Here is a 55,673-nt window from a genome sequence, read left to right as displayed (position 1 = left end):
TACCAAGGTCCGCTTCGTCATCACCTCCGACGACGTGATCCACGCGTGGTGGGTGCCGGCACTGGGCTGGAAGCAGGACGCCATTCCCGGCTTCATCAACGAAGCCTGGACCAACATCGAAACCCCCGGCGTCTATCGCGGCCAGTGCGCCGAGCTGTGCGGCAAGGACCACGGCTTCATGCCGATCGTGGTCGAAGCGGTGTCCAAGGAGGACTTCCAGAAATGGCTGGCCTCGCGCAGGCCAGCACCGGCCCCGGCAGCGGAAACGCCGGCTGCGGCACCGGCTGACGCCGCACCGGCCCCGGCCGCCGAACCCACGGCACCGGCAGCACCGGCCGCAGCAGACAGCAACGCCTGAAATCGAGCCGCGTCCGCCAGCCGGCGGGCGGGGGTACCACCGGATCCAGTGAGGTGTAGTTGCGATGGCGCATTCCGCAGTTGACCACGACGGGCACCACGGGCATCAGCAGAGCTTCTTCGAGCGTTGGTTCTTCTCGACCAACCACAAGGACATCGGCACGCTCTACCTGCTCTTCAGCTTCATCATGTTCATCATCGGCGCGGCGATGAGCGTGATCATCCGTGCCGAGCTGATGCAGCCCGGCCTGCAGTTCGTCAGACCGGAGACCTTCAACCAGCTCACCACGGTGCATGCGCTGGTGATGATCTTCGGCGGCGTGATGCCGGCGTTCGTCGGCCTGGCCAACTGGATGATCCCATTGCAGATCGGCGCGCCGGACATGGCGCTGCCGCGCATGAACAACTGGTCATTCTGGCTGCTGCCGGTGGCCTTCAGCCTGCTGCTGCTGACCTTCCTGCTGCCGGGCGGTGCCCCGGCCGGTGGCTGGACCCTGTACCCGCCGCTGTCGCTGCAGGGCGGCTACAACGTCGCCTTCACCGTGTTCGCCATCCACGTGGCCGGCATCAGTTCGATCATGGGCGCGATCAACATCATCGCCACCGTGCTGAACATGCGTGCCCCGGGCATCGACCTGCTGAAGATGCCGATCTTCTGCTGGTCCTGGCTGATCACCGCCTTCCTGCTGATCGCGGTGATGCCGGTGCTGGCCGGCGCGGTGACCATGCTGCTGACCGACAAGTTCTTCGGCACCAGCTTCTTCAACGCGGCCGGCGGCGGCGACCCGGTGATGTTCCAGCACATCTTCTGGTTCTTCGGGCACCCGGAGGTGTACATCATGATCCTGCCGGCCTTCGGCGTGGTCAGCGAGATCATTCCCACCTTCAGTCGCAAGCCGCTGTTCGGCTACCAGGCGATGGTGTACGCGGTGGCCGCCATCGCCTTCCTGTCGTTCATCGTCTGGGCCCACCACATGTTCACCGTGGGCATGCCACTGGGCGGCGAGATCTACTTCATGTTCGCCACCATGCTGATCTCGATCCCCACCGGGGTGAAGGTGTTCAACTGGGTCAGCACCATGTGGCGCGGCTCGCTCACCTTCGAAGCGCCGATGCTGTGGGCGGTGGCCTTCGTGATCCTGTTCACCATCGGTGGCTTCTCCGGCCTGATGCTGGCGATCGTGGTGGCCGACTTCCAGTATCACGACACCTATTTCGTGGTGGCGCACTTCCACTACGTGCTGGTCACCGGCGCGGTGTTCGCGCTGATCGGCGCGGTGTACTACTGGTGGCCGAAGTGGACCGGGCGCATGTACAACGAAACGTGGGCCAAGATCCACTTCTGGTGGACGATCGTGTTCGTCAACCTGCTGTTCTTCCCGCAGCACTTCCTCGGGCTGGCCGGCATGCCACGCCGCATCCCGGATTACAGCGTGGCCTTCGCCGACTGGAACCTGATCAGCTCGATCGGTGCGTTCGGCATGTTCGCCACGCCGTTCATGATGGCCGCCATCCTGATCGTCTCGCTGCGTAACGGCGAGAAGGCGGCAGACCGCTCCTGGGAAGGCGCACGGGGGCTGGAGTGGACGATTCCCTCACCGGCACCGGCGCACACCTTCACCGTGCCGCCGGTCATCCGCCCGGGCGATCTGGCCCACGACGACATCACCCACTGAGGTTGCCATGCACACGCCTCCGCACGACATCGACAGCCTGGCCCTGCGCCGCCGCCGCGCGCAACGTACGGCGTGGGTAGTGGGCGGCGTGGCCGTGCTGGTCTATGTGGGCTTCATCCTCAGCGGGGTGATCGGGCGATGAGCGACGAACGCCCCACGCCGCCTGCGCGACACGCGGGTCTGCCCCGGCTGATCGGGGTGGCGGTGGCGGTGTTCGTACTGACGTTCTCGCTGGTGCCGCTGTACCGCATCGCCTGCGAGAAAGTGTTCGGCGTGCGCCTGGAGCGTGGCCCGGGCGCGACGGCGGCCACCACCGCCGGCGGCAAGCGCACGGTACGCGTGGAGTTCGACGGCGGCGTGAATTCCAAGCTGCCGTGGTCGTTCCATCCCGAACAGTTGACGATGGACGTCGTTCCCGGTGAGCTCAACGAGGCGCTGTACTACGCGCGCAACGACAGCGATCGTGCACTGGTCGGCAGCGCGGTGCCGTCGGTCGCGCCGGCCAAGGCATCGGGCTACTTCAGCAAGACCGAGTGCTTCTGCTTCACCGCCCAGACCCTGCAGGCCGGCGAGAAGCGTGACATGCCGGTGCGCTTCATCGTCGACCCGGACCTGCCCGCCAACGTCACCACGATCACGCTGTCCTACACCTTCTACAAGAACGACGCACTGTCCGCGCAGCTGGCCCCGGCGACACCGCCGGCCACCGCGCGCTCGGCTCCCTGATACGTACCCGGACACAGACTCATGGCCCAGCAAAGCCCCGATGCCAACGTGTACTTCGTGCCCACGCACAGCAAGTGGCCGTTCATCGGCTCCATCGCGATGATGGTGACGATGGTCGGCGTGGCCAGTTGGCTCAACGATTCCGGTTGGGGCAAGTGGACGTTCTACGCGGGCCTGGCGATGCTGGTGCTGACGCTGTTCTGGTGGTTCAGCGACGTGGTGCGCGAATCGCAGGCCGGCAACTACAACCGCCAGGTCGACGGCTCGTTCCGGATGGGCATGGTGTGGTTCATCTTCTCCGAAGTGATGTTCTTCGGCGCCTTCTTCGGCGCGCTGTTCTACACCCGCAACCTGGGACTGCCGTGGCTGGGCGGCGAGGGCGATGGCGTGATGACCAACGAACTGCTCTGGGACGGCTACTCGGCCGCCTGGCCGACCAACGGCCCGGGCAGCATCGGCGGTCACTTCCAGACGATCCCCGCGTGGGGCCTGCCGCTGATCAACACGCTGATCCTGCTCACCTCCGGCGTCACCCTCACCATCGCCCACCACGCACTGAAAGCCGGCCATCGCCGCCAGTTGCTGGTGTGGCTGGGCATCACCGTGCTGCTGGGCGCGTTCTTCCTCACCCTGCAGGCCGAGGAGTACATCCACGCCTACAAGGAACTCAACCTGACGCTTGGTTCGGGCATCTACGGCTCGACCTTCTTCATGCTCACCGGTTTCCACGGGGCGCATGTGTTGCTGGGCACCATCATGCTGGTGGTGATGTGGCTGCGCTCGGCCAAAGGCCACTTCACCCGCGACAACCACTTCGGCTTCGAAGCGGCCGCGTGGTACTGGCACTTCGTCGACGTGGTCTGGCTGATGCTGTTCCTGTTCGTCTACGTGCTGTAGCGTCGCAGCGACGGGATGCCGCGTCGGTGCGACGCGGCATCAGCCACCAATCCCGTGGGGCTTGATCCAGCCGCTGTAGATGCCGATGACCACCAGCAGGAACAACGCCACCGATACCGCGATGCGGCGCGTGAGGGCGTTGACGGTTCGCTTGGTCTGGCCGCGATCGACCAACAGGTAATACAGTCCCGCGCCCAGATTCCAGACGATGACGATCAGAAACGCGATTACCAGCAGGGTCTTCAACGAATCATTCATGCGCGGCTCGATGGCAGGGCGGGGTGGCCTATCTGACCGCGTTTTGCCGGCGTTGTCATGATGCGCCAGCACACACGCCTGATGGGCTGGATCGCAGCGCTGGCGACCATCGCCCTGTTCTGCTTCCTCGGCCACTGGCAACTGCAGCGGATGCACGAGAAACAGGCACTGCTGGACCAGCAGGCGCCCGCCCGCGCGCAGGCCCTGACCCTTGCCGAGGCGCTCGCAGCGCCGCCACAGCTGCGGTGGGTGGTGGATGCCGGACGCTTTCTTCCCGTGGCGCTGCTGCTCGACAACCAGATGCGCGATGGCCGCGCCGGCATCAAGGTCTACCAGCCGTTCCGCAGCGATGCCGGTGCGCTGGCGCTGGTGGACCTGGGCTGGTTGCCGATGCCACCCGATCGCACGGTGCCCACTGTCACCCTGCGCGATGACCACGTGCGGCTGGCTGGCCTGCTCGCGCCGCCGCCGGCCGCCGGGCTTGCGCTCGGCCCGGCGATGTCGCCCACGCAGCAGACCAACGTCTGGCTGGCCAGCCGGATGCCGCCGGACGAGGTGGCGGTTGCGCTGTCCCTGCCACCCGGCAGCCTGCCGGCCCGCGTGCTGCGGCTGGACCCGGCGCTGCCCGGGGGCTACGCGCGCGATCTGGAGCTGCTGCCCAACACCCTGCCGCCCAGCCGCCATCTCGGTTACGCCGTGCAGTGGTTCGGCCTGGCCCTGACCGTTCTGATGGTTGCCCTTCTGCTCGAATGGCGCCGCCACCGTCGTCCGGACGGATCGTCCAGCCCTGGCCGCGCCCCCTGACCGGCACACCTCCTCCTTCCATGAGAAAATCGCACGCATGAATGCCACCCCGCAGGAACAGCTCAACGCCCGCAACCGCGGTCGCTGGACCCTGATCGCCCTGTTCGGCCTGTTCTTCGGGGTGATGGCGCTGGCCGGCGTGCTGCGTTTCTCCGGCTGGCAGCCCACGGCCCATCGCAACACCGGGCAGATGCTCGCGCCGCCGGTGGATCTGGTGGCCAGGCCGCCCACGCTCGCCGATGGCCAGCCCTATCCGTGGAATCCGCAGGCACGCACCTGGCGCATTCTGGTGGCACCGGGCGACGGCTGTGCGGCCGAGTGCGTCACTTTGTCGCAGGGATTGGGCAAGGTGTGGCAGCTGTTCGGCCATAAAGCCGATAATGTCGAGATCCTGTGGCTGGGCACGCCGCCGGCCGAGGTCCAGGGCCTGCCCGCGCTACGCGTGCTGCGCGCCCAGCCGGACCTGCGTGCCGCCTTGCCCGCCGTGGATGACGCCGCCGGCACGCCTGTGTATGTGATCGATCCCAACGGGTTTGTGATCATGCGGTATGCGCCGGGATTCGCATTGGCCGGTCTGCACAAGGACATGGCCACGCTGTTGAAACTGAAGTGAGTTCCGTTTGATGAACCCCACCGCGCGCCCGGCGCTGCATCGCAATTTCCACCGTCTGGCGTGGTTCGCCCTGATCATGACGGCCAGCACGATCATGTTCGGATCGTTCGTGCGTCTGTCCGATGCCGGCCTGAGCTGCCCGGATTGGCCAACCTGCTATGGCCGTGTCACCTGGCCGCAGCATGCCGAAGAAGTCATCGGCCACGAGGCGGCGAAGATCCGGCCGCTGGAAACCCACAAGGCATGGCGCGAGCAGGTCCACCGTTTCCTCGCCGGCGCGTTGGGCATCGAGATCCTGACCCTGGCCCTGCTGGCCACGCGCCGCCGCCGCTGGGGAAGCACGGCGGTGGTGACCGCCTGCGTCCTGGTGGCCACCGGCATACCGCTATACATGATGGGCATGCATGTCCCAGCGAGCATCATCGCGCTGATCGGCGAGGTGATCCTGCTGGTCGCCGCGTGGCGCTGGACCAACAGCGATCTGGCCCGCGTCGCGCTGCTGACCCTGGCCGTGGTGATCTTCCAGGCACTGCTGGGCATGTGGACGGTGACCTGGCTGCTCAAGCCCATCGTGGTGATGGGTCACCTGCTGGGTGGGATGCTGATGTTCGGGCTGCTGGTGTGGATGGCGTGGCGCGCCACGCACATGCCGATCACCCTGGCCGAGGCACCGAAGCTGCGGTGGCTGATCCGCGCCGGTGTGGCCCTGCTGGTGCTGCAGATCGCCCTGGGTGGCTGGGTCAGCGCCAACTATGCCGCTCTCGCCTGCGGCGGCGGCAGCGCTTCGCTGGACAACTTCCCGCGCTGCGTGAGCCAGTGGTGGCCACCGCACAACTTCAGTGAAGGCTTCACCCTCTGGCGCGGCATCGGCGTGGATTACGAAGGGGGCGTGCTCGACGGTGCGTCGCGCATCGCCATCCAGATGGCGCACCGCCTGATGGCCATCGTGGTGGGCCTGTACCTGCTGTGGCTGTCGGTGCGCCTATTCCGCCTGCCGAGCATGCGCGGCTGGGCGACGGCGCTGGGTCTGCTGGTCGCCCTGCAGATCACGCTGGGCATTCTCAACGTGAAGCTGGCCGTGCCGCTGGAAGTGGCCGTCGCACACAGCGGCGGCGCGGTTGCGCTGCTGTTCGTGCTGGTGACGCTGCTGGCGCGCCTGCGGTCGCCGGATGCGGCCAGCCGGCCCTCGGCCGTGGCCTCCGGTACGGTGGGCTGACGACATGCTGAGCAACTACCGCCAATACTGGGACCTGACCAAGCCCAAGGTCGTCGCCCTGATCGTGTTCACCGCGCTGGTGGGCATGTTCCTGGCCATTCCCGGGCTGCCCACCGCGCAGCAGGCGCTCGACGGCGCGCTCGGGTTCCTCGGCATCTGGCTGGCCGCCTCGGCGGCCGCAGCGATCAACCAGCTGCTGGATGCGCACATCGATGCGCAGATGGCGCGCACCTCGTGGCGCCCGCTGGTGGTGGGCAAGGTCAAGCCGTGGCAGGTGCTGGTCTTCGCCGGCCTGCTGATCGCGCTGTCGATGACCATCCTGATCGTGTGGGTCAACGTCATCACTGCGGTGCTGACCTTCGCCTCGCTGATCGGCTACGCGGTGATCTATACCGTGTACCTCAAGCGTGCGACCTCGCAGAACATCGTGATCGGCGGTCTGGCCGGCGCCACCCCGCCGATGCTGGGCTGGGCCGCGATCACCGGCATGCAGGGGCCGTGGGACTGGGCCTATGCGTCGTTGCTGGTGCTGATCATCTTCATCTGGACGCCTCCGCACTTCTGGGCGCTGGCGATCTTCCGTCGCGAGGATTACGCCAAGGCAGAGATCCCGATGCTGCCGGTGACCCACGGGGTGGTGTACACCCGCAAGTCGATCATGGCGTATTCGATCGCACTGGCCGTTGTGAGCATCCTGCCGGTCGTGTTCGGCATGAGCGGCATGTTCTACCTCGGCGGGGCAGTGGTGCTCAACGCGGTCTTCCTCTGGTACGCCTGGCGCATGCTCAACCCGCCGGATGAACTGTTCTCGATGAAGATGTTCGGCTACTCCATCGTCTACCTGATGGCGCTGTTCGCCTTCCTGATGGTGGACCACTGGATGCTGCCCTGGTTGTAGGACGCGGGCGCGCTGCGACGCGCGCCTTGAATCTCCGGCAACTGTCGCCATTGCTTTCATGACCCAACAGGACGTGACGGCATGAAACGATGGATGCCAAGCGCAGTGCTGGCCATGACGCTGCTGTGCAGCGCGGCGATGGCCGCGCCTGCGCCCGATGACACGGCCACGCAGATCATGGCGCACGCCGGCGACCACCGCCTGGTCGTGCTCGGCGAGTACCACGGCACCGCCGAAACGCCGCTGCTGGTGGCCGACCTGACGGAGCGTTACAGCCGCGAGAATGCCGCGGTGCGGCTGGCGCTGGAACTGCCGATGAGCGAGAACGCGGCCCTGGCGCGCTATCTGCGCTCCGACGGCGGTGCCGACGCGCGCGACGCGCTGCGCACTTCGCCGTTCTGGGCGGTCAAGGACGATCAGCATGACGGGCGCCGCAGCCGCGACATGCTGGACCTCATCGACGCGGTGCGCGCGCTGCGCGCCCAGGGCCGCGATGTGGGCATTGCCGGCTATGACGTGGAAACCGGCACCTCAAAGGACAACCAGACGCGCGATACGGCGATGGCAACCCACCTGCGGCAGCAGTTCAGCGCGCTGCCTGCCGATGCGCGGATGCTGGTGCTCACCGGTAACGCGCATGCGCTGCGCGCGCGCCCGCAGGGCGCACCGGCGGAGATGCAGCAGCAGCCGATGTCAGCGCAACTGCGCGATCTGCCGCTGTACAGCGTACGCCTGGACGCGCTGCGCGGAGAGGCGTGGGCCTGCCTGGACCGCTGCGGCCCGCGATCGCTGGTCGAACAGCCGGCACGCGCGCCGCGCGTCGATACGCATCCACGGCGCAGCTACGATCTGGTGGTGTGGATGCCGCAGCTCAGTGTTGGCCGTCTGGTCGATTGAACGGGCTGGCGACAGGGCGTACACGTTGGAACGGGCTCACTGCCCTCCACCACCTTTCACCGGCTTCACCGGATCCCGCGCATACCGCTGCGCGATCATCGCGCAGACGATCAGCTGGATCTGATGGTAGATCATGATCGGCAGCACGATCGCGCCGAGGCTGCCGCCGGCGAACAACACCTTGGCGATCGGCACGCCGGTGGCCAGGCTCTTCTTGGAGCCGCAGAACAGGATGGTGATCTCGTCTTCGCGGTTGAAGCCCAGCCGCCGTGCGATGAAGCGGATCGTCGGCATGGCGATGCCGAGCAGTACCGCCGCCACAATGGCTACCGTGAGCAGGGACAGCAGCGGCGTCTTGCTCCACAGCCCCTCGCTGACCGCTTCACCGAAGGCCGAGTACACCACCAGCAGGATGGTGCCCTGGTCGGTGTAGCGCAGCAGCGCGCGCTGCCGCTCCACCCAGCGGGCGATCCACGGCCGCAGCAGGTGGCCGGCCACGAACGGCACCAGCAGCTGCAGCATGATGCTCACGATGGCATGCACGGGGTTCTGCATGCCGCCTTCGGTACCGGCCAGCACCGCCAGCAGCAGGGGGGTCAGGAACACGCCGAGGATGCTCGACAACGAGGCACTGCAGACGGCGGCCGGCACGTTGCCGCGTGCCATCGAGGTAAAGGCGATCGACGACTGCACGGTCGAGGGCAGCGCGCACAGGAACAGCACGCCGATGTACAGCTCCGGCGTCAGCAGCCAGCCGTCCAGCGGTTTGAACAGCAGCCCCAGCAGGGGGAACAGCACGAAGGTGCAGCCGAGGATGGTCAGGTGCAGCCGCCAATGCAGCATGCCGGCGACGATCGACTCGCGCGGCAGGCGCGCGCCGTGCAGGAAGAACAGGGCGGCGATGGCGACGTCGGTGACATCGTCGAGCACCATTGCCGCGGCGCCGTGCATGGGCAGCAGCGAGGCCAGCAGCACGGTGCAGAGCAGGGCGAGGGTGAAGTTGTCCGGCCGCAGGCGCGACCACCAGGGCGTCATGCGCGGCATGCTCCTGTCGTGGGGGGAAGGGGGGACGGACACGCGTACTGGATCAACGCGCGGTGTCCTGTTCGAGCAGAACGCGGGTCCTGGCGTCCAGCGAGGTCATGCCGGCATCGCGGCCGAACTGCAGTGCGTCTTCGACGGACGCGCCCTGCCGGGCCTTCATCAGCGCCAGCAGAGCGCCGACGCGGTTGCCGGAGGCGCAGTGCAGCAGGACCGGGCCCTGGCTCTGTGCCAGCGCGGTGCGCAGGGCCTGCACATTGGCGTCGGTGAGGCCGGCAGCGCCGGCAACCGGGATGCGGACATAGCGCAGGCCCAGGCGTTCGGCAGCGGCGGTTTCGTCGAACCCGCGCTCCTCGTCGGGCTGGCGCAGGTCGATCAGGGTGGTGATCCCCGCGGCGGCGGCCTGCTGCAGTTCGGCGGCGCTGGGTTGGCCGGCGGTGTAGAGCTGCGGCCGTGGCTGCGCGAACGGCAGCGTCGCGGCCCAGGCGGGCAGGGCCAGCGCGAGCAGCGCGGCGATCAGGCCGGCACGGCGCCAGTGGACGATCGATGCAGCGGGACGCGCGATGTGGGGTGCCACGGCAGCTCCGTCGGTCAGAAGCGGATGGTGCTGCGCGCTTTGAGCAGTTCGCGCAGCTCGTACTTGTCAGTATCGTCCAGACCCTGCTGGCTCTGCTTTGCCTGAAGCTCGTCCAGACGTTGCATCAACAGCTGCTTTTCCAGCTGGGCGACCGCATCGTGCAGTTCCTGGGTCCACATCGCCTCGTCGCCGGGCAATGTCTGCGCGGCGAGTCTGTGCAGCGCCTCCTGTTCCTCGCGGCCGTCGAAGTGCTGCAGCAGGGCACCGGTGCTGATATCGGGCCGCTGCTCGACCAGGGTCAGCAGTTCCAGCAGCAGGTCCACGCCGGGCAGGCGCAGGCCGTTGAAGTGATGCCCCTCCAGGGTCATCGCCAGCGACGGCTGCTGCAGCAGGATGGCGATGGCCGCGCGCACCAGGCTGCGGCGCTGCGCCGGAGCGACCGCGCGCGATGGCGGGCGCGCGACCGGCGTGGCCGCACCCGGCTTGGCGCCCAGCCCGGTCAGCGCGGTCAGCTGCTGCTTCATCAGGTCGCCGAAGGCGCCGTCGGGAATCTGCGCCAGCATCGGTTTGGCGCGCTCGGCCAGCCGCGCCTTGCCGTCCAGCGTGGCCATGTTGACCTCGCGGGTGAGCTCGTCGAAGAAGAACTGCGACAGCGGCGTGGCCTGCTGCAGGCGGGCATCGAAGCCTTCGCGGCCTTCCTTGCGCACGATGGTGTCCGGGTCCTCGCCATCGGGCAGGAACAGGAAGAAGGCCTGACGGCCATCCTTCATGCGCGGCAGCACCGATTCCAGCGCACGCCAGCCGGCGCGGCGACCGGCGGCATCGCCGTCGAAGCAGAAGAACACGTCCGGCGCGTTGCGGAACAGCAGCTCGGCATGGTCCGGCGTGGTCGCCGTGCCCAGCGTGGCCACCGCCTGGGTAACGCCGAACTGGAACAGCGAGACCACGTCCATGTAGCCCTCGACCACGATCAGCCGCTCGATCTTCTGGTTGGCCTGGCGCACCTGCCACAGGCCGTACAGCTCGCGGCCCTTGTGGAACAGGGCGGTCTCGGGCGAATTGAGGTACTTGGGCCCATCGTCCTTTTCCATGACCCGGCCGCCATAGGCGATCACGCGGCCACGGCGATCGAAAATCGGAAACATCACCCGGTCGCGGAACTTGTCGTAGACGTGCCCGCGGTCGTTCTTGGAGAACAGGCCGGCGCGGTCGAGCAGCTTCATGCGCCGCTCGTCCTTGCCCAGCGCATCCTTCAGCGCGCTGTAGCCATCGGGCGCATAGCCGATCGCAAAGCGCGCGCGGTTCTCTTCGTCCACGCCACGCTGGTCCAGGTAGGCACGGGCCTTGTCGCTGCCCTCCAGCGACTTCTGGAAGAAGCGCGTGGCCGCATCCAGCGCGGAGTACAGATCGCGGCTGTCATCCTGCTGCTGCGCCGTGCGCGGCTGCGTATCGCGCGGTACTTCCATGCCGACGCGCTTGGCCAGTTCGTCGACTGCGTCGAGGAATTCCAGGCGGTCGTAGTTCATCAGGAAGCTGATCGCGGTGCCATGCGCGCCGCAGCCGAAGCAGTGATAGAACTGCTTGGTCGGGGAAACGGTGAACGAGGCCGAGCGCTCGTCGTGGAACGGGCAACGCGCCGCATACTCCTTGCCCTGGCGTTTCAACGGCACGCGGCTGCCCACCACCTCGACAATGTCGGAGCGGGCCAGCAGGTCATCGATGAATGCGTCGGGGATACGGGCCATAGGCAGCAGGCAGGTGGCGCGGCCGGAGAACGGCCACGCAGGGCAGCGGGGGACCGGACTAGTCTACTAGCTGCCGGCCACTTCGCCCGGTCTGGGCGCGGCGATCCCGGCCCGCGCCAGGTGGAACCGGGCGCGCAGCCGCTCATCGACCACCGCGGTCATCAGCGCGCCCACGAAGAACACCACAGTGGCGTAGTAGATCCACACCAGCGAGATCACCAGCGCGCCCATCGAGCCGTAGGCGCTGCCAGGGGCGACCGTAGCGATGTACAGGCCGATGGCATAGCGGCCCAGCGCGAACAGCGCCGAGGTGATCGCGCCGCCGATGAAGGCCTGGCGCCACGCCACGCGGCGGTCCGGCAGGTAGTGGTAGAGAAAGGCGAAGCCCACCGTGTACAGGGCCAGGCTGGTCAGGTAGCCCACGGCCGGCAGCACCGAGGGCAACTGCGCGAAGGCCACCTGCAGCATGGTGGTGGCGGTCATCGACAGGATCAGCAGGAAGCCCAGGGCGAGCACCACGCCGAACGAGAACACCCGCTTGCGCAGCCACGCCACGATGCCGTCCAGGCGCTCGCCGCTGGTGTTGAAGATCAGGTTGAGGGCGTTCTGCAGCTGCGCGAACACGGCCGTGGCGCCGATGAACAACAGCAGCGTGCTCCACACGCCGGCGAGCGAGCCGACATCGGGCTGGTTGTCGGCGTTCCTGAGCACGGTGTCGGCCACGGTGGCGGCACTGCTGCCGGCGACGTCGTGGATCTGTGCGATCAGCGCCTGTTGGGCCGGCGGATACAGCGAGGCGGTCAGCCACAGCAGCAGGACCAGCAGCGGCGCCATCGACAGCAGCGCATAGAAGGACAACGAAGCGGCCTGGGTCAGTACGTCCACCTCGACAAAGCGCTTGCCCACGGCAACTGGAAAGCTGCGTTCAAGCCGGTCCACATACTTGCGCAGGCGGTGCGGAACGCGGGAGGGGTCGTGCGCCGGGTCGGGCGCCGGAGAAGGGGGCAGCGAAGACATGCCGGGATTTCTAGCAGCCCCGGTTCGAAGACCGGGTGAAACGCGCGCAGTGCTGCACCACGCGCGTCGATGATCGGCGCCCGCCACGGGACGGGCGCTGCATGCGGGCGCTCAGCCGGCCAACTGCGCCTTGACCAGCTTGGACACCAGGCCCATGTCGGCCTGGCCCGCCAGCTTGGGCTTCAATGCGCCCATCAGCTTGCCCATGTCCGCTGCGCCGGTCGCGCCGGTTTCGGCGATGGCGGCCTGGATGGCGGCCACGATCTCGGCTTCGCCCATCTTGGCGGGCAGATACTGGTCGATGACCACCAGCTCATCGCGCTCGATCTGCGCCAGGTCGTCACGATTGGCCGCTTCGTACTGGGTGACCGAGTCCTTGCGCTGCTTGACCATCTTGTCCAGCACGGCAACAACGGCGGCGTCGTCCAGCTCGATGCGCTCGTCCACTTCCTTCTGCTTGATCGCCGCGTTGATCAGGCGGATCACGCCCAGGCGGTGCTTCTCGCCGCTCTTCATGGCGGCCTTCATGTCATCGGTGAGCTGCTGCTTCAGGCTCATGGAACACCTCGTATCGGTGGAAGAGGGGGCAATCGATAGCTGGGGACGGGAACGCAAAAAGCCGGTAACGCTTGCGCGTTCCGGCTTCGGCTCCGCCGCGACAGGACAGGCCTGCCGCATCGAAGTTGCGTCCGATCAGTACAGGCGCTGACGCTTGGTAACGTCGCGCGACGAGCGGCGCAGCTGACGCTTCACAGCAGCAGCAGCCTTACGCTTGCGCTCCTGGGTCGGCTTTTCGTAGAACTCGCGCTTGCGGGTTTCGGCCAGCACGCCGGCCTTTTCGCAGGTGCGCTTGAAGCGACGGAGCGCAAACTCGAAGGGCTCGTTCTCGCGGACTTTGACGCTGGGCATGGAATCTCCGGGACACAGTAGAACCGGGTCACGCCCGGTGAGAGCCGCACATTATAGCGGCGACAAAAGAAGTTGCAACCCACCCCGGCAAACTTCTTGGCCACAGGTGGTGTCAGATGGGCTGGCGGTGCATCTGCCGGGCCTCAAGAGGTCCATAATACGCGTTATGCGAGTCCTTGGTATCGAATCTTCCTGCGATGAGACCGGCGTGGCGGTGTACGACACCGCGCTGTCCGGTGTCGACGCCCTGCGCGCCCATGCGGTCTACAGCCAGATCGCCCTCCACGCTGAATACGGTGGGGTGGTGCCCGAACTGGCCAGCCGCGACCACGTGCGCAAGCTGCTGCCGCTGATCCGGCAGACCCTGGCCGAGGCCGGCATGCAGGTCTCGGACATCGACGGGGTGGCCTATACCGCCGGTCCGGGGCTGGTCGGTGCCCTGCTGGTCGGCGCCGGCGTAGCCCGTTCGCTGGCCTGGGCGCTGGAGGTGCCGGCGGTGGGTGTCCACCATATGGAGGGTCATCTGCTGGCCCCGCTGATGGAAGACGACCCGCCGGAGGCCCCGTTCGTGGCCCTGCTGGTGTCCGGAGGCCATACCCAGCTGGTGGCGGTGGACCGGATCGGCCAGTACCGCCTGCTGGGCGAGACCCTGGACGATGCGGCCGGCGAGGCCTTCGACAAGACCGCCAAGCTGATGGGCCTGCCGTATCCGGGGGGGCCGCAGCTGGCTGCGCTGGCCGAGCGTGGAACACCGGGCAAGTACCGTTTCACCCGGCCGATGACCGATCGCCCCGGGCTGGATTTCAGCTTCTCCGGCCTGAAGACCCAGGTGCTGCTGGCTTGGCGCGACAGCGACCAGAGCGAGCAGACCCGCGCCGATATCGCCCGTGGCTTTGAAGATGCCGTGGTGGAAACCCTGGCGGTCAAGTGCGACCGCGCGCTGGATGCCGCCGGCTGCGACGTGCTGGTGGTGGCCGGTGGCGTGGGGGCCAACCGGCGCCTGCGCGCCCGCCTGGACGAGATGGCCCGCCGCCGTGGCGGCCGCGTCTGCTTCCCGCGCCCGGCGCTGTGCACCGACAACGGCGCGATGATTGCCTTCGCCGGCGCGCTGCGGCTGGAAGCGGGGCAGCACACCCCGCCGCAGGTGCAGGTCACCCCGCGCTGGGACATGGCTACGCTGCCGGCGGTGTAGGACGCCTCAGCGGCCGCATCAGACCGGCCGTTGATGCAGGCGCTGGGTCACGGTCTTCTCGCGTTGCATCCAGTGGTCGAACTCTGCGCATTTGGGCACCACGGCCACTGCGGACCGTACTGCGGCGCGAGTGCATCGGCGATGGCGCTTCGTTCCGGGTTCCCGGCACGTTCCGGACCGGCCCGTTACCATGTTCGCCATCTTCCACGTGGCATTCCTATGGACAAGGTATTCATCGAAGGTCTCGAGATCGACGCCCTGATCGGGATCTACGACTGGGAACGGCGGATCCGCCAGACCCTGCGTTTCGACCTGGAAATGGGCTTCGACAACCGCCGCCCGGCCGCCAGCGACGACATCGCCGATACCCTCAATTACAAAGCCGTCAGCAAGCGCATCGAGCAGTTCGTGCGCGAGTCCGACTTCGGCCTGGTGGAGACACTGGCCGAACGCATCGCCGAGATCGTGCTGCGCGAGTTCAACGTGGAGTGGCTGCGGCTGAAGCTGAGCAAGCCGGGCGCGGTACGCGGCGCCCGCGCGGTCGGCGTGATCATCGAACGCACCGCCACCCAGCACCCGTAATGCCGGGCTCCGCCCGGCAACGCGCACCCGTAATGCCAGGCTCTGCCCGGCAACGCAAACCCGTAGTGCCGGGCTCTGCCCGGCAACGCACACCCGTAATGCCAGGCTCCGCCCGGCAACGCACACCCGTAATGCCAGGCTCTGCCCGGCAACGCGCACCCGTAATGCCAGGCTCTGCCCGGCAACGCAAACCCGTAGTGCCAGGCTCTGCCCGGCAACGCACACCCGTAATGCCAGGCTCTGCCCGGCAACGCACACCCGTAGTGCCGGGCTCTGCCCGGCAACGCGCACCCGTAATGCCAGGCTCTGCCCGGCAACGCAACCCCGTAGTGCCGGGCTCTGCCCGGCAACGCACGCATTTGGAGACCCCCCACCATGCTTGATGCGGTAGTGGCACCCCAATGGCTGCAGGACCTGCAGCGCACCCTCGAACCCTGGCCCTGGGCCTACACCCTGGTGGTGGTGGCAGCCGTGGCGCTGGCCGCCTGGCTGGCCAACTTTGTCACCAAGCGGATCCTGCTGCGCGGCCTGCGCAAGCTGGTCAACCGGCTGCCCGGCAATGGAGCGGGCAATGAAGGCCGCAACAACCTGCGGGTGATCTCGCGCCTGGCCAACGTGGTGCCCAGCATGGTCATCGCCGCCGGCGTCCAGGTGGTGCCGGGCCTGCCGCCCCAGCTGGTGGAGTTCGTGATGGGGGCCTGCCGGGCATGGGCGGTGCTGACCGTGGCGCTGGCCGTCTCGCACGCACTGGATGCGGCCAACGATCTGTACGAGCGCCGCCCGGACGCGCGCAGCAAGCCGATCAAGGGCTACCTGCAGGTCGTGAAGATCGTGGTGTTCGTGATCGCCGGCCTGTCGATCGTGGCGACCCTGCTCGGCGTGAAACTCGGCCCGCTGGTCACCGGTCTGGGCGCGGCCACCGCCGTGCTGATGCTGATCTTCCAGGACACCATCCTGTCGCTGGTGGCCAGCGTGCAGATCAGCGGCGATGGCCGGGTGCGGCTCGGCGACTGGATCGAGATGCCCAGCCAGAACGCCGATGGCGATGTGATCGACATCGCCCTGCACACCATCACCGTGCAGAACTTCGACAAGACCATCACCACCATCCCGACCAAGAAGCTGGTCACCGAGTCGTTCAAGAACTGGCGCGGCATGCAGGAGGCCGGCGGACGCCGGATCAAGCGCGCGCTGTACCTGGACCAGCACAGCGTGGATTTTCTGGATGCGACGGCGCTGGCCCGGCTGGAGCAGTTCGCGGTCCTGCGCGAGTACCTGCGCGACAAGCAGGCCGAGCTGGAGCAGTGGAACGCCGACCTGCGTGCCAAGGGCATGGACGCGATCAACGCGCGCCGGGTGACCAACCTGGGCACCTTCCGCGCGTATGTTGAACGCTATCTGCGCCAGCACCCGGGCATCCATACGGACATGACGTTGCTGGTACGGCAGCTGCAGCCCACCACGGAAGGCCTGCCGCTGGAGATCTACTGCTTCACCCGGAACACCGCCTGGGCCGACTACGAAGGCGTGCAGTCGGATGTGTTCGACCACCTTCTGGCGATCCTGCCGGCCTTTGGGCTGCGGGTATTCCAGGCGTCGAGCGATGCCATGTTGATGGCTGCGCAGCAGCAGCGCGCCTTCGCGGAGTAAGCTCCTCTGCCCCCGGCGGCGCCCCTGCGACGCCGGAATTTCCCCACGGGGAAGAAAAATGAACGCCAAAATCATTCACAACGGGCTCGGGAACGCTAGAATCCCGGCCTTGTAAACGTTTTCATAAGGACAGCCGGTGGCCGCCGATCGCATCGAAACCCTCATTGCCCAGATGACCGTCGAAGAAAAAGTCGGCCAGCTGGGTGTGTTCGCGGACATGGTCCGGCCGTTCGCGCCGGATGTGAATCCGGAAGCGAACGTCAGCAACGCCGACCAGGTGCTGCAACAGGTCCGCGAAGGCAAGGTGGGGTCGCTGTTCAACGGCGTGGGCGTGGAAGCCGGCCGCCGCATCCAGCAGGTGGCGCTGGAAGAGAGCCGCCTGGGCATCCCGGTGATCCTGGCAGCCGATGTCATCCACGGCATGCGCACCGTGTTCCCGATCCCGCTGGGCGAGGCCGCGAGCTTCGAGCCGGAGCTGGCCGAGCGCACCGCGCGCGCCACGGCGGTGGAAGCCACTGCCGCGGGCCTGCACTGGACGTATGCGCCGGCGGTGGACATTGCCCGCGACCAGCGCTGGGGCCGTGGCGCCGAGGGTGCCGGTGAAGACGTGGTGCTGGGCTGTGCGTTCGCCGCCGCCCGCGTGCGCGGCTTCCAGGGCCCGGACCTGCGTGCGGCCGATGCGCTGCTGGCCACGCCGAAGCACTTTGCCGCCTATGGCGCGGTGATGGCCGGCATGGAATACAACATGGTCGACATCTCCCCGCAGACTCTGCGCGATGTCCACCTGCCGCCGTTCAAGGCGGCCTTCGAGGCCGGCGCGCTCACCGTGATGTCGTCCTTCAACGACATCAACGGCGTGCCCGCCAGCGCCAATGCCGAACTGCTGACCGACATCCTGCGCGGCGAATGGCAGTTCCCGGGCGTGGTGATCTCCGATTACACCGCCGACATGGAACTGGTCGCCCACGGTTATGCCGCCGACGACCGTGATGCCACCGCCAAGGCGTTCACCGCCGGGTTGGACCTGAGCATGCAGAGCGGCTTCTACGCCGAACACCTGCCGGGCCTGGTCGCCAGTGGCGAGGTGCCGATGGCCACGCTGGATGAATCGGTGCGCCGCATCCTCAGGCTGAAGGAAGCGATTGGCCTGTTCGACGATCCCTACCGCTCGCTGGATCTGGCGCGTGAAGCCGATACCGCGCACATCGCCGCGCACGACGCGCTGTCGCGCGATGCCGCGCGCCGCTCGATCGTGCTCCTGAAGAACGACGGCGACGTGCTGCCGCTGAAGAAGGCCGGGCAGAAGATCGCGCTGATCGGTCCGTTCGTGCAGGACCGCGACAACATCGAAGGCTGCTGGACGCTGTTCGGCGACAAGTCGCGCTATGTCACGCTGGAAGCCGGCGTACGCGCGGCCATCAGCGATGAGGCCCTGCTGGACATCGTCCCGGGCTGCGCGCTGGAAGCGCCCCTGCAGGACGGCATCGAACAGGCCGTGGCCGCTGCGCTGCGCGCCGATGTGGTGGTGCTGGCGCTGGGCGAACCGCAGCGCTACAGCGGTGAGGCGCAGTCGCGGGTGGAGATCACCCTGCCGCCGGCGCAGCAGGCGCTCGCCGAAGCGGTGGCGATGACCGGCAAGCCGCTGGTGGTGCTGCTGCGCAATGGCCGTGCGCTGGCGCTGCAGGGGGCCGTCCGCAACGCGCAGGCGGTGGCGGTGACCTGGTACCTGGGCACCCAGACCGGGCCGGCCGTGGCCGATGTGCTGTTCGGCGACTACAACCCGTCCGGCCGTCTGCCGGTGAGCTTCCCGCAGGTGTCCGGCCAGCAGCCCTTCTTCTACAACCATCCGCGCACCGGTCGCCCGGAACTGCCGACCATGTCGGAGTTCAAGGCGCGCTGGCGCGAGATTCCCAACGCGGCGCTGTACCCGTTCGGCCACGGCCTGGGCTACACCACCTTCGACTACGGTGTGCCGCAGTTGAGCAGCAAGACGCTGGGCTGGGACGACACGCTGACCATCACCACCACGGTGACCAACACCGGCGCGGTGGCCGGCGAAGAAGTGGTGCAGTTGTACATCCACGACCGCGTCGCCAGCCGCGTACGTCCGGTGCGCGAGCTGAAAGACTTCCGCAAGGTGGCCCTGCAGCCGGGGCAGAGCACGCAGGTGCAGTTCACCCTGGATCGCCATGCGCTCGGGTTCACCGGTCGCGACGGCGTGTTCGGCGCCGAACCGGGGCAGTTCGACCTGTGGGTGTGCGCCTCTTCGGCCAGCGGCGAGCCGGTGATCTTCGAACTGCTCGCCGGTTGATCGGCGGTGCCGGCGGCTGGCCGGCACCGCGCTCGTCATCCTTGGCTGACGGCGCCGGCGATAGGCTGGCAATCCGGCTGAACCGATGGAGCGTCCGATGCGCCTGATCCCATTCCTGGTCCCCACGCTGTTGCTGGCTGCCTGTTCGCAGCCGGCATCGCCACCGGCAGAGACGGCCGCCACGTCGCCACCGGTGGCCAGCACCGCGCCACCCGACGAGGCGCCAGCGGCCGGCCTGTCGCCGGATGCGGTGGAACCGGCCGCCGATGCAGCGCCGCCGCCCGCCGCCCCCGCGCCTGCCGCCGCCGCCGCCGCCGACGACGTGCGCCAGCGGATCGACCGTGTTCTCGGTGATGCCGCGCAGTACGAAGCGGTCTTCATCGCCTTCCAGAAGGCGGTCAATGGCGGCGACCGTGCCGCGGTGGTCGAGGAAGTCCGCTTCCCGTTGAAGATCGCCAACGGCGCCACGATCGCCGGCCCGGGCGAGTTCCAGCGCAATTACGAGCGCATCCTGACCCCGGCCGTGCGCAAGGCCATTGCCGCGCAGACCTTCGACACGGTGATGGTCAACCAGCAGGGGGTGATGATCGGCGACGGCCAGGTCTGGCTCAACGGCGCCTGCCTGGACACGGCCTGCAGCCGTACCGAGGTCAAGGTCGTCACCATCCAGTAGGGCAGTGCGCGGCCGCGCCCCCGCCAGACGGCGAGGGCGCCAGGCCAGTGCCGGCGCGGTGCCGGCGCTGCAGGATCAAGCTTTCGGGGTCAGCTTCAGCAGCTTGCCGTTGCTGCCGTCTTCCAGCAGCCAGATCGCGCCGTCGGGCCCTTGCTCCACTTCCCGGATGCGCTCACCCATGAGGAAGCGTTCGGCTTCGCGTGCGTTGTCGCCGTCGAAGGCCACCCGCACCAGCGAGGTCGACGACAGCCCGCCGATGAAGCCGCTGCCCTTCCACTGCGGGAACAGCGTCCCGGAGTAGATGATGAAACCGGCCGGCGAAATCACCGGCGTCCAGGTCACCTTCGGCGCGGCGAACTCGGGCCGGGTGCTGTGGTCGGGAATCTCGCGGCCGTCGTAGTGGTTGCCGTTGGAGACCACCGGGTAACCGTAGTTCGCGCCGCGCTCGATCAGGTTCAGCTCGTCGCCGCCGGCCGGGCCCATCTCGTGCACCCACAGCTTGCCGCGCGCGTCAAAGGCGATGCCCAGCGCGTTGCGATGGCCGAGCGACCACACCTGCGCGGCCACGCCACCCTGCGAGGCGAAGGGATTGTCGGCCGGCACGCTGCCGTCGTCGTTCAGCCGTACGATCTTGCCGAGATTGCCGCCCATGTCCTGCGCCGGATCGAACTTCTGGCGCTCGCTGGAGGTGATCCACAGCTTGCCGTCCGGCCCGAACGCCAGGCGGTGGCCGTAGTGTCCCTTGCCCTCGACCTTGGGGGTCTGCCGCCAGATCACCTTCAGATCCTGCAGCGCGCCGCTGCCGTCGGGCTGCAGCACCAGTCGCGCACGCGCCACGGCCGCGCCACGGGTGTCGCCTTGACCGGCCTCGGCATAGCTGACGTACAGCAGTTGATTGCGGGCGAAATCCGGATGCGGCAGGACATCGCCGAAGCCGCCCTGGCCGCCGTAGGCCACCGCGGGCACGCCGCTGATGGTGGCGCTGGTGCCGGTGGTGGGGTTGACGTGCTTGAGCGCGCCGCGCTTCTCGCTGACCAGCAGGCTGCCGTCAGGCAGGAAGCTCATCGCCCACGGCTCGTTGAAGGTGCCGACGGCGGTAGCGGTGAACGGCCAGTTCGCCTTTTCGACCGCAGGCGCGGTGGCCGTATCGGCGGCCACGCAGGCGGTGGTGAACAGGGCGGGGGTAAGGCTGATGGCGAGCGAGAGCAGCAGCTTGCGGGTCATGGAGTATCTCCGGAGGGGATGCGATGGCCAGATAGGCGTTGTACACCATGCCTGTCCTCGCCGCGTGCACCATACGTCATTCCCCGTATGCGCCAGTGCGTGGATCGGCTACCGTTGGCGCCAGCCGCCCGTGGGGCGGCCCCGCATCACTGTCTTCCAAGGGAGTTGGAATCATGAAGCAACAGGTACACAAACCGTCCGCCGCGTTCATCGCCGCCTCGTGGAGCGCGCTGCTGCTGGGCGCTGCTGCTTATCTGGTGGGCCTGTTCAACGCCGAGATGGCGCTCAACGAAAAGGGCTACTACCTCACCCTGCTGCTGTTCGGTCTGTTTGCGGCGGTGTCGCTGCAGAAGAGCGTGCGCGACAAGGCCGAGGCCATTCCCGTCAGCGGCCTGTACTACGCGCTGTGCTGGTTCGCCCTGCTGGCTTCGCTGCTGTTGCTGCTGGTGGGCTTGTGGAACGCCACCCTGCTGCTGAGCGAGAAGGGCTTCTACGGCATGGCCTTCGCGCTGGCGCTGTTCGGCGCCGTGGCCGTGCAGAAGAACACCCGCGACCTGATGGCCGCCAACGGCGCAACGCTGCCGCCGCTGCCGGCCCGGCCGGTCACGCCGCCCTCGCTGGACTGAGGGCGACGCCGGCTGGCTGCGCGGGCCGGTCAGGTCCCGCGCGGCACGCCCTTGTCCAGGTGCGCCTGGCGCAGGGCAGTGGATTCGTCCCAGCCACGGCGCACCGCATTGCGCGCCTGCGCCCAGGTCAGCCTGCTCTTGCCACGCTCCTGCGCCCAGCGCGTTTCCAGCTCGGCTTCAACTTCTTCGTACGCACGGATGATGTCGTCGGCGCGGGAGTAGTGGCCGAGCTGGTAGGCCGGCTCGTAATCGTCGAAGAACTGGCTCTGGTCATAGTACGGCTCGCTGGAGAACCGCTCGCGCCAGTAGTCCGACACGGCCTGGCGCGGCACGCCGTCTTCCGGCACCCGGCCGGGAATCTGGTAGTCAGGGCTCATCTGGTAGCTCCGGTGGGGTGAGGCATCACCGTAGCGGAGCACCGGTTAACGTCATGGGCCAGCGGAGTGAATGCCGCATCAAGCGTCGCGCGGCACATCAGCCCGCATTCCCGCGTGTCAACGCGTCGTCACGTCGCCTTGCGCGGCAGTCTGTAAATCACCGCGCCCACCGCGAAGGCGACCAGTGCCGCCGCAATGTTCTGCCAGCTCGCACTGGCGAACAATGCCAGGCACAGCACCAGCGCCAGCACCGGAATCAGCGGGCCGCCCGGCAGTTTCAGCGCCCCGGGGCGGTCGGCGAAACGCCGTGCCAATACCAGTACCGCCGCCGCTGTACCGATGTAGGCGAACAGACGCGTGGTCATCGACAGCAGCGCCAGCTGCACGAACGACCCGGACAACGCCAGCGCCAGCGCGATCACGCCCTGGGTGACAATGGCCGCCGCCGGTGTGCGGAAGCGCGGATGCACGTTGGCCAGCACCTTCGGCCCGTAGCCGTCGCGGGCCAGCGCGAACAGGAACCGCGGGCCCATCATCATGGTGTTGCTGTTGGTGCCCAGAATGGAGATGGTGGCACCCACCGTCAGGATCAGCGCCAGCGCTTCTCCCCCGAAACTGGACGCGGCATCGGCCAGCGGCGTCGGCGAGGTGGCCAGGTTGGCCAGCGTGCCCTGCGCCACCAGCTGTACCGCGCCATAGATGATGGTGACGCTGACGATCATGGTGATCAGCGCGAACGGGATGTCACGGCGCGGGTTCCTGTACTCGCCTGCGGCGGCCGGAATATTCTCGAAGCCGGCGTAGGCGTACAGCAGCAGCAGCGCCGCCTCGCCCATCCGTTGCAGGTCGTGCGGGTCCGGGCGGACGCCGGAGAAGGCCAGGTCCATGTCAACGTAGAACGCGCCGATCGCCACGAACAGCAGCAGCGGCAGCAGCTTGCCGATCACCAGGATTACCCCGGTGCGTGCGGCCGACCGAACGCCGGCCACGTTCACCGCGGTAAGGAAGCCCAGCGACACCACGATGATCGCAATGCGGCCGATGTCATGCCCGGCCCACGGCCAGAAGCGCGCCACCGCATCGGCCAGCGCATTGCTCAATGCGGCCGCCGAGCTGATCCGGGTCAGCCAGATCATCCAGCCGATCTCGAATCCGGCGAAGCGCCCGAAGGCCTCGCGTGCATACAGATAGCTGCCGCCGGGCTCATCGAAATAACTGGCCGCCTGGGCGTAGCACAGCACCAGCAGCGCCACCACGATGCCCGCAGCCACCACGCCCCACAGGCTGAACGGCCCGAGCAGCGCCACCGTGGCGGCCGGCAGGAGGTAGATGCCGCTGCCGATCACATCGTTGATCGACAGCCCGACGATCTGCCAGCGGCTGACCGCGCGTTCCAGCTGCGGTTCGGACGGGGCGCTCAATGCATCGCTCCGGTCAGGACCGGCAACTGCCACGGCACCTGCAGGTTGTCGTACTCCGTCTTCGGCAGCAGGATGAATGCCGCGCGCGTATCCGGCTTCAGCCAGGCCAGCAGGGCCTTCATGTGACGCGGCTCCATTGCCGTACAGCCGGCCGTGGCCTCGCCCGGGGTGCGCCAGAGGTGGGCGAAGATGCAGCTGCCCCTGCCAGGCGTACGGCTGCTGTTGTGCTCGATCACAAAGCCTTCGCGATAGCGCACATCGCCCTTGTTGTGCAGGTCCAGCCGCATCGGTTCGGTGGATCCTTCCACTGCGGCGGCACCGACGTCCTTCGCATCGACGATGCGGTTGTAGTGGGGCGAGGTGGGCACATCCATGCAGTAGTGGCTGGCCGTCATCGGCTGGTACGGCATCGCACTGGCGATCTTCGACGCATACCCGAACGCAGGGCCGATCTCGAAGATGCCGGCGGGGCTGCGCCCGTCGCCTTCCTGCTTCTGCGGCCCCTGATTGTGCAGCGACGCACGGCCCACGCCCCAGGCACTGCCGTTCCGCCCCACGGCCACGGTGAAGGCGGGGCCGTGCCTGCGCCACGGGCCACTGCTGCTCCGGCGTTCATAGGCCTGCAGCCGGCCCTGGGTGGCGTCCCAGCTGTCGGTGACCACCACGATGGCCTGCCGGCTGTGCGACAGCGGCGGCAACGGGGTGAGTGCGCCAGCCGGCAGCGCGGTGGCGAGAGCGGTGACGGCGAGGGCGGTACGCAGCAGCGGCAGCATCGTGGACTCCGGTAAACCAGGGGTCGATCAGGTGTCGATCAGGTGTTCGATCCGTTCCAGGTTCACCCCGAGCTGGCGATGGCGGTCCGGGTTGGCGTGGCACAACAGGACGAAGACGAAGTCGAGCAGGGACTGCAGCGAAGCACGGTACAGCAGCTGGGCGACGTGCGGGGCAGGGTCGTGCGCGCAGACCACCAGTGACCGGTCGGCATGCGCGCGCAGCGGATTGGCGCTGTGGCGGGTGATCGACACCACCTTGCCGCCCATGTCCTGGAACTGCCGCGACAGCTGGAACAGCTGCGGCAGCTTGCCGAACTCGGAGAACACCAGCATCGCATCACCGGCCCGTGCCGCCGACAGGTTGGCCATCATCAGGATCGGGTCGGCATGGTGCACCGTCAGCATGCCCAGCAGCGACAGCCGCATGGCGAATTCGCGCGCGTACAGGCCGTCGTCGCCCAGCCCATAGACGAATACCTTGGGCGCGCCATCGAGCAGCCGCACGATGGCCTCGACATCGGCCTGTGGATTGGCCAGGCCGGTCTCTTCCTCGGCGGCTGCCTTGCTCAGGCGCAGGCGTGCGGCGATGCCGGCGTAGTCGTCGTCGGCGCTTGGCGACGGCGGGCGGGCCTGTGGATCGTGGCCGGCGCGCGCCACCGCTTCGCCGATGGAGTATTTCAGGTCCGGGTAGCCCTTGAAGCCCAGCTTCTGGCTGAATTTGACCACGCTGGACTGGCTGATCCCCAGCGCACTGGCCAGCTGCTGGGACGAGTAGTCGCGCAGCAGGTGGGCATTGTCGAGGATGAAGTCGGCGATGCGGCGCTCGATCGCCGACATGTGGTCACGCTCGGAGCGGATTTTCACCAGGGGCGGCATGGGGCTCAGCGTGGGTCCGGTTGCAGAAAGGGTAAGCGGGATCAACGGACGGTGGTAGCGCCCGGCTGCGGCCTACCAGCGCGGCGGCGTGATCATCTCCAGTCCGCGCACTTCGGTGATCCCCAGCCCGGGCGCATCGCTGATGGTGATCTCCGATTCGTTGAAGTTGACCCCGCCGGTGACCGGGTTGAACTGCCCCAGCGAGGGACCGTCCAGGTCCACCTTGGTGATCACCTCGCTCTTGGCCACCGCCAGGTGCACGGCGGCCGCCACGCTGATGCTCGACTCGATCATGCAGCCGATCATGCACGGCACGCCGTAGATGGCGGCGATGTCGGCGATGCGGATCGCGTTGGAGAGCCCGCCGGTCTTCATCAGCTTGATGTTGATGATGTCCGCCGCGCGCTGCTGGATCAGGTCCACCACCTGGCCGGGATTGAACACGCTTTCGTCGGCCATCACCGGCGTGTTGACGCGGTCAGTCACGTACTTCAGCCCGCTGATGTCGGCCGCCTTGACCGGCTGTTCCAGCAGTTCCAGCACTACCCCGGCCTCTTCCAGCGTGCGCATCGCATACACGGCCTGCTTGGCGGTCCAGCCCTGGTTGGCGTCCAGGCGCAGCAGGGCGCGGCCCTGCACGGCGGCGTGGATCGCCTTGACCCGTTCGATATCCAGGCCGATATCCTTGCCGACCTTGATCTTCAGCGACTCGAAACCGCGGTCGATGGCCGACAGCGAATCGGCCACCATCTTGTCGATGTAGTCCACGCTGATGGTGATGTCGGTGGTGATCACCGGATCGCCACCGCCGAGCATGCGGTACAGCGGGGCGTTGTGCAGCTGCGCCCACAGGTCGTAGAGCGCGATCTCCACCGCCGCCTTGGCGCTGGTGTTGCGCTCCAGCGAGGACTGGACCAGGCCACACAGATGGTTGAGGTTGGCCACGTCCTGGCCGATCAGGCGCGGCTTGATGAAGGTGGTGATGGCCTCGATGATCGAGCCGTGGGTGTCGCCGGTGATCACCGCGGTGGCCGGCGCCTCGCCGTAGCCGGTGTGGCCACTGTCGGTACGTACCAGCACCACCACATCTTCCACGGTATCCACGGTGCGCAGCGCGGTCTTGAACGGGGTTTTCAGCGGCACGCGCAGCATGCCGAGTTCGATGTCGGTGATCTTCATTCAGGGGTCTTGGCTCGAATGCGCTGGATGTTGGTGATGCGGTCGATGTAGCTGGCGGTGTCGCTGGCCATCATCGGCTCCAGCGGTGTCACCGACACCCCGTTGAGATGTGCCTGCACCCGCGTGCCGTCGGCGCCGGACCAGCTGCCGCCGGCGGTGTCGTGGATCACCCAGGTGCGGCCGTCGAGGTGGCCGATGGTGACCATCACGTGGCCGGGGATGTAGACCAGGTCGCCGACCTGCAACTGCTGTACCGCCGCCTCGCGACGACCCTTGCCATCCTTCGCGTCGAAGGCGAGGCGGTCGAGTGCCGGGCTGACGGCCTGCGCGCTGGTGTTGCGCGGCACGAGCACGCCGACGCTGCGGTAGATCTCCGAAACGAAGCCGCTGCAGTCGCGGGTGTCGTAGTCGTGGCCCCAGCCGTAGCGCTCGCCGAGGAACTTGAAGGCCTGCTGCAACAGCGTGCGCGGGGTCAGCGGCAGGTAATCGGCCGCGCTGTCCTGCGAACGCGGCAGCAGCGCCGGTACCAGCGCCAGGCGGCCATCGGGGTCGCGCACCGGCATCTGCACCACGTGCGCGGCATGTGCCTGCTGGCCGTTGACCGGCGTATTGGCCGGCCAGTCGGCCAACACCGGCAGGCGCACGCCCATGTCCAGCTGCAGACGCGACACGCGCGGTTCTTCGGGCGTGTAGGCGGTGAACGCGGTGGCACCGGTAATCACCCGGTACGGGCCGTGCTGGCCGTAGCCGAGCACCGTCTCGGCATCGCCGATGCCAACGTAGCGCCGCTCGATCCAGGCCGAGTAGCGCTCGCTGGTGATGAACAGCCACTGCCCGTCGGCGCTTTCATGCAGTACCGCCACCGCATCGCCGGGGAACAGGGCCGACTCCTGGAAGCGGTCGATATCGGTGTCGCCCTGCGTGGTGAACACCCGCAACGTGGTCGGGAAGGCGCGCAGCGCGGCGCGATGGGTCACCAGGCCGTACTGCAGCGGGCGCTGGGCCGGCACCGCCTCCAGACCGAGGTTGGCCAGTGCGGCGCGGCGTTGTGCCTCGCTGATGGGCTTCCCCTCCACGCCATACAGCGGCTTGGTCGGCCAGCGCGACAGCGCCTGGATGTCGGCCAGCACCCGCGCGCGCGACAGCTGCGCCGGCAGGGCGCGCAGGTCGTGAATGGACGGGTCGGTGGCGCGCATGCGCGCGTTCTGCGCGGCGATGCCGGCACGGTCGAGGATCACGCGGTCCGGGTCAGGCAGGCGAGCGGCCCAGAACGCCGGGTCCAGGTACGCCTCGCGCAGGCCGATCACACCCAGGGTGTCGGCGGCCGAGGCGGCAGGCGGCGGGGCATCGGCGGCACCGGCCGTGCCGCCGGCCAACAGCGTCAGCAGCAACGCGCGGGCCAGCCACGGGGTCCGCACGGGGCGGCAGGGGGAAGCCAGGATCATGGAGCGGTCACCCTCCTCGGAAGCGTCAGGAATATTTATTCCTTTTTTCATGGAAAGCAAGAATAAATTATTGACCGACTTCCCACCTCGTGTTACACAGCGATTACCACCCGCACCTTGGGAAGTGTCGCTGTGGATCCTGCTTCGCGCAAACCGTCTTCATGCCGTCGTGCCGTCTGGCGCACCGTTGCCTGCCTGCTGCTGGCGCTGCCCCCGCTGTGGGCCGCGGCGGCCGTGCCGTTGCCGCAGGTGATCGCGCAGATCGACCGTGGCGCGTTCGCCGAAGCCGATACCGCCATTGCCGCTGCGCTGCAGGACGCCACGCTGGGCACGGCCGCGCGTGAGGACTACGCCTTCCAGCGCGAACGCATGGCGCGCATCCGGCTCGACTTCACTCTGGATGCCGAGGCCGCCAAGACGCAGGTGCGCCGGCAGATTCCGGACCTGCGCGACGACGAGTTCGCGCGCTGGGACGCGGCCGGGCTGATCGAGCACCTCGATATTGATGGACAGCGGCGCTACTTCAAGCGCGCACCGTCCAATCTGTTCCGGGTCAGCGCGGAGGCACGCGCGCGTCGGGCGCCCTCGGTACCGGACCCGGTCGATGGCCCCTACGAACACCTCGGCCCGCACCACCACGAGATTGTCGCGGCCGCGCGCGCCAGCGGCGCCACCAGCCTGGTGCCGCGCCGGGTCGAGGTCACCCAGTCGCTGGTGGTCAAGGCCGATGCCGTACCTGCCGGCGAGACCGTGCGGGCGTGGATTCCGTATCCGCGTGCGATCCCCGGCCAGCAGCAGGACATCCAGTGGATCGCCAGCACGCCGGCCGGCGCGCGCATCGCCCCGGAGGCGACGCTGCAGCGCACCGCCTACCTGGAGCAAACCGCCGTGGCCGGCACGCCCACCGCCTTCCAGATCCGCTACGCGGTCACTGTGTACGCGCGGCATGTCCCGATCGACCCGGCCAAGGTGCTGCCCACCCCGGACGATCCGGCGTTGCAGCCCTACCTGGCCGAACGCGCGCCGCACATGGTGTTCACACCTGCGCTGCGCGCGTTCTCGCAGCGCGTGGTGGGCGCCGAAACCAACCCCTACCGCATCGTGCAGCGGCTGTTCGACGCGGTCGACCGGATCCCGTGGGCGGGCGCACGGGAATACTCCACGATTTCCAACATCAGCGACTACGCCCTGCATGCCGGCCACGCCGATTGCGGCCAGCAGACGCTGCTGCTGATGACCCTGCTGCGTCTCAACGGCATTCCGTCGCGCTGGCAGTCCGGCATGGTCTATTCCGATGACGCCGTGGGCTACAACAACCTGCATGACTGGGGTGCGGTGTACCTGGCGCCATACGGCTGGGTGCCGATGGACGTGACCACCGGCCGCCTGGACAGTCCCGAGCCCGCGCTGCGCGACTTCTACCTCGGTGGCCTGGATGCCTACCGCATCGCCTTCAACGACGACTATGCCCAACCGCTGGTGCCGGCCAAGCAGCACGCCCGATCGGAGACCGTGGATTCCCAGCGCGGCGAAGCGGAGTGGTCCGGCGGCAATCTGTATTTCGATCAATGGAACTACGACTTCCAGTCGCACGTGGTGCCGCTGGAGGCCGCGCGGTAATCGGCGGTATCCCTGATTCAACATCTGCAGGAGAGAGCAGGCAATGAAGGTGAATCGATTGAAGCGGGCGGCGCTGTGCGTCGCACTGGGGGCGTGTCTGGGCAGCGTGGCACCGATGGCGCTGGCGCAGGACGGTGCGGTGGTAGGCAAGCTCGTCACCGATGGCGGGCAGGCGCTGGACAACGCCACGGTGACCGTACGCAATCCGTCCACCGGCTTTGTGCGCTCGGTGAAGGCCGATGCCAATGGCGGCTATCGCATCCCGCTGTTGCCGGTGGGTACCTACGATCTTGAGGTGTCGGTTGGCGGTGGCGCTGCCACACGCGTCGGCCAGGTGGATGTCGGCCTGGGCAACACCACCACGGTCAACGTACCGGTCAGTGGCGTGAACACGCTGGGCACGGTGGAAGTGCGCGCACCGCAGGTGGTGTCGATGGTGGACGTGAAGTCCACCGAATCGGCCACCAATATCACCCGCGAAGTACTCTCGCGCCTGCCGGTGGACCGCGATATCACCGCCGTAGCGCTGCTGGCGCCCGGCGCGGTGAAGGGCAAGGGCTCGCTGGGCGGGCAGGGCATCTCCTTCGGTGGCTCCTCGGTGGCCGAGAACACCGTCTACATCAACGGCCTGAATGTCACCGACTTCTATAACCGTGTCGGCTTCTCCTCGGTGCCGTTTGCGTTTTACCAGGAATTCCAGGTCAAGACCGGCGGCTATTCGGTGGAGTTCGGGCGCAGCACCGGCGGTGTGATCAACGCCGTGACCCGTTCGGGCAGCAACGACTTCAAGGCCGGTGCCGAACTGGTGCTGGAACCGCGCGCCTGGCAGTCGCAGGCGCGCGACCGCTACGACGCCGACGGCAGCCGCTACATCACCGCCAGCCGCGATGACTATTCGCGCAGTGCGCTGAACGTATTCGCGTCCGGTGCGCTGGTGCAGGACAAGCTGTTCTTCTTCGGCATGTACGAAGCGCGCGACTACAGGCCCAACTCCACCAACGATGCCGGCACCGTGCTCAACCGCGGCACCGCAGACGACCCGTTCTGGGGCGGCAAGCTCGACTGGCAGATCACCGACAACCAGATGCTGTCGCTGTTCGGCTTCTCCGACAAGAGCGACACCGTCACCGACGTCTACCGCTACAACTACGACACCGGCCTGGCCGAGGGCGACCGCACCAACCAGATCTACAACACCGTGGGCGGCACCAACTGGTCGGGCACCTACAGCTGGCAGGTCAACGACACGCTGACCATGAAGCTGATGTACGGCGAGAACAAGCGCAACCGCTCGCAGAGCAGTCTGATGGACGAGAACTGCAACCGCGTGTTCGACAACCGCACCGCCAGCCAGGGCGTGCCCACCGATCTGCAGGGCGACCGCAGCTGCACCAGCAGCTCGCAGCTGGAGTCGGCACTGGACACCCGCAAGGCCGGCCGCGCCGACTTCGAATGGTCCATCGGCAACCACCTGCTGCGCTTCGGCCTGGACCGCGAGGAGAACACCTCCGATTACGAGCGCGCCTACCCCGGCCCGGGCGGTCTGCGCTACGACGTGTACTACCGCACCCCCGGCAGCTCGCTCAATGGCGGCGTGGTGCCGGCCAGCGGTCTGGTCGTGCGTACCCGCCGCTATGAAGTGGCCGGCTCGTTCGAGACCATCAACTCGGCTTACTACCTCGAAGACAACTGGCAGGTCACGCCGAATTTCCTGCTCAACATCGGCGCGCGCATGGAAGGCTTCGACAACAAGGGCGGCGACGGCGACAGCTACATCAAAATCGACGACATGATCGCCCCACGCCTGGGCTTCTCCTGGGACATGCGCGGCGACGGCACCACCAAGGTGTTCGGCAACCTTGGGCGCTACTTCCTGCCGGTGGCCAATGTCATCAACATCAAACAGGCCGGCGGCTTCCTCGACGAGCGCACCTGGTACGAGTTCCTCGGCTACAGCGGTGCCTCCAACAACGTGCCCTACCTGGGGGGGCAGATCGGCCCCGTCGACAACTCGCAGGGCGATGGCAGCGTTCCGGACCTGCGCGCCGAGGTGAACCGCGACATGGACCCGGTGTACCAGGACGAGGCGATCCTGGGCTTCCAGCACATGCTCAGCGAATCCTGGTCGGTGGCCGCCAGCGTCACCTACCGCCGCCTGCACAACGCCATCGATGACATGAACATCACCGCCACCGCCCAGTGCGGTGCGGTGGACAGCGTGTGGATCATGGGCAATCCCGGCCGCACCAACACCGTGTGGGGCGACAGCGACTGCGACGGCAGCAACGATGCATGGATCGACATCGACACCTCGCGCGAAGGCTGGGCGCTGTACGACGACGATGGCAACTATGTAGGGCAGCGCGGCTGGGTCAAGCCCAAGCGCGACTACAAGGCGCTGGAACTGCAGGTCGACCGCGCCTGGGATGGCGTGTGGGGCTTCAATGCGTCCTACACCCTGGCCTACGGCCGCGGCAACGCCGAAGGTCCGGTCAACTCCGATACCGACTTCGCCGATTCGGGGCGTACCGAGAACTTCGACAACCCGTGGGTGAACTACCGCGGCTACGGCTACCTGGCCAACGACCGCCGCCACCAGTTCAAGTTCCGCGGCAGCTACGCGGTGACCGGGAACCTGACCGTGGCCGCCACCCTGGGCGTTCAGTCGGGCAGCCCGATCACCCGCTTCGGCGCCGGCAACCCGTTCGACGACACCGACTTCCACAGCTACTACGTGTGCGTGGCCAACTGCCAGGCGTCGGTGCCGCCGTCCGAGCGCGTATTCGTGCATTCGCCGCGCGGTGGCGATGGCCGCACCCCGTGGACCTACGATCTGGACCTGAGCGTGGCCTACAAGGTTCCGGTGCCGCTGGATCTGCGCGTCAAGCTGGCGGTGTACAACGTGCTCAACCAGCAGCGCACCGTGTCGGTGGACCAGGATTACGAGCCGCAGGACAGCATCGGCACGCCCAATCCGCTGTACGGTTTCGGCACCGGGTTCCAGTCGCCGCGCTACGCGCAGTTGACGGTGACCTGGAACTACTGAGTCCCCAGGGCGGCCCGTCCCGCGGGCCGCCGCGGAGAATGCGATGCGCAGCAGGTGGTGTGCCATGTTGGGCCTGCTGGTGGCGGGGAGCGCCCCTGCCGCCGGCACCGGCCCGGCGGCGGCGGTGTTCGACCCGATGTACGACCAGGCCCGTCAGCGGGACGTGGCCGGCATGGCGGTGGCCGTGGTCGATCAGGGCCAGCTCGTCTACGAGCGTGCCGAAGGACCGCGCGGCGACGCCGCCGATACACAGGTCGATGCGGGTACCCTGTTCAAGATCGCCTCCAACAGCAAGGCGATGACCGCTGCGCTGCTGGCACGGCTGGTGGAGCGTGGACGGCTGCGCTGGGATGACCCGGTCATCCGCTATCTGCCGCAGTTCCGCATGCACGATCCGTGGGTCACCCGGAACATGCAGGTGCGCGATCTGCTTGTTCACAACAGCGGGCTGGGGCTGGGCGCGGGCGACCTGATGCTGTGGCCCGAGCCCAACCACTTCACCCGCCAGGACATCATTGCCGGCCTGGCCCACCTCAAGCCGGTGACCAGTTTCCGCAGTGGCTATGCCTACGACAACCTCCTGTATGTCGTGGCTGGCGAGGTCGCCGCCGCTGCCGGTGGCAAGCCCTACGACGAGCTGCTGCGCGAGGAGGTGTTCGTGCCGCTGGGGATGACGCGCTGCCAGGTGGGCGCGTGGTCGGTGGCGCACGTGGGCAATGTGGCCCAGCCGCACCGGCATGCGCACGGCCGGCCGGTGGTCGAGGGCGCCGATGGCGACACCAGCTCCGACCTGCCTTCGATGGCGGCCGGCGGCATCCGCTGCAGCCTGCGCGACATGACCCGCTGGATGCAGGTGCTGCTCGATCCCACCCTGGTGCCGGACTGGCTGGGCAGTGCGCAGCGGCAGGCACTGTGGACCGCGCACATGCCGATGCCGCTGGGCGAGCGCCAGCGTCACTGGGACAACGCGCATGTGTTCGCCTATGGCTACGGCTGGCGACTGTCGGACATGGATGGGCAGTGGAAAGTGGCGCATACCGGGACCCTGTCGGGCATGTACTCCTCGCTGGCGCTGCTGCCCGACCGCCGTGTCGGCGTGGTGATCCTGATCAACAGCGATGCCGAGGACGCGCGCACCGCGCTGATGCAGGCCGCCTTGAAGCACTACACCGCACCGGCGGCGGGAGAGACAGTGGCGGGCTATCTGCGGCAGCTCGATGACGAGCGTGCCGCGCGCCGCAGCGCCGGCCACGTGCGGCCCGATACCCGCGCGCGCCGACCCGCGCCGCTGGCCACCACCGTGCGCTGGCAGGGGCGCTACCGCGATCCCTGGCTGGGCGAGGCGTCGGTGTGCCCCGAACGGGGCGTGCTGCGGCTGCAGGTGGACAAGTCGCCGCGGCTGCGTGGCCGCGTGATGCAGCTTGGCAACCGCTGGCTGGTGCAGTGGGATACGCTCGGTGCCGATGCCGAGGCCTGGCTGCAGCCCGATGACGGCACGCCGCCTGGCATCGCCCTCGCCGCGATCGACCCGGGGATCGACTTCAGTTATGACTACCAGGACCTGCATTTCACCCGCATCGGCGATTGCCCATAGCCTGCTGGCCGTCGCGCTGGCGCTGCCCGTGCAGCCCGCAGGCGCAGCCACGGTGACCGTCTCGTCGGCGCGCGATCTGGCCGAGGCCGGGCTGGTGGACGTGGGCCGGGCCATTCCCGGCCTGGACCTGGATATCCGCTATGCCGGCCCGGACAACTTCACCGCCGCGCCGGTTCCCGGCTACGAGGCACCCAGGTGCTACCTGCTCGCACCGGTCGCTGCGGCGCTGGCCCGGGTGCAGGCCGATCTCCGGCGCGACGGCTTCGCTCTGCGCATTTACGACTGTTACCGGCCGGTGCGGGCGGTGCAGGCGTTCGTCGCCTGGGCGCACGATCCGTCCGAGCAGTCGCGCAAAGCGCTGCAGTATCCGCAGGTGGACAAGCCGGACCTGCTGGATGGCTACATCGCCGGGACCTCCGGCCACAGCCGCGCCGCCACCGTGGACCTGACCCTGCTCGACTGCCGCGCCGGCCCCTGCACCGCCCTGGACATGGGCACCGGTTTCGACTTTTTCGGCGCGCGCGCCCACACCGATGCGCCGGACATCAGTGCCGCACAGCGCGCCCACCGCCAGCAGCTGCTGCGCGCGATGCAGCGCCACGGCTTTGCCAACTACCCGCTGGAGTGGTGGCACTACACCCTGCAGCCCGAGCCCAGCCCCACCACCGCCTACGACATCCCGGTGCGCTGAGCCGCAGGGCCGGGTCGCCCCGGCGCACCGCTACACTGTGCGCTGACCTGCCGACCGGACCGCGATGAACCTGCCACTGCACTTTGGACTGCTGGGAACGCTGGAAGCGGGCCTGATCGCGTTGCTGGTCGGGCTGCTGGTGTACACCCTGTGGCACCGGCTGTGCCGTTGGGCGCAGTGGTCGATGGGCCACGCCATCGGCTGGTCGTGCGTCATTGCGGTGATCGTCTCGGCCGGCATCGATGCCTGGAAGCTGTTCTACATGGGCATGATGCGGCTCGAATCGCCGTTGTATGCGCGGTTGTTCCTGGCCAGCATCCACGATCCGAACGAGCTGGGCTCGCGCGTCGTGCTGGAAGTGGCCGGCGCGTTGGGCGGTGTCGCCCTGGGCTGGATGATATTCAGTTCGCGCTCAGGCGAAAAAAACGCCACCCACCACTGAGTTTCCGTTCGCATCCGGTTAAATCCGGGCCGGTTGAATGCGTGTCTTACTGTCTTCTCACCTGCGCGTAACCAGGGGGGTAATCCACGCCCTGGGCCGGGTGGTTAAGACCGTGTGCGGGCGTTGATCGCGACGCAATATCGATTCACAAAAGGGCTGGCAGGGTGGAGGCCGTGCGGAAACAACGGCCGCGCAACATCCACCCAAGGAGACCACCCCAATGACTATTCGCAACCGCAAGCCCCTGATCGCCCTGATCGTCGCCGCCGGCAGTGTGTTGGCCATTCCGGCGATGGCCCAGTCGGCCCAGCAGAGCGCCGCGCAGGCCCAGACCCAGGCGGCGCAGGCGCAGCAGGCGGCAGCGCAGGCCGGTGACGCTGCCGATGCAGCGTCCGGTGCCGCGGCACAGGCCTCGGCCCAGGCCAACGGTGGCGGCGGCCAGACCTGGGCCAGCGTCGACACCGACGGCAACGGCACCATCAGCAAGGCCGAATCCCAGGTCAACGCCGGCCTGGCCCAGGTCTTCGACCAGGCCGACACCAACAAGGACGGCGAACTCAGCCCGGATGAATACAAGGCGTATGTTGCCGCCCAGCAGGGCGCGGCTGCCGGCAACGGCGCCCAACCGGGCAAGTAACGCGATCCCGCACAGGCAGGGCCCGACACCGCTGGACACCGGTGAACGGCAGTGAGGGGGAAGGGCGGCTTCGGCCGCCCTTCTTTTTGCCTGTTTCCGTCATTGGGCGCGGTGCCCGGTGTTGCTATCCTTGGCCGATGATGACCTCCATGCCCACGCCGCAAGGCGCTATCGGCCTGGTCGGTTTTGACGGTGACGACACGCTGTGGAAGAGCGAAGACTATTACCGCAAGGCCGAACAGGACTACCTCGACATCCTGTCGCGCTACATCGACGTCCACGACACCCGGACTGCGCGCCACCTGCTGGAAGTGCAGCAGCGCAACCTCGGCGTGTTCGGTTACGGCGTCAAGGGCATGACCCTGTCGATGGTTGAAGCGGCCATCGAGATCACCCGGCAGATGATCAGCGCGCGTGACCTGCAGCAGATCCTCGACATCGGTCATGACACCCTGCGTCACCCGGTGGAACTGATTGACGGGGTGCGCGAGTCGGTCACCGAGATTGCCCGCGAGTACCCGGTCGTGCTGATCACCAAGGGCGACCTGTTCCACCAGGAAGCCAAGATCAAGGTGGCCAACCTGCGCGATCTGTTCCCGCGCATCGAGATCGTGTCGGAGAAGGACCCGGAAACCTACGCACGCGTGCTCGAAGAGTTCGACCTGCCGATCGCGCGCTTCTGCATGGTGGGCAACTCGCTGCGCTCGGATATCGAGCCGGTGATCACGCTGGGCGGCTGGGGCATCCATACCCCGTACGCCGTGACCTGGGCGCATGAAACCCAGCACGGGGTGGCGGACGACGAGCCGCGCATGGTCGATGCCCCCACCGCCTTCGATTGGCCGCAGGCACTGCGCGCCATCGAAGCCAAGGCTGTGCAGGCCTGACACGCATGCAGCGCTGCGGCAGAATCGTCCCATGACCCTGCGCACGCTGCTTGCCCTGTTGCTGCTGGTGCTGCCTCTGGCCGCACCGGCACAGCAGACACCGGAGAAGTCCGCGGCCTATGCCGTGGCCACCGGCGATGACTGGGTGGATGCGCAGCTGCGCGACATCAACCACTACGCCGAGCGCTACCCCGACAGTTTCCTGGACGAGGTCTCGCGCTATGCCGGCGTCCCACGCGGCTATATCGCCGCGCTGATGTACACCCACGGCTGGCAGGCCGGCGACATCTACTTCGCGTGCTTCTGGGCCCATGCCATCGGCCGGTCGTGCCGCGACAGCGTGCAGGCCTGGAGCCGTGCCGTGCCGGCCGAGGGGCAACCGCGCCAGTGGCAGGACGTGGTGCAGGACCTGCCGGTCGCGCCGCAGAACCTGCACTGGCGCGCGCTGCGCCACGCCATCGTGGCCAGCCACGACCACTGGGACCGTCCGGTCACCCTCGACGCCACCCTGCAGCGCCAGCTCGGCGACCACGCCCAGCGCCAGCGTGCCGCGCGCAGTTCAACGTCCACGCCCTGAAGCGGCGGCCGTTCGCGGCATCGGTGGATTCGTGCTGCTATGCAGATCGCCGCCGCCGGCCCGCTCGGCGACAATACGCGCTTGCCTGTTCCCCCCCGTGATCCGTTGCCGAGTACGTAATGAGCGCCGACCGTTTCGTTTCACCCGACGATATCCGCAGCCTGTTCGCCCAGGCCATGTCCAGCATGTACCGCACCGAAGTGCCGTTGTACGGCACGCTGGTGGACCTGGTGGCCGAGATCAACGATGCCGTGCTCACCGCCGATCCGGCGCTGGCCGGGCAGATGGACCGCACCGATGAGCGCGCGCGCCTGGCGCAGGAGCGCCACGGCGCCATCCGCGTCGGCACCGCCGAGGAACTGGCCACGCTGGGGCGCCTGTTCGCACTGATGGGCATGTACCCGGTGGGCTACTACGACCTGTCCGTGGCCGGCGTGCCGGTGCACTCCACCGCGTTCCGCCCGCGCACGGCCAAGGCGCTCGCGCACAACCCGTTCCGCGTGTTCACCTCGCTGCTGCGGCTGGAGCTCATCGAAGACGCCGCGCTGCGCGAGCAGTCCGCGCAGATCCTGGCACGCCGCCGCATCTTCACCGACGAGGCGCTGGCGCTGATCGCGCAGGCCGAGCGCGATGGTGGGCTGGATCAGGCCGACAGCCGGCGTTTCGTCATTGCCGCGCTGGAGACCTTCCGCTGGCATGGCGATGCCACCGTGTCGCTGGCCACCTACCATGCCCTGCACGACGCCCATCGGCTGATTGCCGACGTGGTCAGCTTCCGTGGCCCGCACATCAACCACCTCACCCCGCGCACGCTGGACATCGATGCCGCCCAGGCCGGCATGCTCGCGCGCGGCCTGGCCGCCAAGGCGGTGATCGAAGGCCCGCCGCCGAGGCGTTGCCCGATCCTGCTGCGCCAGACCAGCTTCAAGGCGCTGGAGGAGCCGGTGCACTTCCCGTCGGGCGACAGCGCCGATGCCGGCACCCATACCGCGCGATTCGGCGAAATCGAGCAGCGCGGCCTGGCGCTCACGCCCAAGGGGCGCGCGCTGTACGACCAGCTGCTGGCCCAGGCGCGCGACAGTGACGGCGCCGGCAGCACCGGCCAGGACTATCCGACCCGCCTGGCGGCGGCCTTCCGTGCGTTCCCGGACGATCACGACACCCTGCGCCGCGAAGGGCTGGGGTATTACCGCTACGCGCTTACCGACGCCGGCCGTGCCGCCCCCGACGCCGTTGGCGATCTTCCGGCCGAGGCACTGATCGCCGCCGGGCTGGCCAGCGCCGATCCGATCGTCTACGAGGATTTCCTGCCGGTCAGCGCTGCGGGCATCTTCCAGTCCAATCTCGGCGGCGAAGAACAGCGCGCCTACGCCGCCCACGCCAACCGCGACGCCTTCGAGCACGCGCTGGGCATGAAGGTCGAAGACGAGTTCGCCATCTACGAGCGCCTCCAGGCCGAGTCGCTGGCCACCCTCCACGCCCGGTAGTGCCGGCCGCTGGCCGGCACTCCCTCACACCTTCATCGTTCCCGTATCCAGCCACCGCTGGTGCCACGACAACGCTTCGGGCAGCAGGTGCGGCGTGTGCTTGCCATAGCTGTCGCGGCTGGCGCGCTCGACGTAGTCGTTGAGCTGGTCGCGGAAGTCCGGGTGCGCGCAGTTGTCGATCACCACCCGCGCGCGCTTGCGCGGGGTCAGCCCGCGCAGATCGGCCAGGCCCTGTTCGGTCACGATCACCGACACATCGTGCTCGGTATGGTCGACGTGGCTCACCATCGGCACGATCGCCGAGATCGTGCCGTTCTTGGCCGTGGACGGGCTCAGGAAGGCCGACAGGAACCCGTTGCGCGCAAAGTCGCCCGAACCGCCGATGCCGTTCATGATCCGGCTGCCCATCACGTGGGTGGAATTGACGTTGCCGTACAGATCCACCTCGATCATCCCGTTCATGCCGATGCAGCCCAGTCGGCGCACCAGCTCGGGATGGTTGGAGATCTCCTGCGTCCGCATGATGATGCGCTCGCGGTAGAAGTCGATGTTCGCCTTGAACGTTTCATTGGCCTGCGGGCTCAGCGCGAACCCGGTGCACGAGGCATAGCTCAGCACGCCGTCGCGCAGCAGGTCGAGCATGCCGTCCTGGATCACTTCGGTGAACGCACTCAGGTCGCGGAAGCCGCTTTTGCCCAGCCCGGCCAGCACGGCATTGGGAATGTTGCCCACGCCCGACTGCAGCGGCAGCAGGTTGGCCGGCAGGCGGCCACGCGTCACTTCGTGCTTCAGGAACTCGATCAGGTACGCGGCGATCTGCTCGCTGGTGCTGTCGATGGGGCTGAACGGGCTGTTGCGGTCCGGTCCGTTGGTACGCACCACCGCCACGATCTTGTCCGGGTCGCAGCGCAGCGCCGTCTCGCCGATGCGGTCGTTGGCATGCACCAGCGGGATCGGCTTGCGGTGCGGCGGCAATGCCGTGCCGTAGTAGATGTCATGCATGCCGTCCACGCCGGCCGGCTGCCACTCATTGACCTCGATGATCACCTTCTTGGCCAGGTCCAGCCAGGTCTTGTTGTTGCCCACCGACGTGGAGGGCACCAGCGACCCGTCTTCGCGGATCGCCGAGACCTCGATCACCGCCGTGTCGATCTCGCCGTAAAAGCCGAACCAGACGTGCTGGGCGACGTGGCTGAGATGGATGTCGATATAGTCCAGCTTGCCAGCGTTGATGCGGTTGCGCGCGTCCGGGTCGCTCTGGAACGGCATGCGCATGGCGATGCCGTCGGCCTTGGCCAGCGCACCATCCAACTCCGGGGCGGTGGACGCGCCGGTCATCAGGCTGATCTGGAACGGTTGGCCCTGGGCATGGACGGCCTCGATGCGCTGGGCAAGCGCGATCGGCACAGCCTTGGGATAGCCCGAACCGGTGAAGCCACTCATGGCGACAGTTTCGCCCGGCTGGATCAGGGCGGCGGCGGCTTCGGCGGATACAACGCGGTCACGCAGACGCGCGTTGGCAATGCGATCGACAGACATGACGACAACGTTTCTGGGGGGATTCACATTATCGGCGATCCGATCCCCCCCGGGTGTGCGACCAAGGTGGGATGGCAATCCAGGCAGAGCGCTCCCTGTTCAGGTTTATCGGCACTTCTGTACCCGCAAGTATTGTTTTGCAGTGCAGCGTGCAAGTTCTCCGCCGACCCTAGAAGATCGACCTGCATCCCGACGTGGGGGAGGGAGCAGAGCCCGCTGGCAGTTCGCTGCAAGCGGGCTTTTTTATGCCCGCCGTTCGGGATCGACGGTCCCGCCGCTGCGCTGCGTGTGCACGCGCCCGGCATAATCCCCGCATGCCGATGCCCGCCGACGCCGTCCCCGCCACCCTCGTTCCCCTCGTCGACCGCGCCCTCGCGCGCCTGGCGCTCTCGCTCACCGACGGCGGCCACTGGCCTCCTTCGGCCGACGTGCTCGACCAGGTCCGCCTGCTGGTCATCACCAGCGACTTCGCCATCGACACCCTGTGCCGGCAGCCGGCGCTGCTGTCGCACCTGGCCCAGCCCGGTTGCCCGCCGTTGCCGCTTCCCGCGCTCGACCCCCAGCATCCCAGCGACTGGCCGCAGCGCCTGCGCCGCTACCGTACCGCCGCCTCCACCCGGCTGATCTGGCGTGACCTGGCCGGCCTCGACGACGTGCCCGCCACCCTGGCCGGCGCCACCACCCTGGCCGAAGACTGCCTGGGCCTCGGCCTGGCCGCGCTGGAGCAGGAGTTTGCCGGCCGCCACGGCGTGGTGCGCGCCGCCGACGGCAGCGCCCAGCAACTGGTCGTGTTCGGGCTGGGCAAGCTCGGTGGGGGCGAACTCAATTTCAGTTCCGATGTCGACCTGGTCTACGCCTACCCCCAGGGCGGCGAGTCCGACGGCGCCCGTCCGCTGGCCGCCGAAGAGTATTTCGCCCGGCTCGGCCAACGGCTGGCCAAACTGCTCGACGACACCACCGTGGACGGCTTCAGCCACCGCGTGGATCTGCGCCTGCGCCCGTTCGGCAGCGCCGGCCGGGTGGCCCTGTCGTTCGCCGGCATGGACCAGTACTTCCAGCGCGAAGGCCGTGACTGGGAGCGCTACGCCTGGCTGAAGGCGCGCGCGGTGGCCGGCGACATCGCCGCCGGCGAAGCCTGGCTGCAGACCCTGCGACCGTTCGTCTACCGCCGTTACCTCGACTTCACCGCGCTCGACGGCCTGCGCGAGATGAAGGCGGCGATCACCGCCGAAGTGGCGCGCCGCGAGATGTTCGATGACATCAAGCGTGGCCCCGGTGGCATCCGCGAGATCGAATTCCTGGCGCAGGCGCTGCAGTTGATCCGCGGTGGCCGCGACGCCTCGCTGCGCGAGCGCCGCCTGCTGCACGCACTGCCGGCGCTGGTCGCCTGCGGCCAGATGGCCGCCCAGGACGGCGCCGACCTGCTGCAGGCGTACGCCTTCCTGCGCCGCCTGGAAAACCGTCTGCAGATGCTGCGCGATGCCCAGACCCACGCGCTCCCGGCCGATCCCACCGACCGCCTGCGCATCGCCGTCGGCCTGGGTCATGCGGACTGGGATGCCCTGGTTGCCGCGCTGGAGGTGCAGCGCCAGCGCGTGGCCACCGAGTTCGGCGCGCTGCTGGCCCCGCGTGCCGGGCAGGCCGCGCCCGATGCGCTCGCCAATTACTGGCGTGGCCTGCCCGACGCCGGCAGCGCCGAGGTGCTGGCCAGCGCCGGCTTCCACGATGCCGGGGGGGCCGACCAATCGCTGCGCGACTTTGCCCAGTCCCTGGGCGTGCGTTCGCTGTCCGATGGGGCGCGTGCGCGCCTGGACCGCGTACTGCCCGCGCTGCTGCATGCCGCCACCGGCTCGCCGCACCCCGATGCCGCGCTCAAGCGCGTACTCGGTCTGCTCCAGGCCATCCTGCGCCGCACCAGCTACCTGGCACTGCTCGACGAGCAGCCCAGCGCCCTGGCGCGGCTGGTGGACGTGCTCGCGCGCAGCGCGCTGCTGTCCGAGCGGCTGGCGGCCTATCCGTTGCTGCTCGACGAACTGCTCGACGTGCGCGTGTCCGGGCCGATGCCCGATGCTGCGGCAATGCAGGCCGAGTGCGACGCCGCGCTGGCCGTGGACGATCCCGAAGCCGCCCTGCGCCTGCTCAATGAAACCCGCCTGGCGCTCAGCTTCCGCATGGCGATGGCCACCCTCGACGGCCGCCAGCGTGCGGTCGACACCACCCGCCAGTTGGCCGAACTGGCCCAGGCGGTGGTGGTGACCGTGCTGGCGATGGCCGAGGCCGACCTGCGCCACGTCCACGGCGCCATTCCCGGCGGCCGCTTTGCGATCATCGGCTACGGCAGCCTCGGCGGACTGGAGCTGGGCTTCGGCTCGGACCTGGACCTGGTGTTCCTGCACGACCATCCGGCCGGCGTGGACGCCAGCGATGGCGCGCGCCCGCTCGATCCCGGTCGCTGGTACGCGCGGCTGGCGCAGAAGGTGATGGCGCTGCTCGGCGCCGTCACCGCCGCCGGCCGCCTGTACGACATCGACGTGCGCCTGCGCCCGGATGGTGGCAAGGGCACGCTGGTGTCGTCGCTGGCCAGCTACACCGAGTACCAGCGCGAGCGCGCATGGACGTGGGAACACCAGGCCCTGGTACGCGCGCGCGGCATCGCCGGCGATGCGGGCCTGCTGGCCGATTTCGACACCGTGCGTGCGCAGACGCTGGGCCGCGCGCGCGACCGCGACGTGTTGTATGCCGATGTGGTGAAAATGCGCGGCCGCATGCGCACCGAACTGGACCGCAGCGACGCCGCGCGGCTGGACCTGAAGCAGGGCGCCGGCGGCATCGTCGATCTGGAGTTCCTGCTGCAGACCGGCGTGCTCGACAGCGCCGCCAGCCACCCGCAGGTGCTGCAGCCGCGCGACACCCCCCGCCTCATCGACGCCCTGGCCGACATCGCCTGGCTGCCGGGCGGCACCCGTCAGGGCCTGCACGCCGCCCACGCCGCCCTGCTGGATGTCGGCCTGGCCTGCACCCTGGATCGCCGCCCACGGCTGGCCGCGCCCACCCCGGCGCTGGAAGACGCACGGATCATCATCAGCGCCGCCTGCGATGCAGCCGGGCTTCCCTTCCAGGCAGCGGTAAACGCCGCCGGCTGACGCCGGCGGGCGCGCGGACGGACGGGGGGGCCCAATGCGCGGACGGGACGGGCGGGCAAACCGGATGCGCAACATCGATGTGCACGGGACGGGCGGACAACACGGATGCGCAACGCGGACGCGCACGGAACGGGCGGACAACACGGATGCGCAACGCGGACGCGCACGGGACGGGCGGACAACACGGATGCGCAACACGGACGCGCACGGGACGGGCGGACAACACGGATGCGCAACACGGACGCGCACGGAACGGGCGGACAACACGGATGCGCAACACGGACGCGCACGGGACGGGCGGGCAACACGCGCCCTCGTAGAGCCGGGTTCTACCCGGCTGCTTTTCGCGGCCACCCCCCAGCCCGGCAGATCCCGGCGCAATACAAAGGCAGCCGGGTAGAACCCGGCGCTACGCCGTACGCGGCGCCATGCGCCACAGCAGCGCGCGGAACGGCGCCAGCAGGAACACACCGATCGCCAGCTTCACCGCCAGATCGCCCGCCGCCCAGCTCACCCACGGCAGGCCGGACCCCGCAAACGCGATGCTCCAGAAAATCGTCGTGTCCAACGTCGCACTGCAGGTGGTGGCCACCATCGGTGCACGCCACCAGTGGCCGCGACGCAGACGGTCGAAGACGGTGATGTCCAGCAGCTGCGCGGCGATGAAGGCCAGGCACGACGCCACCGCAATGCGCGGCGTCGCGATCCAGATCGACAGCAGTACCGCCAGCGCGAAACCCGCCCAGGCCACCTTGCGCGCGGCCTGCGGGCCGAACCGGCGGTTGATCAGATTGCTGACCAGGAACGCCACCGGATAACTGAAGGCCCCCCAGGTCAGCCAATCGTTGATCGGGTACTGCACCAGCACGTTCGACCCCAGCACCACCGTGCCCATTGCCAGCACCGCCAGCAGCAGCGAGCGCACGGTCAACGGGGCAAAGGCAATGGCAGAACGCACAGGCATGGCGCACCGGGGGCAGGCGGGGAAGCGGCGGATTATCCCGCCTGACGCAGCGCGGGGCCACCCCGCGCCGGTGCCGTCGGTTCAGCTAGAAGCGCTCGCTCATGCGCTGGGCGGCCGCATCGCTGGTCGGCAGGAACGCCAGCGCCGTGCCGTCGGCCGCGGCCACCGTCCAGCCCGCACCAAGCGGCGTCGGCCTGAACTCCAGCACGTCGCCCACCTTCACACCGGCGGCCGGGTTATCGGCGCGCGCCGGCCAGGCCACCACGGCCAGGTCCTGAGGCGCCTGCGGATTCTGCAGCGCCACCTCGTAGCTGCCGTCGGCCTGCTGCTGCACCCGCTCCACGGTCAGCGGCGGCAACGGGCCGGCACGCCTCGCCTCGCGTCCGGCGCGGTGGTGGCGTGCAGCGGCGTCATGCATCTCGCTCACCCCCAGCGCGCTCAGCCACACCGGCGCGGTAATCACCGCCAGGCTTACTACCGAGGTAGTCAACACACTGCTGGTGACGGGCGAGGCATGGGCGAAGTTCTGCGCGGAGGCCATCGGCGCGCCGGCAATCAGCCCCGGCACGAGCAACGGCACAACGGCCAAGCGGGTGATCCGCTGCATGCGGCTCACCAGCGCTCACTGGCCTGCGTTGCCGCGGCCTCCGGCGTCGGCAGGAAGGCGAGGGCAGCACCGTCGTCGGCCTGCACCATCCATCCCGCCCCGGCATCGGTTGGCGCAAAGGTGAGGACATCGCCCACCTTCAATTGTGCGGCCGGGTTGTCCGGGCGCGCCGGCCAATTCACCAGCGCCTTCTGCTCGGGCGCTTCGGGGCGCTGCAGCGCCACGTGATAACCACCATCGGGCTGACGCTCCACAGCCTGCACCGCCATTGGCGGCAATGCGGCGGCCTTGGCCGGCTTCTCGCGGCGCGTGCTCTCGCCCACGGCCTTCGAGCCGCCAGCCACCAGCAGCACCGGCGACACCGCGATGAACGAAATCGCATACACACTCACCACCGCGCTCACCGCCGACTGCTGATTGCCCGTCAGGTTGCCGGCCTGCGCCGGCAGCACTGCCGACACGTGCATCCCGAGCACGGCGAGGGCGAGGGCGGATTTGCTCAACAGATGCATGACAGAACTCCTTGGCACGATGAAACGAAGGGGGTTACGGCCTGGGTGCCGTGATGCCGGCAACGGGAACATGCGCCACCGACAGTTCCTGCTGCAGGCTGCTGCGCTGCTGCAGAAAATCGAAGATCGACTCCACCGTCACCACTGAATAGTTGCCGGAGATGCGCTCGCTGGCGGGGTGGTCGGTGACCACCGCGTTGGGCACGAAAAAGCGCGCACCCAGACGCTTGGCCACGCCGATGTGCAATGTGCTGGGCGTATACCTGTGCCGCTGCAACCATGCCTGCGCCTGGGTGCGGTTGACGATCAGGGTGCCTTCGTCCACCTGCGCCATCGCCGCGCCCAGCACTTCCAGCACCCACTGGTTGGAGTTCTGGTACTCGGTACGGAACGGGTAGGCCACCACGCTGTAGCGCGCTTCGTGCAGGGCACGTGCCTGGATCGCCGGCTGGGTCAGCATCGCCTTGAGCGCATCGCGCAACGCCGGCGTCGGCACGCCGATACGCAGGTCGGTATGGCTGGAGGTTTCACCGATGAAGGTGGCCACCCCCTCGCGGAACAGATGCGATTGGGCGGTCTTGCACGGATTGAGCAGGTGCACCGCACGCCACTGGCCGTCGTCTTCGCGTACCAGGAAGGCCACGTGGCTGTGGCGCAGCCCGTACCGGCTCAGATCCTGCCCGCCGCGCGCGACAAGCACGACGTCCACGCCGTCAAGCGCATCGAGCTGTTCGGTGGTCGTCAGCGCCACATCGAACATCGACGCCAGCGCGGCCGGGGTGGGATAGCGTTCCACGCACGCTGGTTCGGCCTGCGCGATGGCGGCGGCACCCATCAGCATCGCGCACAGCAGTGCACGGTGCAGGCGCGCGGTCATCGCGGGGCGGGCGTCATCCATGTGGCGTGTTCTCCAGCGGCACCGTGCCGCCGCGGCATCATACCGGCAGCAACCGTTCCCGCACCTGAGCGGCAATCCGCGCCGTCTCGCGCAGCGGTTCAATGCGGCCATCGGTGTGCCAGTCCAGCCAGCGCGTCTGCAACCGCCCGCGCTCGTGCAAGGCCCGCTGGAAGCGCGCCATGCGGCCCTGGGCCTGCGTGGCCAAGGCCACGCTTACCGGCATGCGCGTGGCGCACGCTTCGGACAACAGGTTCACCGAATCGGGCGACACCACCACCCGGTTGGCCCAGCCCAGCAGCCCGGCATACGGATTGACGCCATCGCCGCCGTCGCCCCAGATCACATGCGGCAGATCGGCGAAGGCACTGCGCAGCGCACCCACCAACGCGGCCGGTGTGCGTCGTGACGTGGTTGCCAGCAGGCTGCCGCCGTCGGCACGAACCTGCGCCGCCACCTGCTGGAATACCTGCACCATGTCTGGCTCATGCCAGGGCGCATGCGGGGTAGGGCCACCCACCAGCAGCGCCGTGCGGGGGCCGGGCAGTTCACTGAAAGAGGCGAACGCGGCACGGCCACAGGCCAGCCAGTCGTCGTTGACCGGATTGAGGCTGCCCAGCAGGGTCAGCACGTTGCCGCCGCGCAGGGTGTCGTGCTCGGGCACCACCACCAGATCCCAGTGGCGCGCGCCGATACGCGGATCGAGGATCTGCACCACTTTGCTGCCGTGCCGCCGCAGTTCCCGCAGCGCGCCGGCTGCCTGCCGGCCACAGCCGATCGCCAGTGCCGGCGGCGCGGCGGCCAGCGCCGTGAAGGCCTCGCCGTAGCCCTGTGCCATGCCGGGCAGCCAGCGCGGCGCCAGCCAGCGCCACGGTGCGCGCGGGCTGAGTACCAGCGGACGATGCGCCCCCAGCTTCAAGGCCGAGGCCAGGGCCACCGCCTGCCGCACATTGCCGGCACGGCCGTCAGTGATCGTCCAGGGAGGACTCCATCGTTTCACGTATGGCATTAATTCGTTTCAGTCAGGCTGGGTGTTGCAACTGTCACGACACTCTACACTGCCAGCCTTCGCCGATCCGCCCCGATTCCCTTTTCTGGAGGCTTCATGTCCCACGTACTCAACGATGCTGCGCTCGACCAGTTGTTCCGTACCGCCCGCACCCAGAATGCCTTCCTCGACACGCCCGTCGAAGACAGCCAGCTGCAGGCCCTGTACGAGCTGCTGAAGTGGGGCCCCACGGCCGCCAACTCGAGCCCGGCGCGCTTTGTGTTCGTGAAGTCGCCCGAGGCCAAGGCCAAGCTCGCCCCCGCGCTGTCCGAAGGCAACCATGACAAGACCCTGGCCGCGCCGGTCACCGTCATCATCGCCTTTGACGAAGACTTCCACGAGAAGCTGCCGTACCTGTTCCCGCACACCGACGCCAAGGCCTGGTTCGACGGCCCGCGCGAAGGCCGCACCGAGTCCGCGTTCCGCAACGGCAGCCTGCAGGGCGCCTACCTGATCCTGGCCGCCCGCGCGCTGGGTCTGGATGCCGGCCCGATGTCCGGTTTCGACCCGGCCAAGGTCGACGAAGCCTTCTTCAAGGGCACGTCCATCAAGTCGAACTTCCTCGTCAATCTGGGGTACGGTGACCCGTCGGGCCTGTTCCCGCGCCTGCCGCGCCTGTCCTTCGACGAAGCGGCCCGCATCGAGTAAGCGTTTCCGCTGGATCCTGCCCGTCCGCGCGGACGGGTGGTTGCAATGCTTCCTTCCCTTCGCATCCGAGAGAGACCTGACATGACCGTGACCCGCAAACTGCTCCTGCCGCTGGCCCTGACCCTGGCCATCGCCGCCTGCTCCAAGCCGGCCGACGACGCCGCCGCCCCGGCCGCCGACGCGGCGCCGGCCGCTGCTGCTGCCGAAACCACCACCCCGGCTGCCGATGCCGCTGCTGCCGCACCGGCTGCCGAAGCGATCCAGATCGCCTCGGGCACCTACAAGCTCGACCCGACCCACACCGACGTGCTGGCCCAGTGGAGCCACTTCGGCTTCTCGCACCCGAGCGCCCACTTCGGCGCTGCTGAAGGCACCCTGGTGTATGACGCCGCCGACGTCACCAAGTCGACCGTGGAAGTGAAGCTGCCGCTGACCGGCCTCAACAGCTTCACCGCCAAGTTCGACGAGCACCTGAAGAGCGCCGACTTCTTCGACGCCGCCAAGTTCCCGGCCGCCACCTTCAAGAGCACCAAGGTGGAAGCTGCCGGCACCAACAAGCTGACCGTCACGGGCGACCTGACCATCAAGGACATCACCAAGCCGGTGACCCTGGACGTCACCATCAACGGCGGCGGCGAACACCCGATGGCCAAGGTGCCGGCGGCCGGCTTCGATGCCACCACCACCATCAAGCGCAGCGATTTCGGCGTGGGCGCATACGCCCCGAACGTCAGCGATGAAGTGACCATCCGCATCACCACCGAAGCCACCGGCGAAAAGCCGGCCGCGTGATCCCTCCCCACGCGTCGTGAGATGCAGAAAGCCCGCCGCACGGCGGGCTTTTTGCTGAAAACGACACCGAATTGCATCGCGCTACCGCGACCGCCTCGTAGCGCCGGGCTCTGCCTGGCTGCCCTCCGTTCCGCACCCCATGCGCCACCCGCGACAGCCCCGTAGCGCCGCGCTCTGCCCGGCTGCTCTCCCTTCCGCACCCCATCGCGCTACCCGCGACAGCCGCCTGGAGCCGCGCTTTGCCCGGCTGCTGTCCGTATCAAAACCGGTACCTCGCATCGCGCCATGCACGACAGCCGGGCAGAGCCCGGCTCTACAATGAGCGCTGCATTTCGCAATCAAGGACGCCTACGTGCAAGACGCACAGTACTGGATGATGGAATTCTGGACCGGCCTCAGCCTGCTCGACCTGATCGGCGGCGCGGTCATCGGCACACTGATCGGCCTGCTGCTCGGCATCGCCACCTGGTTCGCCCTGCGCCGCCGCCGCTGGCTCGCACGCCAGCGCCGTTGGCATCACTGGTTGATCGCCAGTTACGTCGTCGTACTGCCCCTGTTCTTCGCCTTCACCGGCCTGCAGCTCGGCTTCGCCGCAGGCGCGCAGCGCGCCCTCTACAAACAGATCGACCACTTCCAGCCCCACCTGCAGACGCTGGTCGGCGAGTGGCAGCAGGAGTTCGAGCGCTCGCTCGACGACCAGTCCTTGGCCGCCCTCATGCGCAGCGATGCCACCGTGCATGAGGTTGCCCGCGATGCCGTGGACGCCTACCTCACCGACCACCCGTTGCCGGGTGCCGAGTACCTGCAGGGCGAAGGCTGGGTGATGCGCTGGACGCGCGGCGGCCTGCAGCGCCTGCGCGGCGCACTGATGTCCGAATGGGTCGAAGACAGCCTGGCCAAGCAGGCCGGCCGTACCGGCGTGGACAAGGCCGTCTTCCGCGAAGCCCTCGGCATGCGCATGAACGAACTGCTGCACACCCAAGGCGTGATCCGCCTGCTCAAAGCACAGCTCAGCTCCATGATGCCCGGCCTGTACCTGGGCCTGCTGCTCCCGCTGCTCATCGTCATGGCGCTGGTGCTGCTCGAAATATGGCTGGCCCACCGCTTCAACTGGCGCCGCACCCCACCAGCCCCGTAGCGCCGAGCACTGCTCGGCTGCCGTCCGTTCCGGCACCGATAGCCCTCCACCGCGCAGCGTGCGCCAGCCCCGTAGAGCCGAGCTCTGCTCGGCTGCCGTCCATTCCGGCACCGATAACCCATCATCGCGCTACGCGCGCCAGCCCCGTAGAGCCGAGCTCTGCTCGGCTGCCGTCCGTTCCGGCACCGATAACCCACCACCGCGCTACGCCCGCCAGCTCCGTAGAGCCGAGCTCTGCTCGGCTGCCGTCCGTTCCGGCACCGATAGCCCATCATCGCGCTGCGCGCGCCAGGCGGGCAGAGCCCGGCTCTACAGCTGCGGCAGGCACCATCATCGCGCTGCGCGCGACAGCTCCGTAGAGCCGAGCTCTGCTCGGCTGCCGTCCGTTCCGGCACCGATAACCCACCATCGCGCTGCGCGCGACAGCCCCGTAGAGCCGAGCACTGCTCGGCTGCCGTCCGTTCCGACACCGATAGCCCACCATCGCGCTACGCGCGACAGCCCCGTAGAGCCGAGCTCTGCTCGGCTGCCGTCCGTTCCGACACCGATAGCCCACCATCGCGCTACGCGCGACAGCCGGGCAGAGCCCGGCTCTACAGGTGCGGCACCGACACCGTCGCGCTACGCCCGCCAGCTCCGTAGAGCCGAGCTCTGCTCGGCTGCCGTCCGTTCTGGCACCGATAGCCCACCATCGCGCTGCGCGCGCCAGCCCCATAGAGCCGAGCTCTGCTCGGCTGCCGTCCGTTCCGGCACCGATAGCCCTCCACCGCGCAGCGCGCGACAGCCCCGTAGAGCCGAGCTCTGCTCGGCTGCCGTCCGTTCCGGCACCGATAGCCCTTCATCGCGCTACGCGCGCCAGCCCCGTAGAGCCGAGCTCTGCTCGGCTGCCGTCCGTTCCGGCACCGATAGCCCTTCATCGCGCTGCGCGCGACAGCCCCGTAGAGCCGAGCTCTGCTCGGCTGCCGTCCGTTCCGGCACCGATAACCCACCATCGCGCTACGCCCGCCAGCCCCGTAGAGCCGAGCTCTGCTCGGCTGCCGTCCGTTCCGGCACCGATAGCCCATCATCGCGCTGCGCGCGACAGCCGGGCAGAGCCCGGCTCTACAGGTGCGGCAGGCACCATCATCGCGCTACGCGCGCCAGCTCCGTAGAGCCGAGCTCTGCTCGGCTGCCGTCCGTTCCTGCACCGATAACCCTTCATCGCGCTACGCGCGACAGCCGGGCAGAGCCCGGCTCTACAGCTGCGGCAGGCACCATCATCGCGCTACGCGCGCCAGCCCCGTAGAGCCGAGCTCTGCTCGGCTGCCGTCCGTTCCGGCACCGATAACCCATCATCGCGCTGCGCGCGACAGCCGGGCAGAGCCCGGCTCTACAGGTGCGGCACCGACACCGTCGCGCAGCGCCCGCCAGCCCCGTAGAGCCGAGCTCTGCTCGGCTGCCGTCCGTTCCGGCACCGATAGCCCACCATCGCGCTGCGCCCGACATCCCGGCGCGGCCCTGCTTTACGCGAGCGCGGCAGCGACCTTGCCCAGCCACAGCGTGGTGAAATCGGTCGGGGTGCGCCGTGCCGGGGCCGTCAGCCCGCTGTCGCGCAGGAATGCATGGGTGGCCTGCGCGTAATTCTGCCGCGCGATCAGCGCCGCCTGCTTCACCGTTGCCTGCTGCTTGCGCAACTGCACGATCTGCAGGCTCGGCTTTCCGGGAAGCGCGTACTTCTGGTAGCGGCGCAGCTCATCGGCTACCAGCGCGATATCGGCATTGGCCTTCACCAGCGCCAACTGCGACTGCGCCAGCGGCACCAGCGCCGCACGCAGCGGCGCCACATTGCCGCCCACCGACGGTGCGAGCGCCACCAGCGCGGCATCCAGCGGGGCGTCGGCGCGCTCGGCACGGTCGATCAGGTCGGCCAGTGCCGAAGGAGAAACTGCTTGCATGGAAAGGCACCGGCCCAAAATGCGATTGTCGCATCCGCGGCCGGTGCCCGTCGCGGCTCAGTCGCCGTCGTGCTCGTCGGCGTGGGCCTTCCAGTAACCGGTCGAGCGGATCCACGCCTTCGGCACCCCCAGATGGCCCTCGATGTACTTGCGCATCATCCGGGCCCGGCGCGATTCGGCCGCGATCCAGTAGAACGTGTCGCCGTCGGGCGTCTCGAAATCGGTCAGCACGTCCTCCAGCAGCGTACTGCTGACCGCATCGAAGCCATTGCGCTCCAGCCACGACACCCGGATGCGGTCGTCCTCCGGCAGTGCCTGGCGGTCGGCCGATTCGGGAATCTCGATATACACATCGGCCTGCGCCGTCGCCGGCAGCGTCTCCAGCCAGCGACCAATCGCCGGCAGCGCCGTCTCATCGCCAATCAGCACATAGGTGTCGAAATCCTGCGCGGTCATATGCGAACCCCGCGGCCCGCCCACCGCAATCGCATCGCCCGGCTGCGCATTGGCGGCCCAGCTCGACGCCACCCCATGCCCGTGCATCACAAAGTCCAGCGCCAGTTCCCCGGCCTCCAGGTCCCACCAGCGCGGCGTGTAGTCGCGGGCCGGCGACGGCACCTGGCCTTCGGGGTAGCGCGGGCCTTCCGGCGTCATCGTCGGCACCACGAACTGGCCTTCCGCATTGGGGAAGAACAGCTTCACGTGGTCATCCGGCGAGGGCGAATCGAAGCCGGCCAGCGCCTCGCCGCCCACGATCACCCGGCGCATGCACGGGCTGATTTCCTCGGTGCGCAGCACCTGCAGCGGGCGGAACTTCACGGTATGACGGAGCAGTCGGTGTTCATGCAAAGCCATCGGAGCAATCCTGTTTCGGTGCCGCCGCGGCGGCGAAGGGGAGGGTGGACCTGGCGGGCGGAGGCTGGCTGGGTCGTGAAAGAAGAAGGGGGATCAACGCGCCTGCTCGCGCACCCGCGCGGCGGCCTCGCGCAGGGCCTGCGCCACCTCGGCGGCGCTGTCGTCCTGCCAGCGCCCGTGGCACAGGCCGAGCGCATGCTTGAGCTCGCGCAGCGCCTCGCGCACCACCGGCGGCAGGTTGGCCTTGGTGATCGCCCGCGCGCTGTGGCGCACGCGCTGCAACGCCGCGTCCACCTCCTCGCGCTCCGCGGCCAGGTGGGTCTGGCCCAGCGCGCTCAGGCGATACCGCCGGCGCCCGCCATCCTCCACCGCGTTCACCCAGCCGGCCGTCTCGAACTGCGCCAGCACCGGGTAGATCGAGCCTGCGCTCGGCGTATAGGCCCGCACGAACATGTCACTGATCAGCTGGATCAGCTCGTACCCGTGGCGCGGCTGCTCCGCCAGCAGTGACAGCACCAGCAGCCGCAGGTCGCCACGGCTGAGGGGCCGGGCGGTCAGCGGGCGGGCAGGGCGGTCGAGATCGCGGGCAGAGGTCATTTCGATATATCGAATGAAGTGACGGAACGATATATCGAAAACCTTCGGCAAGCCAGCAGTGGCGCACGCGCGGCAGGGATGCGTTCAGCTCATTCGGCCGTGCGACGGTGCGTGTGCCTGATGGAACAGTGGACGCGGGCAGCCCATTACGCGCCAGGTTCCACGGTGGCCGCCAACGCCCCACCGGCCAGGGGCCCGGCCCACCCACACCCGCCGCATGCCTGAAAAACAGCCATTCCCCACGTGCGGCCTGTCCAGCGGTGTCCTCCCGTCGCCGCCGTGTCATCGCCTTCGCCGATGCTCAGCGTGCGTGTGGAACCTGCTTGCCGCCCTCCGCGCGCTGTCGCGCACTGTCCGCCAGGACAGCCCCGCGCCCTTCCATACGCAGGCGTAGCGAAGTGCGCAAAGCCTATCGTGCGCTACACTTTGCGGCTAGAAATCTAAAACAGTCGCGCGCGTGCGTGCGGTCATGGGAGCGCAAATGAACTGGTTGAACGAGGTGCTGAACAACGACCCGAATCCTGTGGAAACCCAGGAATGGATCGAGTCGCTGAAGGCCGTTATTGATGTCGAGGGCCCCGAGCGCGCGCATCAACTGTTGGAAGGCATGGTGGAACTGACCCGTCGTTCGGGCGCCTACCTGCCGTTCTCTCCCACCACCGAATACGTGAACACCATCGCGCCGACCCTGGAGGCCAAGAGCCCGGGCAACGCCGAACTGGAATGGCGCATTCGTTCCATCATCCGCTGGAACGCGATGGCCACCGTGGTGCGCGCCAACCGCAAGCCGGGCGACCTGGGCGGCCACATCGCCAGCTTCGCCTCCGGCGCCACGCTGTACGACGTGGGCTTCAACCACTTCTGGCGCGCCCCGAGCGACAACCACCCGGGCGACCTGCTCTTCATCCAGGGCCACAGCGCCCCGGGCATCTACGCCCGCGCGTTCCTGGAAGGCCGCATCGACGAGCAGCAGCTCGACAAGTTCCGCATGGAAGTGGACGGCGGTGGCCTCTCCAGCTACCCGCACCCGTGGCTGATGCCGGACTTCTGGCAGACCCCCACCGTGTCGATGGGCCTGGGCCCGCTGGCCGCCATCTACCAGGCGCAGTTCATGCGCTACCTGGAAAACCGTGGCCTGATCGAGAAGTCCGACCGCAAGGTGTGGTGCTTCATCGGCGACGGCGAGAGCGACGAGCCGGAAACCCTCGGCGCCATTGCGCTGGCCGGCCGTGAAGGCCTGGACAACCTGATCTTCGTCGTCAACTGCAACCTGCAGCGCCTCGACGGCCCGGTGCGCGGCAACGGCAAGATCATCCAGGAACTGGAAGGCGTGTTCCGTGGCGGCGGCTGGAATGTCATCAAGCTGCTGTGGGGCGGTTACTGGGATGCCCTGCTGGCCAAGGACACCAACGGAGTCCTGCGCAAGCTGATGATGGAAACCGTCGACGGCGAATACCAGAACTGCAAGGCCTTCGGCGGCGCGTACACGCGCGAGCATTTCTTCGGCAAGTACCCGGAAACCGCGGCGATGGTGGCCGGCCTGTCCGACGACGACATCTGGCGCCTCAACCGGGGTGGCCACGACCCGCACAAGGTGTACGCCGCCTACCACCAGGCCGTGAACACCAAGGGCATGCCGACCGTGATCCTGGCCAAGACGGTCAAGGGCTACGGCATGGGCAGCGCCGGCGAGGCGCTCAACCCCACCCACCAGACCAAGAAGCTGGACGACGAAGCCGTCAAGCACTTCCGCGACCGCTTCAACATCCCGGTCACCGACGCGCAGCTGGCCGACGGCCAGGTGCCGTTCTACCACCCGGGCCCGGATTCGCCGGAAGTGCAGTACCTGCAGGAGCGTCGCGCCGCGCTGGGCGGCTACCTGCCGCAGCGTCGCCGCAAGGCCACCAAGAGCTTCAACGCACCGAAGCTGGAAACCTACGAGCGCCTGCTCAAGAGCAGCGGCGAGCGCAGCTACTCCACCACGATGGCCTTCGTGCAGAGCCTGAACATCACCCTGCGCGACAAGGAACTGGGCCCGCACATCGTGCCGATCGTGGCCG

Annotated in this window: 53 protein-coding genes and 1 pseudogene (1 of these 54 running past the window's edge); 31 read left to right on the top strand and 23 right to left on the bottom strand. The window is 68.1% G+C overall.

From position 1 onward, the window contains the following. From coxB to ACPEH1_RS13615, 5 genes are all read left to right on the top strand, one after another. Positions 1-358 carry the final stretch of a cytochrome c oxidase subunit II gene (gene coxB / locus ACPEH1_RS13635; protein ID WP_026070842.1) on the top strand. The gene continues 578 nt to the left of window position 1, outside the view, so the window shows 358 of its 936 coding nt (coding positions 579-936); its start codon lies beyond the left edge, outside the window; its stop codon occupies positions 356-358. Between the two features lie 64 nt (positions 359-422). Further along, on the top strand, positions 423-2,033 hold the full coding sequence (gene ctaD, locus ACPEH1_RS13630) for a cytochrome c oxidase subunit I (protein WP_017356558.1): 1,611 nt from the start codon (positions 423-425) through the stop codon (positions 2,031-2,033). A gap of 7 nt (positions 2,034-2,040) precedes the next feature. Further along, a complete protein-coding gene (locus tag ACPEH1_RS13625) occupies positions 2,041-2,175 on the top strand; it encodes a hypothetical protein (protein ID WP_017356559.1) in 135 nt (44 codons plus the stop codon). Continuing rightward, on the top strand, positions 2,172-2,759 hold the full coding sequence (locus ACPEH1_RS13620; RefSeq protein WP_017356560.1) for a cytochrome c oxidase assembly protein: 588 nt from the start codon (positions 2,172-2,174) through the stop codon (positions 2,757-2,759). The genes ACPEH1_RS13625 and ACPEH1_RS13620 overlap by 4 nt, the downstream gene beginning before the upstream one ends. 21 nt (positions 2,760-2,780) lie before the next feature. Further along, positions 2,781-3,656 carry a cytochrome c oxidase subunit 3 gene (locus ACPEH1_RS13615; RefSeq protein ID WP_017356561.1) on the top strand — a complete coding sequence of 292 codons (876 nt, stop codon included), beginning with the start codon at positions 2,781-2,783 and terminating at the stop codon, positions 3,654-3,656. 39 nt (positions 3,657-3,695) lie between these two features. On the opposite strand, the gene ACPEH1_RS13610 is transcribed toward ACPEH1_RS13615, so the two are convergent. After that, positions 3,696-3,914: a twin transmembrane helix small protein gene (locus ACPEH1_RS13610; protein WP_017356562.1), complete on the bottom strand. Its 219-nt coding sequence runs from the start codon at positions 3,912-3,914 to the stop codon at positions 3,696-3,698. A 57-nt stretch (positions 3,915-3,971) separates the two neighbouring features. Here ACPEH1_RS13610 and ACPEH1_RS13605 point away from each other — a divergent pair, with 57 nt between their 5' ends. The 5 genes from ACPEH1_RS13605 (at position 3,972) to ACPEH1_RS13585 (ending at position 8,342) form a co-directional block, all read left to right on the top strand. After that, positions 3,972-4,718, top strand: coding sequence for an SURF1 family protein (locus ACPEH1_RS13605; RefSeq protein WP_017356563.1), 747 nt, complete (start codon positions 3,972-3,974; stop codon positions 4,716-4,718). 37 nt (positions 4,719-4,755) lie between these two features. After that, positions 4,756-5,331 (top strand): hypothetical protein, encoded by a 576-nt coding sequence (locus ACPEH1_RS13600; RefSeq protein WP_017356564.1) that lies wholly within the window; start codon positions 4,756-4,758, stop codon positions 5,329-5,331. A 10-nt stretch (positions 5,332-5,341) separates the two neighbouring features. Further along, a complete protein-coding gene (locus ACPEH1_RS13595; RefSeq protein WP_017356565.1) occupies positions 5,342-6,547 on the top strand; it encodes a COX15/CtaA family protein in 1,206 nt (401 codons plus the stop codon). A gap of 4 nt (positions 6,548-6,551) precedes the next feature. Then, positions 6,552-7,445: a heme o synthase gene (cyoE, locus tag ACPEH1_RS13590; RefSeq protein ID WP_017356566.1), complete on the top strand. Its 894-nt coding sequence runs from the start codon at positions 6,552-6,554 to the stop codon at positions 7,443-7,445. A gap of 81 nt (positions 7,446-7,526) precedes the next feature. Further along, positions 7,527-8,342, top strand: coding sequence for a calcium-binding protein (locus ACPEH1_RS13585; protein WP_423715926.1), 816 nt, complete (start codon positions 7,527-7,529; stop codon positions 8,340-8,342). Between the two features lie 36 nt (positions 8,343-8,378). On the opposite strand, the gene ACPEH1_RS13580 is transcribed toward ACPEH1_RS13585, so the two are convergent. The 6 genes from ACPEH1_RS13580 to rpsU all read right to left on the bottom strand — a co-directional run bounded on the left by ACPEH1_RS13580 (position 8,379) and on the right by rpsU (position 13,631). Next, a complete protein-coding gene (locus ACPEH1_RS13580) occupies positions 8,379-9,377 on the bottom strand; it encodes a bile acid:sodium symporter family protein (protein WP_136007115.1) in 999 nt (332 codons plus the stop codon). A 52-nt stretch (positions 9,378-9,429) separates the two neighbouring features. Continuing rightward, the gene (locus tag ACPEH1_RS13575) at positions 9,430-9,927 is read right to left on the bottom strand and encodes a beta-lactamase hydrolase domain-containing protein (RefSeq protein WP_423667834.1); all 498 of its coding nucleotides are present in this window, start codon (positions 9,925-9,927) and stop codon (positions 9,430-9,432) included. A gap of 47 nt (positions 9,928-9,974) precedes the next feature. Next, positions 9,975-11,705: a DNA primase gene (gene dnaG, locus ACPEH1_RS13570; RefSeq protein WP_153164993.1), complete on the bottom strand. Its 1,731-nt coding sequence runs from the start codon at positions 11,703-11,705 to the stop codon at positions 9,975-9,977. Between the two features lie 66 nt (positions 11,706-11,771). Further along, positions 11,772-12,722, bottom strand: a complete 951-nt coding sequence (locus tag ACPEH1_RS13565; RefSeq protein WP_017357213.1) for a YihY/virulence factor BrkB family protein — start codon at positions 12,720-12,722, stop codon at positions 11,772-11,774. A 111-nt stretch (positions 12,723-12,833) separates the two neighbouring features. Next, on the bottom strand, positions 12,834-13,280 hold the full coding sequence (locus ACPEH1_RS13560) for a GatB/YqeY domain-containing protein (protein ID WP_136007121.1): 447 nt from the start codon (positions 13,278-13,280) through the stop codon (positions 12,834-12,836). Positions 13,281-13,415: 135 nt separating this feature from the next. After that, complete coding sequence (gene rpsU / locus ACPEH1_RS13555) at positions 13,416-13,631, bottom strand: 30S ribosomal protein S21 (RefSeq protein WP_002808376.1); 216 nt, start codon at positions 13,629-13,631, stop codon at positions 13,416-13,418. Between the two features lie 166 nt (positions 13,632-13,797). Here rpsU and tsaD point away from each other — a divergent pair, with 166 nt between their 5' ends. From tsaD to ACPEH1_RS13525, 6 genes are all read left to right on the top strand, one after another. Then, on the top strand, positions 13,798-14,823 hold the full coding sequence (gene tsaD / locus ACPEH1_RS13550) for a tRNA (adenosine(37)-N6)-threonylcarbamoyltransferase complex transferase subunit TsaD (protein WP_287254953.1): 1,026 nt from the start codon (positions 13,798-13,800) through the stop codon (positions 14,821-14,823). A 219-nt stretch (positions 14,824-15,042) separates the two neighbouring features. Beyond that, complete coding sequence (folB, locus tag ACPEH1_RS13545) at positions 15,043-15,405, top strand: dihydroneopterin aldolase (protein WP_136007126.1); 363 nt, start codon at positions 15,043-15,045, stop codon at positions 15,403-15,405. Continuing rightward, entirely contained in the window at positions 15,405-15,788 is a 384-nt protein-coding gene (locus tag ACPEH1_RS13540; protein WP_423715925.1) for a hypothetical protein, read from the top strand. Before folB ends, ACPEH1_RS13540 begins: the two co-directional genes overlap by 1 nt. Further along, positions 15,781-17,055: a mechanosensitive ion channel family protein gene (locus ACPEH1_RS13535; RefSeq protein WP_423715924.1), complete on the top strand. Its 1,275-nt coding sequence runs from the start codon at positions 15,781-15,783 to the stop codon at positions 17,053-17,055. The genes ACPEH1_RS13540 and ACPEH1_RS13535 overlap by 8 nt, the downstream gene beginning before the upstream one ends. Before the next feature lie 136 nt (positions 17,056-17,191). Beyond that, positions 17,192-19,366 (top strand): glycoside hydrolase family 3 N-terminal domain-containing protein, encoded by a 2,175-nt coding sequence (locus ACPEH1_RS13530; protein WP_423715923.1) that lies wholly within the window; start codon positions 17,192-17,194, stop codon positions 19,364-19,366. 97 nt (positions 19,367-19,463) lie between these two features. Beyond that, entirely contained in the window at positions 19,464-20,039 is a 576-nt protein-coding gene (locus ACPEH1_RS13525) for a hypothetical protein (RefSeq protein WP_166472527.1), read from the top strand. Positions 20,040-20,114: 75 nt separating this feature from the next. Here the strand turns inward: ACPEH1_RS13525 and ACPEH1_RS13520 are convergent, their stop codons facing one another. Beyond that, positions 20,115-21,263 carry a PQQ-dependent sugar dehydrogenase gene (locus tag ACPEH1_RS13520; RefSeq protein WP_153164990.1) on the bottom strand — a complete coding sequence of 383 codons (1,149 nt, stop codon included), beginning with the start codon at positions 21,261-21,263 and terminating at the stop codon, positions 20,115-20,117. A gap of 173 nt (positions 21,264-21,436) precedes the next feature. Here ACPEH1_RS13520 and yiaA point away from each other — a divergent pair, with 173 nt between their 5' ends. Further along, positions 21,437-21,889 carry an inner membrane protein YiaA gene (gene yiaA, locus ACPEH1_RS13515; protein ID WP_017357500.1) on the top strand — a complete coding sequence of 151 codons (453 nt, stop codon included), beginning with the start codon at positions 21,437-21,439 and terminating at the stop codon, positions 21,887-21,889. Between the two features lie 29 nt (positions 21,890-21,918). Here yiaA and ACPEH1_RS13510 read toward each other — a convergent pair whose 3' ends face one another. The 6 genes from ACPEH1_RS13510 to ACPEH1_RS13485 all read right to left on the bottom strand — a co-directional run bounded on the left by ACPEH1_RS13510 (position 21,919) and on the right by ACPEH1_RS13485 (position 27,960). Further along, positions 21,919-22,266 carry a hypothetical protein gene (locus ACPEH1_RS13510; protein ID WP_017357501.1) on the bottom strand — a complete coding sequence of 116 codons (348 nt, stop codon included), beginning with the start codon at positions 22,264-22,266 and terminating at the stop codon, positions 21,919-21,921. A 128-nt stretch (positions 22,267-22,394) separates the two neighbouring features. Continuing rightward, on the bottom strand, positions 22,395-23,687 hold the full coding sequence (locus tag ACPEH1_RS13505) for an APC family permease (RefSeq protein WP_017357502.1): 1,293 nt from the start codon (positions 23,685-23,687) through the stop codon (positions 22,395-22,397). Continuing rightward, entirely contained in the window at positions 23,684-24,460 is a 777-nt protein-coding gene (locus ACPEH1_RS13500; RefSeq protein WP_136007074.1) for a L,D-transpeptidase family protein, read from the bottom strand. The genes ACPEH1_RS13505 and ACPEH1_RS13500 overlap by 4 nt, the downstream gene beginning before the upstream one ends. A gap of 27 nt (positions 24,461-24,487) precedes the next feature. After that, positions 24,488-25,336, bottom strand: coding sequence for a MurR/RpiR family transcriptional regulator (locus tag ACPEH1_RS13495; protein ID WP_017357504.1), 849 nt, complete (start codon positions 25,334-25,336; stop codon positions 24,488-24,490). A 72-nt stretch (positions 25,337-25,408) separates the two neighbouring features. Continuing rightward, positions 25,409-26,515 (bottom strand): dipeptide epimerase, encoded by a 1,107-nt coding sequence (locus ACPEH1_RS13490; protein ID WP_017357505.1) that lies wholly within the window; start codon positions 26,513-26,515, stop codon positions 25,409-25,411. After that, complete coding sequence (locus ACPEH1_RS13485; RefSeq protein WP_423715922.1) at positions 26,512-27,960, bottom strand: SH3 domain-containing protein; 1,449 nt, start codon at positions 27,958-27,960, stop codon at positions 26,512-26,514. Before ACPEH1_RS13485 ends, ACPEH1_RS13490 begins: the two co-directional genes overlap by 4 nt. Before the next feature lie 132 nt (positions 27,961-28,092). Here ACPEH1_RS13485 and ACPEH1_RS13480 point away from each other — a divergent pair, with 132 nt between their 5' ends. The 9 genes from ACPEH1_RS13480 to hglS all read left to right on the top strand — a co-directional run bounded on the left by ACPEH1_RS13480 (position 28,093) and on the right by hglS (position 38,941). Continuing rightward, complete coding sequence (locus ACPEH1_RS13480) at positions 28,093-29,580, top strand: transglutaminase-like domain-containing protein (protein ID WP_166472530.1); 1,488 nt, start codon at positions 28,093-28,095, stop codon at positions 29,578-29,580. Positions 29,581-29,623: 43 nt separating this feature from the next. Next, positions 29,624-32,626, top strand: coding sequence for a TonB-dependent receptor (locus tag ACPEH1_RS13475; protein ID WP_423715921.1), 3,003 nt, complete (start codon positions 29,624-29,626; stop codon positions 32,624-32,626). 64 nt (positions 32,627-32,690) lie between these two features. Beyond that, positions 32,691-34,220 carry a serine hydrolase gene (locus ACPEH1_RS13470; protein WP_423715920.1) on the top strand — a complete coding sequence of 510 codons (1,530 nt, stop codon included), beginning with the start codon at positions 32,691-32,693 and terminating at the stop codon, positions 34,218-34,220. Next, positions 34,174-34,911, top strand: a complete 738-nt coding sequence (locus ACPEH1_RS13465) for a M15 family metallopeptidase (RefSeq protein ID WP_082316382.1) — start codon at positions 34,174-34,176, stop codon at positions 34,909-34,911. The genes ACPEH1_RS13470 and ACPEH1_RS13465 overlap by 47 nt, the downstream gene beginning before the upstream one ends. A gap of 64 nt (positions 34,912-34,975) precedes the next feature. Then, a complete protein-coding gene (locus tag ACPEH1_RS13460; protein ID WP_313160710.1) occupies positions 34,976-35,353 on the top strand; it encodes a hypothetical protein in 378 nt (125 codons plus the stop codon). Between the two features lie 220 nt (positions 35,354-35,573). Further along, positions 35,574-35,990 (top strand): EF-hand domain-containing protein, encoded by a 417-nt coding sequence (locus ACPEH1_RS13455; RefSeq protein WP_017355910.1) that lies wholly within the window; start codon positions 35,574-35,576, stop codon positions 35,988-35,990. A 137-nt stretch (positions 35,991-36,127) separates the two neighbouring features. Next, the gene (locus tag ACPEH1_RS13450) at positions 36,128-36,877 is read left to right on the top strand and encodes an HAD family hydrolase (RefSeq protein ID WP_017355909.1); all 750 of its coding nucleotides are present in this window, start codon (positions 36,128-36,130) and stop codon (positions 36,875-36,877) included. 31 nt (positions 36,878-36,908) lie between these two features. Beyond that, the gene (locus ACPEH1_RS13445; RefSeq protein WP_136007083.1) at positions 36,909-37,454 is read left to right on the top strand and encodes a hypothetical protein; all 546 of its coding nucleotides are present in this window, start codon (positions 36,909-36,911) and stop codon (positions 37,452-37,454) included. 119 nt (positions 37,455-37,573) lie between these two features. Further along, positions 37,574-38,941, top strand: coding sequence for a 2-oxoadipate dioxygenase/decarboxylase HglS (gene hglS / locus ACPEH1_RS13440; protein WP_136007085.1), 1,368 nt, complete (start codon positions 37,574-37,576; stop codon positions 38,939-38,941). A gap of 24 nt (positions 38,942-38,965) precedes the next feature. Here hglS and ACPEH1_RS13435 read toward each other — a convergent pair whose 3' ends face one another. Further along, on the bottom strand, positions 38,966-40,480 hold the full coding sequence (locus ACPEH1_RS13435) for an acetyl-CoA hydrolase/transferase family protein (protein WP_423715919.1): 1,515 nt from the start codon (positions 40,478-40,480) through the stop codon (positions 38,966-38,968). A 314-nt stretch (positions 40,481-40,794) separates the two neighbouring features. Here ACPEH1_RS13435 and glnE point away from each other — a divergent pair, with 314 nt between their 5' ends. After that, complete coding sequence (glnE, locus tag ACPEH1_RS13430) at positions 40,795-43,623, top strand: bifunctional [glutamate--ammonia ligase]-adenylyl-L-tyrosine phosphorylase/[glutamate--ammonia-ligase] adenylyltransferase (protein WP_423715918.1); 2,829 nt, start codon at positions 40,795-40,797, stop codon at positions 43,621-43,623. A 409-nt stretch (positions 43,624-44,032) separates the two neighbouring features. On the opposite strand, the gene ACPEH1_RS13425 is transcribed toward glnE, so the two are convergent. The 5 genes from ACPEH1_RS13425 to ACPEH1_RS13405 form a co-directional block, all read right to left on the bottom strand. Next, positions 44,033-44,587 carry a queuosine precursor transporter gene (locus ACPEH1_RS13425; RefSeq protein ID WP_017356638.1) on the bottom strand — a complete coding sequence of 185 codons (555 nt, stop codon included), beginning with the start codon at positions 44,585-44,587 and terminating at the stop codon, positions 44,033-44,035. 85 nt (positions 44,588-44,672) lie between these two features. Next, positions 44,673-45,194 carry a hypothetical protein gene (locus ACPEH1_RS13420; RefSeq protein ID WP_017356637.1) on the bottom strand — a complete coding sequence of 174 codons (522 nt, stop codon included), beginning with the start codon at positions 45,192-45,194 and terminating at the stop codon, positions 44,673-44,675. A gap of 5 nt (positions 45,195-45,199) precedes the next feature. After that, positions 45,200-45,706 carry a hypothetical protein gene (locus ACPEH1_RS13415; RefSeq protein WP_287255001.1) on the bottom strand — a complete coding sequence of 169 codons (507 nt, stop codon included), beginning with the start codon at positions 45,704-45,706 and terminating at the stop codon, positions 45,200-45,202. Positions 45,707-45,740: 34 nt separating this feature from the next. Next, a complete protein-coding gene (locus tag ACPEH1_RS13410; protein ID WP_423715917.1) occupies positions 45,741-46,604 on the bottom strand; it encodes a DUF2145 domain-containing protein in 864 nt (287 codons plus the stop codon). Between the two features lie 37 nt (positions 46,605-46,641). Then, entirely contained in the window at positions 46,642-47,610 is a 969-nt protein-coding gene (locus ACPEH1_RS13405) for a mitochondrial fission ELM1 family protein (RefSeq protein WP_136007091.1), read from the bottom strand. Positions 47,611-47,706: 96 nt separating this feature from the next. Here ACPEH1_RS13405 and ACPEH1_RS13400 point away from each other — a divergent pair, with 96 nt between their 5' ends. From ACPEH1_RS13400 to ACPEH1_RS13390, 3 genes are all read left to right on the top strand, one after another. After that, positions 47,707-48,297, top strand: a complete 591-nt coding sequence (locus ACPEH1_RS13400; protein ID WP_017356633.1) for a malonic semialdehyde reductase — start codon at positions 47,707-47,709, stop codon at positions 48,295-48,297. An 81-nt stretch (positions 48,298-48,378) separates the two neighbouring features. Further along, complete coding sequence (locus ACPEH1_RS13395) at positions 48,379-49,089, top strand: YceI family protein (protein WP_017356632.1); 711 nt, start codon at positions 48,379-48,381, stop codon at positions 49,087-49,089. A 352-nt stretch (positions 49,090-49,441) separates the two neighbouring features. Further along, complete coding sequence (locus ACPEH1_RS13390) at positions 49,442-50,227, top strand: hypothetical protein (RefSeq protein WP_423715916.1); 786 nt, start codon at positions 49,442-49,444, stop codon at positions 50,225-50,227. A gap of 1,502 nt (positions 50,228-51,729) precedes the next feature. On the opposite strand, the gene ACPEH1_RS13385 is transcribed toward ACPEH1_RS13390, so the two are convergent. From ACPEH1_RS13385 to ACPEH1_RS13375, 3 genes are all read right to left on the bottom strand, one after another. Continuing rightward, a complete protein-coding gene (locus tag ACPEH1_RS13385) occupies positions 51,730-52,161 on the bottom strand; it encodes a hypothetical protein (protein ID WP_136003447.1) in 432 nt (143 codons plus the stop codon). Between the two features lie 57 nt (positions 52,162-52,218). After that, complete coding sequence (locus tag ACPEH1_RS13380) at positions 52,219-53,016, bottom strand: siderophore-interacting protein (protein WP_166472540.1); 798 nt, start codon at positions 53,014-53,016, stop codon at positions 52,219-52,221. Between the two features lie 93 nt (positions 53,017-53,109). Further along, positions 53,110-53,613, bottom strand: a complete 504-nt coding sequence (locus ACPEH1_RS13375; protein WP_136003451.1) for a helix-turn-helix transcriptional regulator — start codon at positions 53,611-53,613, stop codon at positions 53,110-53,112. Between the two features lie 481 nt (positions 53,614-54,094). Here ACPEH1_RS13375 and aceE point away from each other — a divergent pair. After that, a pseudogene (aceE, locus tag ACPEH1_RS13370) lies at positions 54,095-55,673 on the top strand (pyruvate dehydrogenase (acetyl-transferring), homodimeric type); the annotation flags it as partial.

Source organism: Stenotrophomonas sp. NPDC077421, assembly GCF_049545505.1.
GTDB lineage: Bacteria > Pseudomonadota > Gammaproteobacteria > Xanthomonadales > Xanthomonadaceae > Stenotrophomonas > Stenotrophomonas nematodicola.
The sequence above is the reverse complement of the archived record's forward strand: the minus strand, read 5'-3'. Positions and strand labels throughout refer to the sequence as shown.

What these genes read in the sequence shown, in the direction of transcription:
- ACPEH1_RS13410 (WP_423715917.1), bottom strand. Translation starts at nt 46,604, where the DNA reads ATGGATGACGCCCGCCCCGCGATGACCGCGCGCCTGCACCGTGCACTG.
- ACPEH1_RS13620 (WP_017356560.1), top strand. Translation starts at nt 2,172, where the DNA reads ATGAGCGACGAACGCCCCACGCCGCCTGCGCGACACGCGGGTCTGCCC.
- ACPEH1_RS13395 (WP_017356632.1), top strand. Translation starts at nt 48,379, where the DNA reads ATGACCGTGACCCGCAAACTGCTCCTGCCGCTGGCCCTGACCCTGGCC.
- ACPEH1_RS13585 (WP_423715926.1), top strand. Translation starts at nt 7,527, where the DNA reads ATGAAACGATGGATGCCAAGCGCAGTGCTGGCCATGACGCTGCTGTGC.
- ACPEH1_RS13465 (WP_082316382.1), top strand. Translation starts at nt 34,174, where the DNA reads ATGACTACCAGGACCTGCATTTCACCCGCATCGGCGATTGCCCATAGC.
- ACPEH1_RS13625 (WP_017356559.1), top strand. Translation starts at nt 2,041, where the DNA reads ATGCACACGCCTCCGCACGACATCGACAGCCTGGCCCTGCGCCGCCGC.
- ACPEH1_RS13400 (WP_017356633.1), top strand. Translation starts at nt 47,707, where the DNA reads ATGTCCCACGTACTCAACGATGCTGCGCTCGACCAGTTGTTCCGTACC.
- ACPEH1_RS13510 (WP_017357501.1), bottom strand. Translation starts at nt 22,266, where the DNA reads ATGAGCCCTGACTACCAGATTCCCGGCCGGGTGCCGGAAGACGGCGTG.
- ACPEH1_RS13580 (WP_136007115.1), bottom strand. Translation starts at nt 9,377, where the DNA reads ATGACGCCCTGGTGGTCGCGCCTGCGGCCGGACAACTTCACCCTCGCC.
- ACPEH1_RS13445 (WP_136007083.1), top strand. Translation starts at nt 36,909, where the DNA reads ATGACCCTGCGCACGCTGCTTGCCCTGTTGCTGCTGGTGCTGCCTCTG.
- ACPEH1_RS13605 (WP_017356563.1), top strand. Translation starts at nt 3,972, where the DNA reads ATGATGCGCCAGCACACACGCCTGATGGGCTGGATCGCAGCGCTGGCG.
- ACPEH1_RS13565 (WP_017357213.1), bottom strand. Translation starts at nt 12,722, where the DNA reads ATGTCTTCGCTGCCCCCTTCTCCGGCGCCCGACCCGGCGCACGACCCC.
- glnE (WP_423715918.1), top strand. Translation starts at nt 40,795, where the DNA reads ATGCCGATGCCCGCCGACGCCGTCCCCGCCACCCTCGTTCCCCTCGTC.
- dnaG (WP_153164993.1), bottom strand. Translation starts at nt 11,705, where the DNA reads ATGGCCCGTATCCCCGACGCATTCATCGATGACCTGCTGGCCCGCTCC.
- ACPEH1_RS13405 (WP_136007091.1), bottom strand. Translation starts at nt 47,610, where the DNA reads ATGCCATACGTGAAACGATGGAGTCCTCCCTGGACGATCACTGACGGC.
- ACPEH1_RS13495 (WP_017357504.1), bottom strand. Translation starts at nt 25,336, where the DNA reads ATGCCGCCCCTGGTGAAAATCCGCTCCGAGCGTGACCACATGTCGGCG.
- hglS (WP_136007085.1), top strand. Translation starts at nt 37,574, where the DNA reads ATGAGCGCCGACCGTTTCGTTTCACCCGACGATATCCGCAGCCTGTTC.
- ctaD (WP_017356558.1), top strand. Translation starts at nt 423, where the DNA reads ATGGCGCATTCCGCAGTTGACCACGACGGGCACCACGGGCATCAGCAG.
- ACPEH1_RS13470 (WP_423715920.1), top strand. Translation starts at nt 32,691, where the DNA reads ATGTTGGGCCTGCTGGTGGCGGGGAGCGCCCCTGCCGCCGGCACCGGC.
- ACPEH1_RS13435 (WP_423715919.1), bottom strand. Translation starts at nt 40,480, where the DNA reads ATGTCTGTCGATCGCATTGCCAACGCGCGTCTGCGTGACCGCGTTGTA.
- ACPEH1_RS13385 (WP_136003447.1), bottom strand. Translation starts at nt 52,161, where the DNA reads ATGCAAGCAGTTTCTCCTTCGGCACTGGCCGACCTGATCGACCGTGCC.
- ACPEH1_RS13420 (WP_017356637.1), bottom strand. Translation starts at nt 45,194, where the DNA reads ATGCAGCGGATCACCCGCTTGGCCGTTGTGCCGTTGCTCGTGCCGGGG.
- cyoE (WP_017356566.1), top strand. Translation starts at nt 6,552, where the DNA reads ATGCTGAGCAACTACCGCCAATACTGGGACCTGACCAAGCCCAAGGTC.
- ACPEH1_RS13560 (WP_136007121.1), bottom strand. Translation starts at nt 13,280, where the DNA reads ATGAGCCTGAAGCAGCAGCTCACCGATGACATGAAGGCCGCCATGAAG.
- ACPEH1_RS13380 (WP_166472540.1), bottom strand. Translation starts at nt 53,016, where the DNA reads ATGGCTTTGCATGAACACCGACTGCTCCGTCATACCGTGAAGTTCCGC.
- ACPEH1_RS13535 (WP_423715924.1), top strand. Translation starts at nt 15,781, where the DNA reads ATGCTTGATGCGGTAGTGGCACCCCAATGGCTGCAGGACCTGCAGCGC.
- ACPEH1_RS13500 (WP_136007074.1), bottom strand. Translation starts at nt 24,460, where the DNA reads ATGCTGCCGCTGCTGCGTACCGCCCTCGCCGTCACCGCTCTCGCCACC.
- ACPEH1_RS13415 (WP_287255001.1), bottom strand. Translation starts at nt 45,706, where the DNA reads ATGCATCTGTTGAGCAAATCCGCCCTCGCCCTCGCCGTGCTCGGGATG.
- ACPEH1_RS13525 (WP_166472527.1), top strand. Translation starts at nt 19,464, where the DNA reads ATGCGCCTGATCCCATTCCTGGTCCCCACGCTGTTGCTGGCTGCCTGT.
- ACPEH1_RS13540 (WP_423715925.1), top strand. Translation starts at nt 15,405, where the DNA reads ATGCCGGGCTCCGCCCGGCAACGCGCACCCGTAATGCCAGGCTCTGCC.
- ACPEH1_RS13595 (WP_017356565.1), top strand. Translation starts at nt 5,342, where the DNA reads ATGAACCCCACCGCGCGCCCGGCGCTGCATCGCAATTTCCACCGTCTG.
- ACPEH1_RS13485 (WP_423715922.1), bottom strand. Translation starts at nt 27,960, where the DNA reads ATGATCCTGGCTTCCCCCTGCCGCCCCGTGCGGACCCCGTGGCTGGCC.
- folB (WP_136007126.1), top strand. Translation starts at nt 15,043, where the DNA reads ATGGACAAGGTATTCATCGAAGGTCTCGAGATCGACGCCCTGATCGGG.
- ACPEH1_RS13455 (WP_017355910.1), top strand. Translation starts at nt 35,574, where the DNA reads ATGACTATTCGCAACCGCAAGCCCCTGATCGCCCTGATCGTCGCCGCC.
- rpsU (WP_002808376.1), bottom strand. Translation starts at nt 13,631, where the DNA reads ATGCCCAGCGTCAAAGTCCGCGAGAACGAGCCCTTCGAGTTTGCGCTC.
- ACPEH1_RS13600 (WP_017356564.1), top strand. Translation starts at nt 4,756, where the DNA reads ATGAATGCCACCCCGCAGGAACAGCTCAACGCCCGCAACCGCGGTCGC.
- yiaA (WP_017357500.1), top strand. Translation starts at nt 21,437, where the DNA reads ATGAAGCAACAGGTACACAAACCGTCCGCCGCGTTCATCGCCGCCTCG.
- ACPEH1_RS13520 (WP_153164990.1), bottom strand. Translation starts at nt 21,263, where the DNA reads ATGACCCGCAAGCTGCTGCTCTCGCTCGCCATCAGCCTTACCCCCGCC.
- ACPEH1_RS13425 (WP_017356638.1), bottom strand. Translation starts at nt 44,587, where the DNA reads ATGCCTGTGCGTTCTGCCATTGCCTTTGCCCCGTTGACCGTGCGCTCG.
- ACPEH1_RS13475 (WP_423715921.1), top strand. Translation starts at nt 29,624, where the DNA reads ATGAAGGTGAATCGATTGAAGCGGGCGGCGCTGTGCGTCGCACTGGGG.
- ACPEH1_RS13615 (WP_017356561.1), top strand. Translation starts at nt 2,781, where the DNA reads ATGGCCCAGCAAAGCCCCGATGCCAACGTGTACTTCGTGCCCACGCAC.
- ACPEH1_RS13375 (WP_136003451.1), bottom strand. Translation starts at nt 53,613, where the DNA reads ATGACCTCTGCCCGCGATCTCGACCGCCCTGCCCGCCCGCTGACCGCC.
- tsaD (WP_287254953.1), top strand. Translation starts at nt 13,798, where the DNA reads ATGCGAGTCCTTGGTATCGAATCTTCCTGCGATGAGACCGGCGTGGCG.
- ACPEH1_RS13610 (WP_017356562.1), bottom strand. Translation starts at nt 3,914, where the DNA reads ATGAATGATTCGTTGAAGACCCTGCTGGTAATCGCGTTTCTGATCGTC.
- ACPEH1_RS13490 (WP_017357505.1), bottom strand. Translation starts at nt 26,515, where the DNA reads ATGAAGATCACCGACATCGAACTCGGCATGCTGCGCGTGCCGCTGAAA.
- ACPEH1_RS13450 (WP_017355909.1), top strand. Translation starts at nt 36,128, where the DNA reads ATGATGACCTCCATGCCCACGCCGCAAGGCGCTATCGGCCTGGTCGGT.
- ACPEH1_RS13460 (WP_313160710.1), top strand. Translation starts at nt 34,976, where the DNA reads ATGAACCTGCCACTGCACTTTGGACTGCTGGGAACGCTGGAAGCGGGC.